Genomic DNA, 52689 nt, shown 5'->3' on the forward strand with positions numbered 1-52689 from the left:
GGCTTGAAAGTGTCATAAACTCACACAGTTTCACATTTGCAGCCCGTAAATTTTAACGCCGATGGGACGAATGGGCCAGCTCCGCGACACGAAGCACCGACTGTTCCAGCGATAGCTCGGGAGTCGACGAGGCTCCCTTGGTGTCCGCATCCAGCTGTGCCGCAACAACCACAGCGCGAGCGACCGCCGGAGTTGACCAGGCCGAAGCCAACCGCTGAGTTTTCTCCAACTTCCACGGCGGCATGCCATAGCGGTGGGCATCCCTGCGAGCATTAACGCCACGTGCGCCGTGGAGCCGAGCTACATCACCGACCATTCCCGTGATTGCAGCCGACAGCAGTGCCGGTGCCATTCCCAGCTGCAAGGCGCGGCGCATCTTGGCCAACGCTTCCCCACCGCGACCGCGCAGTGCGAGCTCGGCAATCTCAAAGCCCGAGACCTCCGCCGAAGCACCGTAGTAGGTGCGCACTGCTTCCGAGGTGACCTTGCCCGCGGTATCCGCACACAGCTGGGAAATGGCAGTCGCCAGTTCGCGGAGGTCTGAACCGACCGCATCCAGGACGGTATCGATGACGTCGCGACGCACCTTAACCCCGTGTGAGGCGAACTCTTCGCCAACAAAACCGGGCAAGTCGTTTCGCTTGAGCGGTTGCGCCTCGAAGAAGCGGACTCCTAATTTGCGCAGGTCAGCGACCATTTTTTTCTGACGTCCCTCACCGCTGTGAAGGAGAATCAACGTGATGCCCGGCGCGGGATCCTTAACCGAATCCATCAACAGCTTGGCAGGCTCTTTGCCGGCGTCTTGGCAGTCGGTGACAACCACGATCCGGTCATCCCCAAACAATGAGGGGCTGAAGAGCTCCACCGCGTCAACAGCCGTCATGTCCCCTGCACGGATGGTGGTCACAGGCACCGAGCGTCCACCCGGATCGGACTCCGTTGCTGCCTGCGCGCGGACGGCAGCGACAATGGCGAGGCGGGCGCGGTCTTTCAGCAGCTCCTCTTTGCCCACAATCAAATTCACGGGTGCGACGGCGCTCAATCCCGACCTCTTTTCCGCGTTGATTCCTGCGACTGTTGTTTCTAGCCTACGGGACAGCCCGGATTTCACCTTCCTCGCCAGACTTCACCATTGGAATACAGGGCTTGTGGGCCATCTCGCTGCGGGCACACCACGGGAATGTGGTCGGGTGTCATTACAATTTCTCGCACGTGCGGACCACACTCGCGGGCGATAAACCACTGGGGTGAGCGGTGCGATTGGAGCGGTCGACCGCGCACGGCTTCAGCGATATACGACGGGGACTCCACCGCCACGGTTTCTGTCGTGGGGTTATTGGTGGTGTCATCGAGCACCTGGACGTACTCCGCCTCTCCCTCGGTGAGTCTGAGCGCAATTCGGCACTGCCGGCTGAGCGGGGTCGGTGCAGGGTAACCAACCGATGCAACATGGTTGGCGGGTTCTCCGGCAGTACCCGCGTGAATGAGAACGATCTGGTTCTTCTCAGCGCAGGCTGCAAGCTTCCACCCCTGTGGGGCACGCGCAATGTCGAGGCCGAACACCCAAATAACGGCATAACTACCGGCTGCCAAGACAGCAGCGAAGGCCCCAGCGCGGAGCGCAAGACGGGGCCACGCCCAGAGCGTCGACAAGCATGTGAGTGTGAGAGTGCAGGAAACGACCAACGTGACCGCCCCAGTGGCGGGCGCGACGATTCCTGCGGTGAGGCGTGCGACCTGATGAATCCACCATGCGCACGGCGCGGCGCACCATAGCAACGCACTGACCAGCCAATTGAGATGCAGTGCGGCCGCAACGGCAGCGAGCGAACCAGCGATAGTAACCGGTGCGACGGCGGGCGCGGCGAGGAGATTGGCGAGCAGCGAGACATGGCTGATCTCGCCGATAAGGAGCGCCAACACGGGCATGGTGACCACGTGTGCGGCAATCGATACGGCGACGGCGCGGACTACTGGGGCGGGCCAGGTACCCATAACGGTGGTGGCGGACAGGCGTCTGGCAAGGGGCTCGGCAAGAAGGACTAACCCGGCGGTGGCTGCGACCGAGAGGGCGAAGCCCACTGATACCGATAGGTCTGGAGCCAGGAGAATCAACCCAATAATGCCAGCCGACAGCGCCGCGATGGCCTGGCCAGCTCGTCCTACAAGAATCGCCAACAGCCCAATGCAGCCGGTGACCACCGCGCGTAGCACTGACGGTTCTGTACCCACAATTGCCACAAAGCCATACAGGGCAAGCGCGGCGACTGCGACGCGCACCCGCGGTCCAGCCCACGAAAACACGGCCACAACAGCCCCGATAACAAGCGCAACGTTCGCTCCAGAGACTGCTGATAGATGTGAAAGCCCAGAGGCAGTCATCATGTCGCCGTCGTTGAGGCTAAAGCCGCGCTCATCGCCGATGGCCATGGCGGGAATCAGGCGGTCGGGACCAACGGGAAGATTCTGCGCCGAGTCAAAGAGCTGCTGGCGCACCTGAGCTGCCAGCCCCTGCGGTGGCGCGATGACCTCAACATCGCCACGCAGATTCAGCTGGATACCACTAATGCAGGGTTTGCTGGCCGCACGTATACCGGCTGTGGATTCAACTACGGCGTCTCTCGTGACCGCCAACAGTGACTCGTCTCCGAAAACCGACACCTGCCCCGGAAGGCCCTCGATGCGGGCCTTCGCGCTGGCCCCGAACTCGGTAGCTTTCGGCTCGGTGACGAGGCGCAATTGCACTTTCGACATCCCGCCAATGTCGTCATAGAGCTCGTGGGCTCGGGCTTGCGCTATGCGGATTCGCGTGGCCACCGCAACACTGGCCACCGCCACAGCTGGCACCACGATAGTGACGATTGCTCGCCAGCCGGAGGTCACCGCACCTCTTCCCCATCGCCACGACCAACGCTGCCACGCCCACGGCAACACCACCGCAGTCACGATTGCGGTTGGTGCCACAACTATCGCCCATTCTGGGCGCATGATCACTGCCACCGCAGTCGCCCACGCCAACACCGCTGCTGGCACTAGCCGCACGTCGAGCCCAGCACGAGCGCGCAGGTCAGACGGTGGCGGCATCGCGCAGAGCCTCTACCTTAGCCGGGCCGATTCCCGGAACCTCCTCAAGTGCGTCGATACTCGCAAAAGGCCCGTTCTTTTCACGAAAGTCGATGATTTTGGTCGCCGTTGCGGGTCCAATTCCGGGCAATTCCTCCAGCTGCGTAGCAGTGGCGGTGTTGATGTTGATCTTTCCGTCAGAGCCACCCGGGCCAGCCCCGCCTGCAGCACCGGCGCCAGAACCGCCAGAAACATCGGAACCGCCCTCCGCCGTCCCTGCTGGCAGCGCCTCTGTCCCAACCACAATCTGTTGACCATCTACCAACGGTGCCGCCAGGTTCACGCTGGCAGGATTAGCCTCCGGCAAAAGCCCACCCGCACGCTCAATTGCCTCCACCACCCGCGCACCCACTGGCACCTCCACCACGCCTGGATTCACAACCAATCCCACCACCGACACAATCAACGGCCCCATCTGTGCCTGAGCGTTAGTCTCCTTTCCCGCACCGGCTGGCGTCTCCGCTGGGGTTTCGGTCGTCTCCGGTGTCGTCCCCGCGACAGCCGCGTCCTGCACCGCAGGCATCTCCACCTGCGGCGTCGACGGCCACACCACCGCAGCGATTACTCCCAAGGCCAACACCGCAATCACAATGCACGCAGCCATCGCCACCCGCGGCGTCACCACCGCCCGGCGCGTGGAAAAGTCCACCGCCATGCGCTTGTCTTGATCAATCGGTTCCAGATAGTCCGCCAGCCGATTCCGCAAATTCGTCACGATGCGCACACTAGCGCCCCGCCCCACATGCCACCTCGACGAAAGCACTCATCGAGGCGCCATCTGTGGATAAAAATTGGCCTGTGGGGGTTATCCACAGGCCACATCATCTTCGCAGTTCAGCAACTACTTCTTCTTCTCGTCGCCGTCATCATCACGCTTGTTGCTTGACGACGACTCCCGCGATTTCTCCCCTTCGGTGCCAAATACAGCTCCCTCGGGATCGGACTTATCGCGCAGCGCCAAATCAGAGATAGCCTTCGCCAGACGCTCAGCTTTATCCAGAGCTGCTTGGCGATTCTCACTCCACGTTGGCAATTTAGAAACCGCCGTGGTGAAAAGCGGAATTCCCTGTTCATTAGTCACGACTGTGCGATGGATTCGTTTATTGCGGTTGCGACTGGCAGCCGGATTCTCAACTACTTTCACCGCAGCCTGGTCGGTGATTGGCTCACCTGGGTCCGTGGTGCCAGCGTTTTCAGCCGAACCATCCGTGTCAGCAGAGTCACCGGAATCGACTAAGTTCCCGGAATCGTGTTCCACCGTGTCCGCAGCCTCAGCATCAACAGCAGGCGCGTCACTCTCCTCCACGCTGTGGAGCAGCGCTGTCACGCCCATCTCTGTTTCAAAATCCATGGCATCCGAATCAATCGAGCCACCGGAGACCATGCCAACTGCATAGGCTCCCTGTCCGACATGAGCGGTAAGAGACTCCGGCAAATCGAGGATTCTAAACCGGGTATCGTCGGGTAGCTCTTCGGCAAGCATGGCCTGGAGCTCGTGAACGTCGTCAAGCGCGTCGGAATGATGCAGCAATACCGCAGGCGGACGGTTCGCCGATGACGCGGACCGCACCATCTTCGTGGCGAAATCCACCATGCGCTGCTTGACCTTCGCCTCTGTCCGGCACTTTGCGACGAGTGCCAGTGAGCCATCTTTAATGCCGACGATGGGCTTGATAGCGAGAGCCGTAGAGAGCATTGCTTGGCCTGCGGAGATGCGACCTCCACGACGTAGCGAATCAAGCTTTGGTACGAACAACCAGAGTCGATAGCGCTGCAGCACATCACGGGCGACGTCGGCAACCTCATCACGACTGGCCCCGGCCCTCGCGGCCTTGGCTGCCGCGATGGCAGCGGCACCGACTCCAGCTCCGACGGTGTCGGTATCGATGACGGTCACGCGGTCCAGCGCACCAGCAGCGGTGACAGCGTTAGACCAGGTCGCGGACATTCCCTTGCCAAGATGCAGGGCAACAACGCCAGCGTCAGAACCATCCTTGTTGGAGCGTTCCAGCGCACGCGCATATGCGGCGCACAGCTTCAGTGGACTGACTGCCGACGTGGTGACGGCGTCTTCATTGATGTCATGGCCGATGGGAACCACGGTGATGTCGAGCTTGCGGGCAACCTCAGGCATCAGACACGCGGTGTCATCGACAACAATGCGAACGCGACCGTCACCGGGCATGGCGGCCTCCTGAAGAGTCAGAAACCCGAGGCTCCCGCTCACGGACCTTCGCGTTAAAAGCATTGAGGTACCAGGAGGTTTCACCATTGACGCGCGTGCGCTGCTCCATTTCGACCCACGCAGTGTTGCCCAGGCCGTTGAACGTGCTGAAGTAGTCGCGCGGCATCTGCAGCAGGGCTGCGGTAGCGGCAGCAATGGCACCACCGTGGGATACGAGCACAAAGGTATCCGACTCCCAATCGGGGTTGGCCGCTAGCTCAGCAATGACCGCCAGCATTCGGTTGGAAACCTCAAAGCGGGTCTCGCCGCCCTTGGGCGCCCAGTTGAGATTATGGCGCCAGTGGTCACGCATACCGGGAAACGCGGAGTCAATCTCGTCGTAGGTGCGCTCTTGCCATTCACCGAGGTTGGTCTCACGCAGGCGCTTATCAAAACTCAACTCTGCACCGGTGGCCTCAGCTAGCGCACGGGCGGTGTCGGCTGCCCGGGTCAGGTCGGAGGACACGATTTTTGTGATTCGCGGTTCAGCCTCCGCCAGGTACCGCGCCGCAGTACGGGCTTGCTCGCGGCCAACGTCGGAAAGCTGCGTGTCCAGCTGTCCCTGAATGCGGCCGGTAGCGTTATACGATGTCTGCCCGTGCCGCAGCATAATCAGGCGACGTCGAGCGGCAACATGTGCCTCGCGTGAGCCCGCCACAATTAAAACTCGTCCGTGTCCGGGTTTTCGGCAGCCAGCGGAATCTCGTCGATAGAACGAGCATTGCGGGCGGAATCTTCGCCGTCCTCGTTGCTCGGCTGCTCGATGCCCTCGACCTCGATGCGCGGGCAATCGCGCCACAGTCGATCCAGGCCGTAGAAGTCGCGTTCTTCACTGCGGAAGACATGCACGACAATGTCGCCGTAATCCAGCAGCGCCCAACGTCCCTCACGGACACCTTCGCGGCGAACCGGCTTTGCGCCGAGGTCACGCAGATCGTCCTCAATTTCGTCGACGATTGCGGCAACCAGACGCTCATTGTCAGCACTGACCAGGACGAATGCGTCCGTAATCACCACCGGGCCAGAGACATCGAGAACAACGACGTCCTCACCCTTTTTGCTATCGGCGGCCTTCGCCGCGGCGGTCGCCAGCTCAATGGCGCGTGGTTGTGCAGTCACGAAAGACTTCAGCTCCTTGTGATTTAAAAGTCGTGAAAAACAGCGTTTGTACTTGTAACTTACCGTCTCAGCGGGATTTTGCTAACTTTCAGTCGTCGGTATCGGACTTCGCATCCTCCGGCGCGGCATCCACCGGCGCCGCATCCTCGGAGGCCGAGTTCACCGATGCGGGCCCCACAGAACCAACCGTGCCCTCAGCAGACTGGTACAAACCACGCTTAGCGATGTACTGCACCACGCCATCCGGCACCAAGTACCAAACAGGGCGTCCTGCCTCCGCACGCTTTCGACAATCGGTAGAAGAAATAGCCATCGCGGGAATCTCGATGAGGTGCAACCGTGAAGCGTCGATTCCTTCCAGGTCCTCTGCCCGCAGGTGAACCCCTGGACGAGTGACACCGACGAACGTTGCTGCGTCGAACATCTCCTCCCAGTCCCGCCACGTCATAATCTTCTGCAGCGCATCGGCACCGGTAATGAAGAACAGATCCGCGTTGGGATAGATGACCTTCAAATCCCGCAGCGTATCGACGGTATAGGTCGCACCCGGCCGATCAATATCAACCCGCGAGACCGAAAACTGCGGGTTCGACGCAGTGGCAATGACCGTCATCAGGTAGCGGTCTTCGCTGTGAGAGACCTTCCGGCCGCGCTTTTGCCACGGTTCACCCGTGGGCACGAAAAGCACAAAGTCGAGGTCAAAACGGTCTGCCACCTCGCTGGCGGCAACCAGGTGACCATTGTGAATGGGGTCAAAAGTGCCACCCATTACGCCAATGCGCTGCCGGGGCGCTTCCGCCGACTTCGCTGTCAACGCGGCGTGTACTCGCGACCGCACACTTTTCTTGCGCTTAATCATGACTGGCACTTTACCCGGGCACTACGGACGAGTCTGTCCACGACCAGCCAGAACCCACTTGCTGCTGGTCAACTCCGGCAGCCCCATGGGCCCACGGGCGTGCAGCTTCTGGGTGGAAATACCAATCTCTGCGCCGAAACCGTACTGCTCACCATCAGTGAACGCAGTGGAGGCATTGACGCTGACAGCGGCAGCATCAACACGGTCGACGAACTCCTGGCACACGCCCCAGTCACGTGCAGAGATAGCTTCCGTGTGGCCCGAGGAGTACTCAGTGATGTGATCCGTCGCGGCCACCACACCGTCGACAATGCGTGCGGCAATGTCTAGCGAGAGGTACTCATCCGACCAGTCTTCCGCCGTCGCAGGAATGACCTCACCGGTCCATCCAGAGGCCGCCAGATTATCGACATCGCCGTGGACCGCAACGCCCGCGTCGGCAAGCGCGTCCAAAATGCGGACCTGATCCTGCGCGGACAGCGCCGCGTCAATGAGAACCGTTTCAGTGGCGTTACAGACGCTCGGACGGCGGGTCTTGCCGTTAATCATCAGCGCAATCGCCTCGTCGATATCGGCGGAAGCATCGATGTAGATGTGGCAGTTACCGGTACCGGTCTCAATGGTCGGCACCGTTGCCTTCGTCACGACGGCCTCAATCAGACCGGCACCGCCGCGCGGAATCACTACGTCAACCAGGCCGCGGGCAGTGATGAGATCCTGCACGGAATCGTGGGTCTCACACGGCAGCAGCTGAACAAGGTCCTCCGGTGCATCGTGGTTGGCCAGCACCTCACGCAAAACCTCGACCAGCTGCGTGTTGGAGTGGACGGCCGACTTGGAGCCACGCAGCAAGGCCACGTTGCCCGACTTCAGCGCCAGACCAAAGGCATCGACAGTAACGTTCGGGCGAGCCTCGTAGACCATGCCCATCACGCCCAGCGGAACGCTGACCTGGGAAAGCTTAATGCCGTTAGGAAGAGTGCTGCCCCGCAGCACCTCGCCTACCGGATCCGGCAGGGCCGCAACCTGACGAAGCCCACCGGCAATACCCTCAACACGAGCGGCGTCAAGGCGCAGGCGATCCAGCAGGGAGTCACTAAAACCACGGGCCTTACCGGCCTCGATGTCCTTGGCATTGGCCACCAGGATCTCTTCAGTACGGGCGACCAGCGCGTCTGCTGCGGCCAGCAGGAGCTCGTTCTTGCGTGCCGACGTAAAGCGAGCCAGCTCTCCCGCGACAGCCTTGGCACGCTGTGCCTTATCTAAAACCTCGGCGCGCTCAGCAGCACGCTCCGGGCTAAGAGCCGAATCCTCGGCAATGCCCTGTTGATTGGTGTTAGCAGTTTCGTTCGTTTGAGCAGTCATGCCTACCAGCATAACTAGAGTGAGACATCATTTGAGGGAATTAACTCAGCAACCCAAGGAAAGATGTAATTCATCAACAGCAGGAACACGATGACGGCAATCACGATGGCGATGATCGCTTTCACCCACCACGGCCCCGGCAGGGATCGCCAAAAAGCTGCGTACATCTAGTTGACCTCCTTGGTCTCAACACCGGCGAGAACCGCGTGAATAATGAGCCGATGAGTGTTGTCCCACTGCGGATGGCAGGTAGTCAGCGTAAGTAGAGTCGCGTCACCGACCGGATTGAGGACATCGGCGCGGTCTGGAGTGACAATGTGCTGGCCGGGAATCTCGGGGACGTTAGTTCCTTCTGGCACGCAGTCGAAGCTTTCCCCTGCGCCAGCCTTACCGTCGACCGGTAATACCTTGTAGCGGTAAATAGCTTCACGCGTCTCTACAGTGATGTCATCGCACGTCTGCAGGCGGTCAATGTTGTCAAAGGGAGCTCCGTGGCCGTCACGATGGGCGGCATAAGAGCTGTTGCCCACCTGCCCCGGAAGGGCTGTGCTCGGATAATGGCCGGGGCCACCGCGCAAAACTTCCTGAGAGACACCTTCGAATACGACCAAATCGCTAAAACCGGCCTTAGGAGCGGAAATCATCGCCACCGCAGAGCCAGGCACCCAGGAGCCCTCAACAGCTGGCTCCGTGCCTTCTGGCGCCGGAGCTGAGGCCGATGCCGGTGCGGACCATGCCTGCTGCAGCTCATCACGAGCCTGCTGCTGAGCTTTCCCGGTTTCAAGACCAGACCAGTACAGCAGATAAAAGGCGAAGAGCGCCACCAGCACTCCAGCGGTCAAGAGCAACTCGCCGATGACGCCAATAATTTTCGATAACACACTTAGGATTATGCCCGAAAGTTCCTCATCCAGGCAGTCCGCGCTCAGGCACTCCTCCCCCAGCCAGTCCGCACTCAGCTAGTCCCCACTCAGCCGGTCTTTGCCGAGGCACCTCTGTCCGGGCGCGCCCAGGTGCGCGTCTTTAAGCGCTGCAGCTCTCAGCGCAACGCTCTCCTAAGCGCGGGAGGCGAAATCCGACAGGTAGTCGGCATGGACGACAGGCTTCTGCATGTCATTCGGCAATTCCTCGGTGTGGTAGCCGATCATGCCCAGCAGTTCTTCAGAGTCATAGTTGACCTCGCCGCGTCCGATGACCTCACCGCTCGGGCCAATCAGGTCGACGATGTCACCAGCGGAGAACTCACCGTCAACCGAGGTGATACCGACCGGGAGCAGCGACTTGCGCATGCGGGTCACAGCGTCGACCGCGCCGGCATCCAGGCGAAGCAGGCCCGAGCTATCCGCTGCGTAGAGCATCCAGAACTTCCAGGCGCTCAAGCGGTTGTCCTTCGCGGCGAAAGCGGTTCCCACGTCTGCCTGGTCAAGTGCTCGCTCAATGTTGGACGCCGAAGTCAGCAGCACCGGCACCCCAGCACGCGAAGCCAGGCGTGCGGCAGACACCTTCGAGGCCATTCCACCGGTGCCCAGTGCCCCACCGTCACCGGCGATAACACCACGCAAGTCGTTACCGCTGCGCACCTCTGGCACAAAGGTTGCACCTGGATCGGCCGGGTTACGGTCGTAGAGGCCGTCGACGTCGGAAAGCAGAATCAGTGCATCGCAGTACGCCAGGTGACTGACCAGGGCGGCCAGGCGGTCGTTGTCGCCGAAGCGGAACTCCGAGGTCGCGACCGTGTCATTTTCGTTGACAATTGGCACTGCACCCAGCTGGCGCAGGCGGTCGATAGTGCGCTGAGCGTTGCGGGCACGCGAACGCACACCTGCATCGTCCGAGGTCAAAAGCACCTGCGCAGAAGTGCGGCCATAGCGCAGGAAGGAGCGTCCCCACTCCTGTGCCAGGCGCACCTGCCCCACCGCTGCAGCCGCCTGCTTGGTCGCCAAATCAGTGGGACGCGAAGTCAGCCCCAGCGGTCCCATTCCGGATGCCACTGCGCCGGAGGACACGACGATGACATCGCTAAAGCCCATACGCTTTTCCAGGGCATCGGCAATGAAGTCGATGCGTTCGGGATCGGTACGACCGTCAGATCCGGTCAGCGAGGAAGAACCAATCTTCACCACGACACGCTTCGCAGTCCGAATTGCCTCACGAGTCTCGGAATCGAAACCGCCTTTGGTTCCCGGAGATAAATTCTCAGTCGCCTTTTCAATCTCAGCGACGGTGGATTCGGGATTGTTGTGAAGCAGCTCGTCGACCTCCTCACGGGAAATCGGCGCGTCCGATTCAGACTTCGGCGCGGTAGCTACCGGGGCATCTAATGCATCTGCTCCAGTGACGTCAACATCGTTGGCAACGGTGTCGGAAGGGATAACTGACTCACTCATTTCACTAATGGAAAACATGACGGTCTAATGTAATTCTGACTATATAATTGTTTAAACAATCAGTGACAAAATGCAAGTTTGAAGTCTTCGCTTGCCGACGACGCTGGCGCCCGCGACTATGAGTACCGGTCGCGAATAGCCTCTTCGCCATCCCCGAAATCGTACTCGTCAATCAGACCACGGCGGGCCTGCGATGCACGCTTACGCTGCTCAGCGCTAGTGCGCTCGTTGACGTAGAGACGATCGTCGGTACCACGGCCACTCGGCACGAAGTCATCGGTGCCCGCGACCTGCTGCGGGTACCACTCGAAGGTGAGATAGGAAATCGTCACCGGGCAGCCAACCGTTGCCCCAGCCTTTGCCAGGGCATCTTCTACACCAAGCTTGGCCAGGCGGTCAGCCAAGTAGCCGACTGCCTCGTCGTTTTCGAAGTCCGTCTGGTTAATCCAGCGTTCCGGCTTACGGCCACGCACAATGAACCCATCTGGGGTATTCGGATCGCGCTCGATGGTGAAGTCCGCGCCTTCGCGCTTCTTGCCGCGCACACCTTCCGGACGGATGACCGCACGGGGCTCCTGCTCTGTTGGCAACGGATGCGCCTTGCGGTAGGCGGCAATCTGATCCTTCAGGCCGTAGGTCAGCTCCTTGAGTCCCTCGTGCGTCACCGTAGAGATCTCATAAATCGGCCAGCCGAACTTCTCCAACTCCTCGCGCTGCATGTCAATCATCTCGCGAGCATCGGGCAGGTCAATCTTGTTCAGCACGATGACGCGCGGACGCTCTGCGAGATCCCCAAGCCCCACGTCGGCCTTCAGCACCGACTGGTAGTTGGCGAGTTCCGTCTCCAACGCCTTGATGTCAGAGACCGGATCGCGGTCGCCCTCCAGAGCAGCAGCGTCAACCACATGCACGAGCACAGCGCAGCGCTCAATGTGACGCAGGAAATCCAACCCAAGACCACGGCCTTCAGAAGCCCCCGGGATAAGACCCGGCACATCTGCGATGGTGAAGGACTCGTAGCCAACGTTGACTACACCCAGGTTCGGCTGCAGCGTGGTAAATGGATAGTCACCAATCTTCGGCTTAGCAGCGCTCAAGGTGCTAACCAGTGAGGACTTTCCGGCTGACGGGAAGCCCACCAGTCCAACGTCTGCCATGGATTTGAGCTCCAAGACAAGATCCTTGGCCTCACCCGGCTCACCGAGAAGAGCAAAGCCCGGCGCACGGCGGTTTTTGTTCGCCAGCGCTGCGTTACCCAAGCCACCGTAACCGCCTTCAGCAGCGATGAAGCGGGCCCCCTTACCGGTCATGTCCGCCAGCACTTCCCCATCCTCGGTCATCACAACCGTGCCCTCCGGCACTCCGAGAACCAAATCCTCACCACGAGCACCATTGCGGTGGTCACCCGCGCCGGGCTTACCGTTGGCAGCCTTGATGTGGGGATGGAAGTGGAAGTCCATCAGAGTGTGAATCTGCGGGTCGACGACCAGCACAATGTCTCCACCGTGGCCGCCGTTGCCGCCATCGGGACCGCCGAGTGGCTTGAACTTTTCACGCAGCACCGAGTTACAGCCGTGACCACCGTCGCCGGCCTGCAAATGCAGTACGACACGATCTACAAAACGAGACATAAAATCACACACACTTCCGAGCGGAGAGCCATCATCTAGTGCCTGGAGTAATGCCCTAATTTAAGCGAGCCGGTGGGCAGAAGTCTAGGCGGTAACAAAACGCTGCCTCGCAACCTAACAGCGCGAAACAGTACATAAACAACAAAAGAGCCGATTACCTTTCGCAGTGGGAAAGGAATCGGCTCTTCAGCAAGGCAGTTAAACCTGCCTCAAATTCAACGTTGCAGTAATCCTATGTGGACAACCGAGGGTTGTTCCTAGGAGTTATTCTCAACGATGCTGACAATGCGGCGGTTACGGCGGGTACCGAACTCGACTGCGCCTGCCTTCAGAGCGAAGAGAGTGTCGTCGCCGCCACGGCCAACGTTCTCACCCGGGTGGAACGAGGTACCGCGCTGACGAACGAGAATCTCGCCTGCCTTAACCTGCTGGCCGCCGAAGCGCTTCACGCCGAGGCGCTTAGCTTCGGAGTCGCGGCCGTTGCTGGTGCTGGATGCACCCTTCTTAGTAGCCATGATTTTCTCCTAGGGAAAAGCTAATTGGAATTTCGGCGGTTTACTTGGAGACGCCGGTGATCTTCAGAACAGTGAGCGGCTGACGGTGGCCGTAGCGGCGCTTGTAGCCAGTCTTGTTCTTGTAGTGCATGCCGCGGATCTTCGGGCCCTTAGCGGCCTCGACGATCTCTGCGTTAACGGTAACGTTGGCAAGCTTGTCGGCATCCGCAATGACATCTGCGCCATCGACGAGCAGAACCGGGGTGAGAGCCACGGACGAACCCGGCTCACCCTCGATCTTCTCGACCTTGACGAGGTCACCTTCGGCAACCTTGTACTGCTTGCCGCCGGTCTTGACGATCGCGTACATAGGAGGGCTACCCCTTTATCTGAGAAACTCGACTCAAGGAATCTTTGTAATTCCTTGACTGGACAATGGAATTGCGATTAGTTGCGTGTGCAGAACACTTCAGGGACATACCCGAAAGCCAAATCCGAGTAGATTTCCCCGCTCTGGCCGTTTCCTTACCACCAGCGCCTCAAGCACCAGTGGGCATGACCAGATACGCCTACTAATCAGCGACTGGTCAAGAGTAGCGAAAAATCCCCCTAAATTACAAACTGCCCGAGTAAGACCCTGTCCCCCATTGGTTTTCACGGTCTTCCCGGGCAGTTTCCGAAGCCACTTTCCACCCCCTGCTTTAGGGAACGGAAAACAGTCTTCTATCTGGTCTTACTCCAGGTTTCCAGTACCTAGTTCTGGCCACTTCGGCGCACCGCACGACGCACGCGGCGACGACGATTGGCCGGTTTCGACTCCGGCGCCGCAGCACCGCGATTAGCCTGCTTCTGCTCTGGCTTAGTAGCGCGGTTTGAAGCGCCCTGTCGCTGCTTCGGCGCAGTCGCTTCGGCATCGCTTTGCGACGAGACCCTGCGCACCGCCCGACGGCGATTACGGCGAGCTCCCGTGCCCTGGACTGCTACGACCTCAACCCGTGACTTGCCCGAGCGGCGTCCACCGCCACTGCGGTTGGCGCTGCGGTTGCTGTCATCGCGGTTGTCTTTCGCACGATCTCCACCCTTGCTGCCTTCAGCGTCCGCCTTTGGCTTAGTGGACTCGAAGTCCTCGCGACGCGGTGCGCGATCCGAGCGGGAGTTACCGCGCGTCGGACGACGACGGCGTGGAGAACGCTCGAACGCCTCCTTCGCCTCCTCATAGGTCTGGGACTCCTCGGCCACAGCCTTACCGGTCTTGTTAGCGTTGCCGCTCTTGCCATCCTTGGCTGGCTCCCTCACATCTGTGGTGGAAGCTGCCTGAGACTCAGCCTGAGGCGCAGTGGTTTCATCCACAGCACTACGACGCACAGCGCGACGACGGCGACGTCGAGCGCTAGCGCTGCTGGAGCGTTCAGCCTCGCCACGGCCTCCACCGGAGCCACCGTTATCGGTGCGCTCGGCACGCTCAGCACGGGTCGGGCGCTCCGAACGCTTGCGACGATCACCATATTCTTCGTCGCGGTCATCAGCGTCGCGTGCAGCCGAATCAACGGCAACATGCTCCGCTACCCTGCGACGCGTAGCCCGGCGGCGGCGCTGCCCCTCCTGCGGCATGTAACGGTCATCCGACGGCTCCTCTGGGTCCTTCTCACGGGCTTCCGCAACAGCTGCGGCAGCCAGAGCAGCTAGGTCATTGGAGTTCTCCGATTGCTCAGTACGCTCGCGGCGCTCCTGACGGCCACGGCCGTTCTGTCGCTGCTCATCGTTTCGGCCCTGGCTCTTACGAACCCGGCGACGACGCGGCGGCTTCGGCTCATCGTTCTCAGAAGAGACAATGACAGCTTCGACAGCAGCTGCGACACGCTTGTCGGCTGCGTCTTTGTCGCGCTGGTTGGTCTCCGCGTCGTCGTCACGCGTTGCCGTGGAAGAGCCTGCCTGGTCGCCCTGATCGCGGTGCATGGCCAGCGCGGCCGGGTGGTTGGCCGGATTGTGCTCCGAGCGCGACTTGTTGCGGCGCTTGGACTTGTCCTGCTCGTCGTTGCGACGGCCATTCTTGTGGCCACGGCCCTGATTGTCCTGCTCAACCGGATCGATGTGGATAATCAGACCGCGGCCATTGCAGCAGCTACACGGCGTGGAGAAGGTCTCCAGCAGGCCTGTGCCCAGACGCTTGCGCGTCATCTGGACGAGGCCGAGCGAGGTGACCTCGGAGACCTCGTGACGCGAGCGGTCGCGGCCCAGGGCCTCCTTCAGACGGCGCAGCACCAAATCCTGGTTTTCCGGCAGCACCATGTCGATAAAATCGACGACAATCATGCCGCCCAGATCCCGCAGACGCATCTGGCGGACGATTTCCTCAGCGGCCTCCAGGTTGTTGCGAGTGACCGTCTCTTCCAGGTTTCCGCCAGCGCCGGTGAACTTACCGGTGTTGACGTCGATGACCGTCATGGCCTCGGTGCGGTCGATGACCAGCGTGCCGCCCGAAGGCAGCCAGACCTTGCGGTCGAGTGCCTTGGCCAGCTGCTCATCGATGCGGAAGTGCTCGAAGACATCGGCGCCGCCGTGCTCCTTGGCGAAGTAGCGCTGCAGTCGCGGCTCCAGCTCCGGCGCCAGGTCGCCGATGTAGTCCGTCACTGTGTTCCACGGGCGATCGCCCTCCACCACGAGACGCGAGAAGTCCTCGTTGAAGACGTCGCGGACGACCTTGACCAGCATGTCTGGCTCTTCGTACAGCGCAATCGGCTTTGCTCCACGCTTCGCCTTCGCTGCCTCGGAGGCTTCCCAGATCTCCTGCCACTGCGACTCCAAGCGCTTGATGTCGGCCTCGATGGCCTCCTTGGACACACCCTCGGCTGCGGTACGGATAATCGTGCCCGAGCCCTCCGGCGTAACCTCGCTCAGAATCGACTTCAGGCGCTTGCGCTCCGGCTCCGGCAGCTTGCGGGAAATACCCGCGCTCCGGCCGCCCGGCACGTACACCAGGAATCGACCAGCCATCGAAATGTGGGTGGTCAGACGCGCACCCTTGTGACCAATCGGGTCCTTGGACACCTGGACCAAAATCTGGTCGCCGGCCTTCAGCGCATGTTCAATCTTGCGCGAACGCGACTTCGTGCCCAGCAGCTTCCAGTTCAGGTCACCTACGTAAATGACACCGTTGCGGTCGGTTCCGATATCGATGAACGCCGCTTCCATGCTGGGCAGGACGTTCTGCACGCGACCGAGGTAGATATTGCCGATCTGCGTGGTCTGCGTGTCAGAGGTAACGAAGTGCTCGACCAGCAGGTCATCTTCCAGCACACCCACCTCAGTGACAATGCCCGCGTGGTCATGGCGCTTGCGCTCACGCACCACCATCGTGCGCTCCACCGACTCACGACGAGCCAGGAATTCCGCCTCCGAGATTACGTGGCGCTTGCGCGATTCCTCACGACGCTCGATACGGCGACGTCGCTGCGCCTCCAGGCGAGTCGATCCCTTAATCGCCTGCGGTTCCTCGACCTCATCGCGGGTTTCCTCTTCCTCGCGCTCTGTGTTTTCGGTGGTCTTCTCCGCTTGTTGCGCGTCATCATTACGACGCCCACGTCCACGACGGCGACGACGCGGGCGCGGCTGACGCTCCGTTTCGCTTGACGACGAGCCGTCCTGCCCCTCCCCCGCGTTGTCATCGGTGCCCTGGTTGGAGGCACCGCTGTCAGCCGAAGCAGCATCCTCGGTGGCCGAATCCTTGGCCGAGGCCGGAACAGCCTGCGGCGCCAGGAAGATAGGCGCAAACGCGGTCTGCTCTTCCGCAACCGGCGGCTCCGGGACTACCGGCGGCTCGATGTCCTGCAGGGCTTCGCTCTGAGTTGCCTGCGTATCCTGCGGCTCTTGCGTTTTCTGCGGCTCTTGCGCTTCCTGAATTTCCTCTGCTGCTGGAGCGCTGGTCGTGCGGACCGCACGGCGAACTCGGCGACCACGACGTGTGGTCACTGCAGCGCTCTTTGCAGCAGGTGCTTCGGCGGAAGCTTCCTCAGCGAAGGTTTTCTCAGCGGTCTCGGCTACGGTGTCGGCAGCCTTCTTATCGGAAGCATTCTTATCTGCAGCCTTCTTCGACGACGACTGAACTACAGCCTCAACAGCTTCCTCGACGACCGAGTTCGAGTCCTTCTGCTCGTCCTTCGCAGCGGTTTCTTCCGGAGCGCCAGCGGTCTTCTTCACAGCCCGCTTACGCGTTGCTCGCTTCTTAGTCGTGCTCTTCTTCTCTGCGCTCTGCTTCTCTTCAGCCTGCTTCTCTGCGCTCTGGTTTGCCGAGGATTTCTTAGCCGAGGACTTCTTGGTGTCCTTCTTCTCGGTCACTTCCTCGGCAGGCGCTGCGTCCGACTCCGCTTCGCTCTGAGCTGCCTTCTGGTCGGCCTTCTTTTCTGCCTTCGGCGCAGCCTTCTTTGTGTCCTTCTTCGCAGCCGACTTCTTGCCGCTCTTCTTCGCAGCTGGCTTCTTCTCGGACTTAGCTGCAGTTTGCTCGTCTGACTTCTCATCTGCCGCGTTCGGCTTACCTGCCGACTGTTTTTCCTTCGCGGCTGGCTTTTCGCCGGTTGGCTTGGTCGCAGCGGATCCGTCGTCAAGCGAGGCATCCTCTGGATGATCGCCGATGAAATTCAGCACTGCGTCGAGCTGATTTTGATTAATGGTGGACGCAGCGGACTTTACGACGATCCCCGCGTGCCCCAGTGCTTCGATGGTTTCCTTCGAGGTCAACCCCAAGCTCTTGGCCAGGTGGTGGACTCGGGTTTTCAGAGCCGCTGACTCACGATCAAATTCGCGTGCCTTAGCGACAACATCCTGGCTGAAATTTGCCACTGTATTTGTTTCTCCTTGACACCCCACCACGCAAAACCCGACAACAGGAAGCACACTCTTTGTCATTCCATGTGCGCCTACATCCGTTGTGGCCTTGGAAACCGGGCGGAGCAACGATGTTGCGACAGCCACTTCATTTGCGCCAAATGCGCAGATAGAGGGCCGAAAACGATGAACAATTATGAAAGTCTTATTGGCAGGCCTTCCGGCTGACTCAGGGATTCAGCGATCACATGCGGAATGTTTCATCCACCGGAGCGAACTCCCGGGCACTACTGCTGCTGTCCATTGTCGCACATATCGAGCAGGTGGCGCGCACCGACATTGGCGGCGGCGGGGCAATCCGAGTTACTGACTGCGTTTATGACAGAAATGGCCTGAAAAATTGCCGGAAAGTGTCATAAACTCCTACAGTTTCACATTTGCAGCCCGTGCCCGCATTCCCACGTGCAGCCCGCTGAAGGGCCGCCCCACGGTCGTCGACAAGCAAAAAGCGCCGAACCAGCAAACAATTGCTTGCTCAGTTCGGCGCCAGTTCAACGCTCACGGGTCAATGCTGAACCGTCAACGTTTAGAGGTTCGGGAACCAAATACCAATCTCGCGCTCAGCGGACTCCGGAGAATCGGAACCGTGAACAACGTTGTTAGCAACCTCAAGTGCGAAGTCACCGCGGATGGAGCCCGGGGTTGCGGCCTCAACCGGGTTGGTGCCGCCAGCGAGCTGACGCCAAGCAGCGATTGCGTTCGGGCCCTCGATAACACCAGCGACCAGCGGTGCAGAGGTGATGAAATCAACCAGCTCACCAAAGAACGGCTTATCGACGTGCTCTGCGTAGTGCTCCTTCGCAGTTGCCTCGTCAGCAACACGGAGGTCAAGCGCGACCAGCTTCAGGCCCTTGCGCTCGATGCGGGAGATAACTTCGCCGACCAGACCGCGGGAAACGCCGTCCGGCTTGATCAGAATAAGAGTACGTTCAGTCATGGTGAGCATCATACTATGACAAACCCCGCTGCACCGGAGTGGTGGTACAGCGGGGTGAAAGTCGCGACTACGAGCGCGGGAGACTTACGAGTGCTGGGTGGTCAACAGACCGCGCTCCATACGCTGGAGGAGGTTCTTCCGCAGATGCAGAATGTAGGCCCACACCAGGGCGAAGAAAATACCCACCACGCCCATAGACACGTGCGTGAAGATAGCCAGCACACCAAAGACCTGCAGCACAATGTTCGCCTTCAGTGCCCAAGGCTGCTTCTGCAGGAAAGCCATCGCAATCAGAGCCAGGCCCAGGATGGTGATGTACGTAACCGAGAAGGTCTGGTTAATCTGGCCGTCGGGAATGCGCGTGACCACAGTCAGACCAAGCAGCACCGAAATAGCCTGCATAATCAGCGTGCCGGACATAACACCGCGCAGACCCTTCAGCGGGTCCTTAGCCGGATCGTGTCCCGCACCGAGCGGGCCATACTTGCCGCCCTCACTCAGGTCACGCCCCTCGCGGTAGGCGCGCAGGGCCTCGCGGTCGGCAGCGGTGTAATCCTCCGCGCCATTGCCCTGTGGCTGGCTCGCCTGAGATTCACTCATTGCGGGTCCTTTCCAAATAGTGTCCGGGCTTCGCCCGCAGTGACAACAGATCCAGTGACGATCACACCGGAACCAGAGACAATACCGTCTCCGGTGTCGGTTTCCTCAGCCAGCGCTACAGCTAGCTCAACGGCGGACGGCAGAGTCGGTACGCGATGCACGCGCTCCTCGCCGAAAATCTCCTCCGCGAGGTCAGCCAGGTCGTCGTAGTGCAGCGCACGCGGCGATGTGTTCTGGGTAATAACCACTTCTTCGAAGTAAGGCTCCAGCTCCACCAGCAGCCCACGAGCATCCTTCTCCCCCAGCACCGACAGCACACCAATCACACGGCGGAAGTCGAACTCAGCGGAGAGGGCCGTGCGTAGCGCACGGGCACCGTGAGGATTGTGGGCGGCATCGATGAACACCGTCGGGGTCGAGCGCACGCGCTCCAGGCGGCCTGGCGATGCGACCGTCGCAAAGCCTTCGCGAACCGCATCAATGTTGAGCGGACGCCCCGGACCTGCGCCGAAGAACGCCTCCACCGCAGCCAGTGCTGTGGCTGCGTTACGCGCCTGATGCGGACCGTGCAGCGGCAGATGGATGTCGTCATACTCGCCGGCCAGGCCCTTGAGCGTCAGGTTCTGTCCGCCGACCGCCAGCTGATGACTGACGACGCCGTACTCAACTCCAGCGCGGGCGACGGAGGCATCCATTTCCACGGCACGTCGCAAAACGACGTCCATTGCTTCCGGCTCTTGCTCGCCGACAATGGCGACATTGTCCGGTGGCGTAAGCAAGTCGTCCTTATTCCACCGCGACTTGATGATGCCGGCCTTCTCAGAAGCGATTTCAGCCAGGGTATCTCCGAGGTACTCCGTGTGATCGAGACCGATTGGGCAGATGACTGCCACGTCGGCCTCCACCACGTTGGTCGCATCCCATGTGCCACCCATGCCGACTTCCACCACGGCGACATCAACAGGAGCGTCGGCGAAGGCAGCGTAGGCCATGGCCGTGAGAACCTCGAACTTACTCATCTGCGGGCCGCCCTTTTCGGCGGACTTGGCATCAGCCATTTCCACGTAGGGCTGAATCTCGCGCCAGATGCGCACGTAATCGCGTGGATGAATGGGCTGGCCATCGATGGCGATGCGCTCGGTAACCAGCTGCAGATGCGGACTGGTGGTGCGGCCGGTGCGACGACCGAGAGCGCGCACCAACGACTCAATCATGCGCACAGTGGAAGTCTTGCCATTCGTGCCGGCAACGTGAATGACTGGAGTGGCACGCTCGGGATGGCCAAGGATGTCCATCAGCATCTCGATCCGCTCGAGCGATGGGTCAATCTTGGTCTCCGGCCAGCGCTGATCCAGCTCGGCTTCCACCTCTGCGAGCTCGCGCAGCTCCTCTGCGGTGGCCTCCAGCGGAGCCGGCTCGTTGACTGGGCGGTCCACATCGACCGGCAGGCTCAGGCCTTCCTCGGACACGGAGACCTCACCGAGGCGCATGTCATCGGGCATGCGGTCATCGGCCATCACACCGGCGATTTCGCGAGGCTCAAGGTCCTCGACGATCTGGGAGTCAGCCGGATCGAATTCGAACTCAGGCGCTGCGGTGGACTCTTCTCGCACCGCAGACTCTTCCTGCGCCACCGAATCGTCCTCGCCGCCAAGATTCAAACGAATCTCCCCTGCAATCTCATCGTGTGATTCAGCACCCCGAGGTTCGATATCCCGTGGTTCGGTCATGCCTGCGGAAGTCCCTCCAAACGAGCCTTAATGCGGTCAATCTCCTCCAGTGCGAACTGGTGGCGAGTCTTAATCTTCTCCACGACTTGCTCCGGAGCCTTGGACAGGAAGGCCTCGTTGCCGAGCTTCTTTTCGGTGCCGGCCAGTTCCTTCTCGGCCTTGGCCAGGTCTTTTTCCAGGCGCTTGCGTTCAGCGGCCACGTCGACGGTGCCGGAGGTATCCAGCTCGATCAGGACCGTGGCCTGAGACAGACGCACCTCAATGGAAGCGGTAGCGGTGAATCCATCCTCCGGTGCCTCAGCACGAGCCAGCGAACGAATCATCTCTTCCTGAGCAGTCAGATCAGCATCCGCCAGGTTCATGCGTGCCGGTACGCGCTGCGACGGCTTCACACCCTGGTCATTGCGGAAACGACGCAGCTCGGTGACCAACTTCTGGGCATCGGCAATACGACGTGCGGCAACCTCGTCGACAGCAGCGCCGTCGGTGGTCATGGTGGCATCCGGCCAGGCGGAAATAACCAGAGAGTCCTCGAAGCCCTCCGCGCCGTCGGTAAGCGCCTTCCACAGCGTCTCCGTGACGAACGGCATGGACGGGTGCAGCAGACGCAGCAGCGTATCCAGCACGCGGCCGAGAACCAGACGCGTGGAGGCGGCGCGGGCGGCCTGCTCCTCGGTCATGGTCTCGCCGTCGTTCAGGCGCGGGAAGTCAACCTTGGTCATCTCCAGGTACCAGTCACAGACCTCGTCCCATGCGAAGTGGTAGAGGGCCTCGTTGGCCTTGGAGAACTCGTACTTATCCAGCGCAGCGTCAACCTCGGCGCGGACCTGTTCCAGGCGGTCCAGGATCCAGCGGTCGGTGTCGGTGAGCTGGTCGCGGTCCGGCAGCTCGCCCACGTGGGCCCCGTTCATCAGCGCAAAGCGGGTGGCGTTGAACAGCTTGGTGGCGAAGTTACGGGAGCTCTGAGCGGCGTCATTACCGACCGGCAGGTCAGAGCCCGGGTTAGCGCCACGCGCCAGCGTGAAGCGAAGTGCGTCCGCACCGTAGTCACGGACCCAGTCCAGCGGGTCAATGCCATTGCCGAGGGACTTCGACATCTTGCGGCCCTGCTCATCGCGGACCAGACCGTGCAGGAAGACATCCTTAAACGGCACCTGCGGACGACCGTCGCGCCCCTTACCCAGCGGTGAATCAGCCAGGGTGGCAGCAAAGGTCGAGAACATCATCATGCGCGCGACCCAGAAGAACAGAATGTCATAGCCGGTAACCAGTACGGATGTCGGGTAGAACTTCTCCAGCTCTGGGGTGGCTTCCGGCCAACCCATCGTGGAAAACGGCCACAGCGCAGACGAGAACCAGGTATCCAGCACGTCCGGATCCTGCGTCCAGCCCTCCCCCGTCGGAACCTCATCATCCGGGCCGACACAGACGACCTCGCCATTCGGGCCGTACCAAATCGGGATGCGGTGGCCCCACCACAGCTGGCGGGAAATACACCAGTCGTGCATGTCATCGACCCAATCGAACCAGCGCGGCTCCTGCGAAGCTGGGTGAATAACCGTGTCGCCCTCGCGAACAGCATCGCCGGACATCTTGGCCAGCTCATCGACCTTAACGAACCACTGCAGGCTCAGCAGCGGCTCAATCGGCTCACCCGAGCGCTCCGAGTGGCCGACCGAGTGAACGTACGGGCGGACCTCCTTGACAATGCGCCCCTGCTCACGCAGCGCCTCCGTCAGCGCAGTACGGGCTTCCGCACGATCCATGCCGTCGAAACGCGTGCCAGTGTTGAAGATACGGCCAGTGGTGTCAATGACCTCCGGCATATCCAGGTCGTGGCGCTGGCCCATGGCGAAGTCATTCGGATCGTGTGCCGGCGTGATCTTCACCGCACCGGTACCGAACTCGCGGTCCACATAGTCATCGGCGATGACCTGAATCTTCAGGTCCTCGCGGAACGGGTGGTCCAAAACCTTGCCCACCAGGTGCGTGTAGCGCTCATCCTCCGGGTGCACGGCAATTGCCACGTCGCCCAGCATCGTCTCCACACGAGTCGTCGCCACAACAATGGAGTCTTCCCCATCGCCGTAGCGGAAGGAGACGAGCTCGCCTTCAGCGTCCTCGTACTTGACCTCAATATCCGAGATTGCAGTCTGCAGCACCGGAGACCAGTTAACCATGCGCTTGGCGCGGTAAATCAGGCCGCGGTCAAACAGTTCCTTAAAAATCGTCTGAACCGCACGGGACAGGCCCTCGTCCAGAGTGAAGCGCTCACGGGACCAATCCAGGGAGTCACCAATCTGGCGCATCTGGTTGCCGATACGTCCGCCGTAATCGTGCTTCCACTCCCAGACCTTCTCCACGAATTCCTCGCGGCCATAATCGAAGCGGTCCTTACCTTCGGACTCCTTCAGCATCGCCTCGACCTTGGTCTGCGTTGCGATACCCGCGTGGTCCATACCCGGCAGCCACAGCACCTCGTAGCCCTGCATGCGCTTACGGCGCACCAGCGCATCCATCAAAGTGTGGTCCAGTGCGTGGCCCATGTGCAGCTGACCCGTCACATTCGGCGGGGGCAGCACAATAGAGTAAGCCGGCTTGGAGCTAGACGGATCAGCCTCGAAATAGCCAGCATCTACCCAGCCCTGGTACAGGTCCGACTCCACGTCAGCCGGGTTCCACGACTTGGGCAACTTATCTGCTCTGTTTAGGTCCACGTTGTTCTCAGTCACGCGTCACATCTTAGCGCCTTGCCCGGATTTGGTTTTCCAGGGGCTTTACGACGGCCCTTGCGCCCCACCCATATCTGCCATCAGCGACTTATACACCGCCTAATTCAAGCCTTTCTCCCGCTCCGAGCCAAACCGCGATTACCGCGCAAAATAAAAACGCTCTCTTGTGAAATCATCACAAGAGAGCGCCTCTAAACGGCCGTTGAACAGCTCTTAGACCAGCAGGTCCTTAACAGCCTCGCGCTCTTCGCGCAGTGCCTTGACGTTGCGCTCGATGCCAGCGCGCTGAACCTCGGAGAGATCCAGGCCCTCAACGCGAACCCACTCGCCGTCCTTGGCGTAGCACGGAACACCAGCGACCAGGCCCTCGTCGATGCCGTAGGAGCCATCGGACGGAAGGGCGACAGAGACCCACTCGCCCTCTGGGGTACCCGTGACCCAGTCACGCATGTGGTCAACTGCGGCTGCGGCAGCGGAAGCTGCGGAGGAGGAACCACGGACCTCGATGATTTCTGCGCCACGCTTGGCGACACGCGGAATGAAGTCCTGCTCGACCCACGCAGCGTCCACCTTGTCGGAGACCTTCTCGCCTGCAATGGTGGCGTAGGTGATGTCCGGGAACTGGTCTGCGGAGTGGTTACCCCAGACAATCATGTTCTTGATCTCAGTGGTCGGAACACCAATCTTTTCCGACAGCTGAGACAGGGAGCGGTTGTGGTCCAGGCGCATCATGGCGGTGAAGCGCTCTGCCGGGATGTCCTTAGCGTGGGATGCGGCAATCATGGTGTTGGTGTTGGCCGGGTTGCCGACAACCAGAACCTTGATGTCGTCTGCTGCGTGATCATTCAGTGCAGCACCCTGCGGGCCGAAGATCTTGCCGTTGGCGCCCAGCAGTGCGGAGCGCTCCTCGCCCTTGCCGCGCGGCTTTGCACCGACCAGGAAGGCGGCGTTGGCACCGTCGAATGCCTTTGCCGGATCATCGGTGATGTTGATGCCAGTCAGAAGCGGGAAGGCGGAGTCAAACAGCTCCATGGCGACGCCTTCGGTGGCGTGCAGCGCCGGAGTGATCTCCAGCAGGTTCAACTCAACCGGGGTCTCAGGGCCGAAAACCGAACCGCTGGCAATGCGGAAGAGCAGGGAGTAAGCGATCTGTCCGGCGGCACCGGTAACTGCAACCTTTACGGGAGTCTTGTTCACTTCAGGCCTTTCTCGAGAGAGAATCAATTCGCTGCCCACTCTAATGCGACTACAGAATTGGCGCAGACGGGGGCGACGGGCTCAGGCCAATTCTGAAAAACGGATAGCATTAGGCATGACTTACGGTCATGTACTCATTTCACTAGAAAGAAGTCCGCGACCGAGCAATTTCACCCCCGTTAGATAGCCAAAACCCCGTAGTCGCCCTCTAGTCCAAGCAAAGGATTTTCATGAAGTCTCCAGGCTCCTCTGATGCAATCCCCCATGCAGTCTTGGTGGCAGCACTTCAAGAATTCACCGCAAAGGGGTATGCAGATGCCCGTTTGGATGCCATTGCTGCCGCCTCTGGTGTCTCCAAGCGCATGCTTCACTACCACTGTGGTGACAAGTTGGGACTCTACAGGGCGACGTGGGCACATGTGCTGGAGACCGTAAGGCCTGACGACGACGACCTGCGCCCGCACTCCAATGTGCCGGTGGAAGCCCTGCAGCATGTGGTCGGTGTTATCTATGACTACTTCTCGGCGAACCCGCTCGCCGTGCGGTTCATCATCCAGGAAAACCTACATCCGGTCCTGCCGCTAGAAGGCGTGACTGGGCTTGGTGGTCAGAGCCCAATTGTTTTGGAGTTTGACCGCATCTTGTTGCTCGGTCGCGATTATGGTGCATTCCGCACTGATATTTCCGCACTTGATCTTTATATTCTCGTGCTGTCGCTGGCCACCTTCCCCACCCTGCACCAGCGGACTTTTGAAAACCTCTACGGCATTGAAATGCAGTCGACAGTGTTGTCGGACAAGCTGCGTGAGTTCGCTCAGGACACTGTGACCAGCCTGTTGACGTCCTCGCCTCGCAACGAACCGGGCAGCTCGTACACTTCCCTGCTGGCCTCCCATGGCGCCAACTCGTCCGCGCTTGGCGCAGAGGTCTACGGCGATCAGCCCAACCCAGAGACTCAAGACTTGACTACTGACGATGCCCCGGATTACCGCGACATCTACGGCATGGACGACTAGGGCTCCATACAGACATCAAAAACCCGGTTAGAGCGGCTACTCTAACCGGGTTTTTAGCTACCTTTACGCAGTCTTCTTATCCTCGCTGCGTTCAACGAGTTCCGGCGCTGCACCGTCCGTGATGCATTCCTTGTGGACAATGACCTCCGCGACGTCGTCACGCTCTGGTACCTCGAACATCACGGGAACCAAGATTTCTTCCATGATGCCGCGCAGACCACGGGCGCCGGTATTGCGGCTAATCGCCTTGGCAGCAATGGCGCGCAGTGCCTCATCGTCGATGGTGAGGCGCACACCGTCCATGTCGAACAGGTGCTGGTACTGGCGAACCAGGGAGTTCTTCGGCTCGGTGAGCACACGAACCAGCGCATCCTCATCGAGGTTGGTGACCGATGCGATAACGGGAAGGCGGCCAATGAACTCGGGAATCAGGCCGAATCGAACGAGGTCCTCCGGCAGTACGTCGCGGAATGGATCCTTCATGTCCTCGTCGTTAGCCGAGGTGACATCTGCTCCGAAGCCCAGGCCCTTCTTGCCGACTCGCTCCTGAACGACCTTTTCCAGACCGGCAAACGCACCGGCGACGATGAACAGGACGTTGGAAGTGTCGAACTGAATGAACTCCTGGTTCGGCAGCTTGCGCCCACCCTGCGGGGGCACGGCGGCTACGGTTCCCTCGAGAATCTTCAGCAGCGCCTGCTGCACACCTTCACCGGAGACATCGCGAGTGATGGACGTGTTCTCGGACTTGCGCGAAATCTTGTCAATCTCATCGACGTAAATGATGCCGCGCTGTGCCTTCTCGACGTCGAAATCAGTAGCCTGCAGCAGCTTCAGCAGGATGTTCTCCACGTCCTCACCGACATAGCCGGCCTCGGTCAGGCTGGTGGCGTCAGCGATCGCGAACGGCACATCCAGCTTGCGGGCCAGTGTCTGCGCGAGGTAGGTCTTGCCGCAGCCAGTCGGCCCCAGCAGCAGGATGTTCGACTTCTGCAGCTCGACGTCGTTGTCCGACTTGGTCTCCGCAGCACGAAGGCGCTTGTAGTGGTTGTAGACCGCTACCGCTAGGGTGCGCTTAGCCATGTCCTGGCCGATGACGTACTCATCGAGGAAGTCTCGAATTTCCATCGGACGCGGCAGGCGGTCGTCGTTGCCAGTTGCCTCGCCGCCGGTGTTGAGCTCCTCTTCAATGATCTCGTTGCAGAGCTCGATGCACTCATTACAGATGTACACACCAGGTCCGGCAATCAGCTTCTTGACCTGCTTCTGACTCTTTCCACAGAAAGAGCACTTCAGCAAATCCGCACTTTCTTGCATACGCGCCATGAGGCTCCCGCCGCCGCCTTTCCGCTTCGTTGCCAATAATTGCTTCAGACCAGCCTACCGTGAGTGTGCGCAATTACCGGCTTCCACGCCAGGGCGAGGCGAATTTCACGCAATCTCGCTTAGCGCTTTACGACGGCCAGTGCGCAGCACTCCAGAGAGACTATGTCCCCTTTTAAGCGTTGTGCTTGCGGTACTCGAAGACCTGGTCGATGATGCCGTACTCGACGGCCTCTTCGGCGGTCAGGATCTTGTCACGATCGGTGTCCTTGCGGATCTGCTCTGCAGTGCGACCGGAGTGGCGAGCCAGAGTCTCCTCCATCAGCTTGCGCATGCGCTCGATCTCGTTCGCCTGAATCTCCAGGTCGGAAACCTGGCCCTGGATACCCTGGGTGGCCGGCTGGTGAATGAGCACGCGCGCATTCGGCAGAGCTGCACGCTTACCCGGTGCACCCGCAGCGAGCAGGACGGCTGCCGCGGAAGCAGCCTGGCCCAGGCACACCGTCTGCACGTCGGGACGCACGTACTGCATCGTGTCGTAGATGGCCATCAGCGACGTGAAGGAGCCACCTGGGGAGTTGATGTACATCGTGATGTCACGATCCGGGTCCAGCCCCTCGAGCACCAGCAGCTGCGCCATGATGTCGTTAGCGGCGGTGTCGTCGACCTGGGAGCCGAGGAAGATAATGCGCTCTTCGAAGAGCTTGTTGTATGGGTTGGATTCCTTAGCACCAAAGCTGGAGTGCTCCACGAAAGAAGGAAGCACGTAGCGCGACTGCGGCATCTGCATATTGTTCATCTCCATGTTGATTAAATCGCCTCTAATTATTCGCTACTGTCCGCTTTTAGCGTGCGGTGTCCTTGAGGGCGGTTACGACGTGGTCAACCAGGCCGTATTCCTTAGCCTCAGCCGCGGTGAACCAGCGGTCGCGGTCTGAGTCTTCCTCAATGCGCTCGACCGGCTGACCGGTGTGCTGCGCAATCAGGCGAGCCATCTCCTTCTTGGTGGCAGCGAACTGCTCAGCCTGAATGGTGATGTCGGATGCGGTACCGCCAATACCTGCAGATGGCTGGTGCATCATAATGCGGGCGTGCGGCAGCGCGTAACGCTTGCCCTTAGCACCTGCGGCGAGCAGGAACTGGCCCATGGAAGCTGCCAAGCCCATGCCGTAGGTAGCCACGTCGCACGGAACGAACTGCATGGTGTCGTAAATGGCCATGCCGGCGGTGACGGAGCCGCCCGGGGAGTTGATGTACAGCGAGATATCCGCCTCCGGGTCCTCGGCTGCCAGGAGCAGCATCTGACCGCAGAGCTTGTTGGCAATCTCGTCGTCGACCTGCTCACCCAGCCAAATAATGCGCTCCTTGAGCAGCTTGTCGAAAACCGTGTTCGTCGACATCTGGGCGTTATCGCTCATCTGTGTACTCCTTTTTCGTACGTGTGCGAGTTTTGTCGTTCATTAGAGGGTAACGAAAAGGGCCGCCCCTTTGTTTCGGGAACGGCCCTTGTTCGCTATAAGCGTTGCGGCATGAGGAACGCGCCGCGCTAATTGCGGGGCTTACTCAGCGGAGGTGTCCTCAGCCTTGTCGGACTCAGCCTTCTCAGCCTCCGGCTCGACCTCACCGAAGTACTCGTTCAGGTCGATTTCGTTGCCCTCGGTGTCCTTGGCGGAAGCCTTCAGGATCGAGGTAGCCAGAGCCTTGCCGCGGCGAACGTCTGCGAACAGGTTGCCGAGCTGTCCGGACTGCTGAATCTGCTGGATGAACTGGTTCGGGTCCATGCCGTAGGACTGAGCAGTGAACAGGATGTGGTCGGTGAGCTCCTGCTGGGAAACGTCCGGCTGGATCTCCTCAGCCAGTGCATCCAGGAACAACTGGGTGCGAACAGCTTCCTCAGCGGACTTCTTGGAGTCCTCGTCGAACTGCTCACGGGTGGTGCCCTGTGCCTCCAGCATGGAGTTCAGAACCTTCTCGTCGCCGCCGAACTGACCCAACAGCTGCTGCAGCTGGCCCTCGACCTGCTCCTTGACAACACCCTCCGGCAGAGCGATGGTGGTCTGCTCCATAGCGGCAGCCAGAACCTTGTCGCGAACCTGCTGAGCCTGCTCACCCTTCTTGGTGTTCTCAACCTGGCGAGCCAAATCTTCCTTCAGCTCGTCGATGGTGTCGAACTCGGAAGCCATCTGAGCGAAGTCGTCGTCAGCTTCCGGCAGCTCGCGGACCTTGACGGACTGAACGGTAACGGTGACCTGAGCGTCCTCGCCCTCGTGCTCGCCAGCAACCAGCTTGGTGGTGAACTCCTTGGACTCGCCCTGGGACAGGCCGACAACAGCGTCATCCAGGCCGTCAATCAGGTCATCGGAGCCGACCTGGTAGGACAGGCCCTCGGTGGAGGCCTCTTCCAGCTCTTCGCCGTCGATGGTGGCGGACAGGTCGATGGAGACGAAGTCGTCCTTTTCGACTGCACGCTCGACGCCGGTCAGGGTGCCGAAACGAGCGAGCAGGTTCTGCAGCTCAGCCTCAACAGCTTCGTCGTCGGCGACCAGCGGATCAACCTCAACTGCGATGTCCTCGAACTTCGGCAGCTCAATCTCCGGACGGACGTCGACCTCAGCGGTGAACTCAACGAGCTCGCCGTCTTCCAGCTTGGTGATGTCGACCTCAGGCTGACCGATAACCTTCAGGTCCTCATCGCGAACGACCTCGTCGTAGCGGGACGGAACCATGTCATTGAGCACCTGCTCCAGGATCGGGCCGCGGCCGAAGCGGGCCTCAATCAGCTTTGCCGGTGCCTTGCCCTTACGGAAACCCGGAATCTGGACCTGCTGAGCCAGTGCCTTGTAGGCGTTGTCGAACTCTGGCTTCAGCTCGTCAAACGGGACCTCGACGGTAATCTTCACTCGGGTCTCATTGAGCTTCTCAACGGAAGACTTCACTGGTGCACTCTCCTGCAACTCGATGATTAATTCATAGACCACGGGAGTGCCCGTGATACTGGTCGGGGTAGCGGGATTTGAACCCACGGCCTTCCGCTCCCAAAGCGGACGCGCTACCAAGCTGCGCCATACCCCGTATGCGTCATTCGAAACCTAGCAGAAACCCCTTTGGAGCATCTGCACCGGGGCCCTCATAGGCGCGAAATCGCGTTTCCACAACGGACCCGTATAGATTTACCTGACGATTAATGAAATCACAAAACCACGCGTTCAACCAGGCTAATGCTCTGTCTGAAAACGCTTTACGACGCCATCGAGAGCCAACCTGCCAATTACTACCGGTTTCATGAAAACCATGCATATCACAGGGCGTTTGCATCACCTCGGCACTGCTTTTGGCGGCCTCGTTTACTGCAAACACTCCATTCGTCGGCCGACTCCCCAAAGAAGCCTCTCAAACGACTGCCCCTTTGTTGAGTCGTGTGACAGTGTAATCAACGGCTATACGCCTGTTTCACATACCCCACGTTGCTTTAGCTTCATTTTCTGTTTTTCCCGGCCACAGCCACTTTTCTTTAAAGCCTTCGAGAAAAACCTGGCATCGATTTTTGTATGTGCGCATTAACGGGTTAATATGCCTTGTACCAAGACACGGTCTGGTGGAGACGATTGAGCGTCTAAGCCGGATTCCTATCTATGGGGATGTCGTATAGTGGCTAATACCTCAGCCTTCCAAGCTGAAGACGCGGGTTCGATTCCCGTCATCCCCTCCACGTAACCGGGAGCATTGCTCCCGGTTTTTGTTTTTCCGAGCCGATGTCCGGGGCCAGAAATTCTTCTGCCCTCTGTTCAGGATCCAGTGCCGCGGGTACTCTGGGCACCATGAAGCCCACCATTATCGATGCCGATACTGGACACGAACTATGGACCGCGGTCGAATGCGCTGCTTTTTCCGGCACCGCACGTGGCACTTTCACCAGCTACGCTGGCCGCAAGAAGGCTCCCGAGCCCGTCGCGAAGCTTCATGGGTTGACCCTGTGGGATTCCGAAGAAGTTCGCGCATGGCACGCCAATCGAAAGAGCCGCACCAAGCGCACCGACTCCGCCGAGTCATAGATACCTACCCATACCCAATCTTTTCCTGGTTCCCGAGCTGCCTCTGTCGCACAGAGATGTCAGCTCGGGAACTTTTTGCGCTCTACGTGCGTTATTTCAAGTAATTACTAGCAATACTCGCAGTTTCCTTTTGGAGGCCTAGCCCATGGGGGCTTTAATCCTGATCGCTATCACCGTCGGCGGTGCGATTATCATCGCGTCGATGGCTCAAAACCGCTCTAACAGGGCATTTGATGCCCGCCAGAACAATCAATTGGAAGACGCCGTCGCAGACGCCCGCCGTTGGATTGAGCGGCTGGGCTCACAGGTGCTGAATCTCGCTGGCACCGATTCGGCTTCCACGCAGGCTCTTGCCGACGCATCCGAGCGTTACAACGCCGCATCCTCGCAGATTTCTACTGCTCGGACCCCGGCACAGGCCCGAATGGCGCGCGAATCGGCGCTGGAGGGCCTGCACTACATCAATGCTGCTCGCGAAATTATGGGCCTGCCGGCGGGGCCGACACTGCCACCGCTGGAGGGGCAGAAGGCCGCTGGTTCTGTGACCGAAACTCGCACCATTGAGCACGAAGGCCACTCGGTTACCGCCTCGCCATACGCCACCCCGGAAACTCCGAACTACTACCCCGGCGGCCGTGTCGCTGGCCGTCCGGTTCCAGCCGGTTGGTACTCCGAGCCCTGGTGGAAGTCCGCGCTCCGCACCGGTGTCTGGACCGCTGGCTCGATGCTGCTGTTCTCTACTCTCTTCCACGGTATGGCCGGTGTTGCCTACGGCGCTGATGAGTTCGCCAGCGGCATGGGCACCGGTGCTGACGACTTCGGCGGCACCGAGGACTTTGGTTCCGATGACTTCGGTGGAGACGACTTCGGTGGCGATGACCTTGGCGGCGACTTCGGTGGCGGCGCTGCCGATGCTGGTGACGCAGGCGACGGCGGTGGCTTCTTCGACGGCCTCTTCGGCGGCGACGGTGGCAACGACGGTGGCGGATTCTTCGACGGCGGATTCGACGGTTTCGATATTTAGAAGAAGTCCGGCGCCGCTATTTCGCTCAATTCGCAAAAGGGTCGACAGTGGCGTCTGTCTGGGGCCGATACTCAATCTTTCTGGCGGCCAATCGACCAGCTTCCTCGCCAAGGATGCTGCTAATTAAAGCAACAGCCATATCCATACCTGCTGCGACCCCTGATGAGCTCCACCGATTACCGTCTTCGACCCATCGGGCTTCTTTCACCCACATCACTTCGTTTCCGAACGACGTGGCCCAATCAAAAGCCAACTTATTACTAGTTGCCCGCTTTCCTTCAAGTAGCCCAGCCGCAGCAAGCAGCGCCGAACCCGTGCAGACCGACGCCACTAACCGCGCCTGGGATCCGATGCGCTTAAGCCACTCCAAAAACTCTGCATCTTCAACTAGTGTTCTGCTCCCTGCTCCACCGGGCACCAGGAGAATATCGACTGCCTCAAGTTCAGCGATGCAGCGCGTGGCGATAACCTCCGTCCCCTGAGCGCTGGTTATCGGACCGGCAATGTTGGCGACATATTCGACCTCAATCTCTGGGACATGGCCAAAAAGGCCAACCGGTCCAAATACGTCCAAGAGCTCGAACCCGGGGAATAGCACAACAGTTACTCGGCGATGCGCTTCTTGATTTGTCATACGACAATTCCTACTCCGTCTACACATGAAAAAAGGTCTGGTCCCAGAGTTTTCTGGAACCAGACCCCTTTTTTATTCCTATCAACAGATAGCGAACAGCAATCCCTTTAAGCTTCTGGCAGCTCCGGGGCAACGCCAGTCTTTTCGTACTCTGCCAGAATGTCGATGCGGCGCTGGTGACGCTCCTCCTCGCTCCACGGCTGGGAGACGAAAGCATCGACGATGGCCAGGGCCTCTTCCTCAGAGTGCATACGACCGCCGAGGCCGATCAGCTGAGCATTGTTGTGCTCGCGGGCGAGCTTTGCGGTCTCCACCGACCAAGCCAGCGCACAACGAGCGCCCTTGACCTTGTTAGCAGCAATCTGCTCACCGTTGCCGGAACCGCCGAGCACGATGCCCAGGCTGCCCGGATCAGCGACGGTACGGGAAGCCGCCTCAATGCAGAATGCTGGGTAGTCATCTGCAGGGTCGTAGGTGTGAGCGCCGCAGTCAACGACGTCGTGGCCAGCCTTCTCCAGGTGGGCCTTAATCAGGTTCTTCATCTCAAAACCGGCGTGGTCTGCACCAAGGTAAATACGCATGGCAGCAAGTTTAGCGGTTCCCACGGATTCCACGGCGTCTGCACCCGTTTTAGGTATTGCTTGACGACGTCTCCTGCGCAGCCGAATAGGGTGAAAAGTGACTGTACTTGCGTTTCAGCACGTCTTCGAAACCGGAAATTGGGTGCTTTTACCGTGTCTCCTGCGCCGCAAGCTCACTTCCAAGTCGATCCTGAAGCCCATGGCTCCCATGGGAATCATCACGCACCGGTGGTGCGAACGGTTCGGCATGACATCAACAAGAAACCATTTATCGTCATTTGGGAGGTCACGCGGGCTTGTGGCTTAGTCTGCAAGCACTGCCGTGCAGATGCACAGCACGAGCCGCATCCTCACCAGCTTTCGACCACCGAGGGCAAGATGCTGCTGGAGACCTTGGCGTCGTATAGCAAGCCGAAGCCGCTTGTAGTGCTCACCGGCGGTGATCCTTTTGAGCGTGATGACCTGGAAGAATTGGTGCGATTCGGCACGGAGCAGGGGCTGAATATGTCGCTGTCGCCGTCGGTGACGCCGCGGTTGACGCCGGAGCGGATCAGGTCGTTGCGAGAGGCCGGCGGTAAGGCGATGTCGATGTCGCTCGATGGCGCGACTACCCAGACCCATGACAAGTTCCGCGGGTTTTCGGGCACTTTTGAAAAGACGCTCGAAATGGCTCCGCACATCAACGAGGCCGGTTACCGGCTGCAGATCAACTCGACCCTGACCAAGGGAAATATTCATGAGGCGCCAGCGCTGCTGAAGACCGTCATGGAGATGCAGGCCAAGATGTGGTACGTCTTTTTCCTCGTTCCCACTGGCCGTGGTGCGGATTTGGGCGCATTGTCACCGGAGGAACGCGAGGATGTTCTGCACTGGTTGTCTGATGTCTCCAACCGAATTGCCATTAAGACGACGGAGGCGCCGCAGTATCGGCGCGTCGTCATGCAGCAGGAGGAAGCGAAGGAAAAGGGGCTGCCACCCTATGAAGGTGGCGAGCTCTACCGCTACTTGACCGAGGAAACGACAAAGCTGCTCGGCGCTGTGCCGGAGAAGCCACGTCGGCCGCGCTCTCCGATGGCCGTCAATTCCGGGTCAGGATTTGCCTTCATTGACCACATCGGCGATGTTTACCCCAATGGTTTCCTGCCACTGCACTGCGGAAACGTCAAAGCTACGCCGTTCCAGGAGATTTACTCGAACTCGCCGGCGTTCAAGGCCCTTCGCGATCCGGACAATTGGCATGGAAAGTGCAGCGTCTGTGAATACCACAGCGTATGCGGTGGGTCCCCGGTCGACCGCGTACGCGTTGACCGGGGATTACACCGCATCCGACCCGACCTGCATCTACATCCCGCCACGGTGGGCTGCCATGAGCGAAGAAGAACGGCAGGCCTCTACCGGGCAGAATGCTGGAGCCGGAGCGGGTCAGCTCTCCTAACTGCGCGCCCCAGCTGCTACTGCTTTCTTAGTCGAAGCGCGGGTCCTCAGTCCGGGAGCGCTTAATTTCGAAGAAGTACGGGTAGCTGGCGACGGCAACCGAGCCGTCGAAAATCTTGCCGGCTTCTTCGCCGCGTGGGATACGGGTAAGCACCGGACCGAAGAAGGCAACGTCGTTGAGCTTGACCACCGGAGTGCCGACGTCGTTGCCGACCTCCTTCATGGCCTCTGCGTGGTTTTCACGCATGAGCTCATCGAACTCGGTAGTCAGGGCCTGTGCCAGGCGCTCTTCCGGCAGTCCAACCTCTGCGAGGGCTTCCTTAATCAGCTCGTCGAATGCGTGCTCCGGCTCGTCGACATGCGCATGGCGATCGATGCGGTTTTCGTTGTGAATCTTCGTGCCCAGCGCGGTATAAAGCTTGTCGACGGCCTCCTGACCATCCTGGGAGAACACTGCATTAAACAGGCGTGCCGGGGTCCAGTTGCACTGCATCATGAACTTGTACTCTTCCGGCAGCTCGTCGCGGCCTTCATTGAGTACTGACAGGCTCATCGGCTTCCACTCGACCTCGATGTCGCGGACCTTTTCGACTTCCTTAATCCAGCGGGATGTCACCCAGCAAAACGGGCAGGAAACGTCGAAGTAAAAAGTGACCTTGTCTCGATTGCTCATGTGAAAGTCCTCCTAAAGCATTGATTGACTTATCAACGACTATAGGGCGGAATTTTTCGGCTCGCATGCATGAATTCGAATGGGTCCGAAGTTCTACCGGACCCGGTGCTAACTGGCTCTCCCATCGGGCACCGTCCAGATTGCTTACCTAGCCGTTCCAGGGCAAGCCCGTGTCCTCCAGGGAATCAGCAGCAGCTTCCAAGTAGGCAGGCCAGTCGGCGTAGTCCAGGAACTCCGGGCCCACCTCGTGGTCCATGGAAACCATCTTCCCCGAGCGCATGTCCAGGCAGTAGTTGTTTCCGCCGAAGTCCATAACCAGCGGAATCCATGCCTCGTGATACCACTTGCCATCCGAGTCGGCGCTGTCCATGCCTTCGGCTTCAAAATCATCAAAGTCGCCGTCTGCCTGCAGCTGAGTCCACAGCTTGTAGTCGTTCAGAATCGACTTCGGCGGCGCAATCCAGCCACCGTCCCACGGCTCACCGTCTACAGACGCGTGCCGCAGCCACGAAGCTCGCACGTAGTCTGGCAGTTTTACTCCGAGGTCAGCCTCAAGCTGATCCAGTTCCGCTTCTGTCGCCGGAGCCTCCAGGGCATCGTCGCCAAGCTTCGCCTCAATGCGATCCCACGCCGCGTTGACCCGTTCAACCTTGCTTGCATCATCACTGAGTTCGTACATGAAACGAAGTGTATTCACAATCGGTTTTGCTCGCATGCCGAAGAAGCCAAAATCTCGTCCCTTCGACCGCCAATCGATCGCCAATGCGACCACCCCCCAATCGACGCGGAATGAGCGAGGAAGCCGAGGTCGCCCCGCTCACCCCGCTACCGCCCGATTCCCAATCCGGGGTCGTGGTTACACTTGTCGCATGACTTCCACGAACCTAACCAGGACCGAGGCCGCCGACCGTGCGGCCATGCTCAAGGTGTCCCACTACGACATCTCTCTTGACCTCACGACCGCACCAGTCGGCGGGCCGCACAGCGCACCAACATTCGCTTCCAAGACCACAATTTCTCTGACGGCGAAGCGCGCTGGTTCCACCTTTATTGACCTGCGTGATGCGGTTGTTAAGAGTGTGACCATCGACGGCGTCGATGCCACGGAGGCCGCTCGTTATGCCAGCGAGACCGGCATTAACGTGGACCTGACCGAAGGTGACCACACCGTCGTTATCGACGCGGACTGCCGTTACACCAACAACGGCCAGGGCATTCACCGGTTCCAGGATCCTGCCGACGGCGAAACATACCTGTACTCGCAGTTTGAAACTGCCGATGCCAAGCGCGTGTTCGCCTGCTTTGACCAGCCGGATTTGAAGGCGACGTACTCAATCCACGTCGTGGCACCGAAGGGTTGGAAGGTTGTTTCCAACTCGGTGGCCAAGACCGGCGCCACCACCGATGTCCACGGCAATGAGGCCGATACCTTCGACTTCTCGGTGGATGTTCCGCTGTCGACGTATCTCGTCGCAGTCTGTGCGGGCCCGTGGCACGAGGTCACTGACTCGTGGACCGGCACTGTCGCACCGCACCCGGAAACCCCTGCCGAGCACCAGCCGGACGGCGAGCTGACCATTCCGCTAGGAATCTACTGCCGCCAGTCCATCGCCGAGTACCTCGATGCCGACACTCTGTTCAAGGAGACCAAGGAAGGCTTCGACTTCTACGCCAAGCACTTCGGCGAGCCCTACCCGTTCGGCAAGTACGACCAGATCTTCTGCCCGGAATACAACATGGGTGCGATGGAAAACGCCGGCTGCGTGACCATCCGCGACGAGTACGTCTTTCGTTCCAAGCCCACCCATTACCTCTACGAGCGCCGCAACGACACCATCCTGCACGAGATGGCTCACATGTGGTTCGGCGATTTGGTCACCATGCAGTGGTGGGATGATCTCTGGCTCAACGAGTCCTTCGCTACCTGGTCGGCTGCCGCCGCACAGGTTGAGGTTTCCGATTACAGCCACGCCTGGACCACCTTCGCCAACGTAGAGAAGGCCTGGGCCTACAAGCAGGATCAGCTGCCGTCGACGCACCCGATTGCCGCCGATGCCAGCGACATTGACACCGTCGAGCAGAACTTCGACGGCATCACCTACGCCAAGGGCGCGTCCACCCTCAAGCAGCTGGCCGCCTACGTTGGTCAGGACGCCTTCCTCGCCGGTGCTCGTCTTCACTTTTCCCGCCACCGCTTTGGCAACGCCACCTTCGCGGATCTGTTGGAGGCGCTCTCCGAGGCCTCCGGTCGCGATCTGTCTGGCTGGGCCGATCAGTGGCTGACCACCACCGGCATCACCACCCTGGCGCCAGAGTTCCATCAAGAGGACGGCAAGTACACCTCCTTCGCAGTCACGCAGGAAGGCGCCGAGCCGGGTGCCGGTGAACTCCGTGATCACCGAATCGCAGTGGGCATCTACAACCTGCGCGGCACCGGCGCGGACGCTGTACTTGAGCGCACCAAGCGCGTGGAAATCGACGTCCGCGGTGCCCGCACCGATGTCCCAGATCTGGTCGACACACCAGTTGGCGACGTCGTGCTGGTTAACGACGACGACCTCACCTACAGCATGATTCGCCTGGACGAAGGCTCGCTTGCCACCGTCATCGACAACATCGGCGCTTTCACCGATTCGATGGCGCGCACACTGTGCTGGTCCGCCACCTGGCAGATGGTTCGCGCAGGCCAGATGCGCGCTCGCGACTTCGTCAACCTGGTGCTTCGCGGCATCCCGGGCGAGGATAAGCTCTCCGTCTTGGAGCGCGTCATCGCTCAGGCGGTCAGCGCCGTCAACGTCTACGCCGATCCTCAGTGGGCCGAGTCCACCGGCCGCGATCTGCTGGCTCAGGGTCTGTTGGACTACGCGAAGAAGGAAACCGACGCCGACCGCGCCCTGGTTTTCGTTAACGCTCTGGCTACCGTGGGCTCGTCGAATAGCGACGTCGCCGACGCACTGCGCGCCATCTACGCCGGCGACGCCGACAAGGCTGGCTTCCCCGCTGTCACTGTCGACACCGACATGCAGTGGCGCGCCTTGAAGGCTCTGGTTTCCGCTGGTCTCGAAGGCGAGGAGGCCATCGCAGAGCTTGAAAAGACCGACAATTCAGCACTCGGCGCACAGGCCACCATCGCCTGCCGCGCCTCCGTGCCGACGCTCGCCAACAAGTCCCGCGTCTGGGCTGAGGCGACTGTCTCCGGCGACGACGCCCCATCGAACCTTGTCATTCGCCACCTGCTGGCCGGCTTCAACGCGCCGGGCTCGGGTGCAGTGCTCGCGCAGGCGCTTGACGACGACTCCCGTGCCACCATCAGCGCGGAGCAGTCGGCAACCTCGCTGTCGGAGCACTTCTTCGCTGTTGCCAACAGCTGGTGGAAGCAGTTCTCCTCCGAGACGGCCCAGACTCTCCTCGAGGGCTTCTACCCCACTTGGGAGATCAGCGAGTCGGCAATCGCGGCCGCTCAGCGCCTGCTCGACAGCGAGGAGACTGCGTCGCCGGTCAAGCGCATCATTTCTGAGCAGCAGTTCCTGGTGAAGCTCGCTCTCCGCGCCCGCGAGTTCGACGCGAAGTAACAAGTGATTTCGGCCGGCACTTTGGCCGTTATCGTTTTCGTGGCATCAAGTCGATAGACTTGGTGCCATGACAACTTCTCAGACGCTCTTTGACTCCGTCGGCGGCGAGGATGTCTTCAATCGCATCGTCCATGGTTTTTACACGCGCATGCGTTCCGATGACCTCATCGGCCCGATGTACCCCAGCGATGACTGGGAGGGCGCCGAGGATCGACTACGTATGTTTCTCGTCCAGTACTGGGGCGGGCCGCACACCTACAGCGAACAGCGTGGTCATCCGCGCCTGCGCATGCGCCACATGCCGTTTTCCATCGGCGAGGCCGAACGCGACCGCTGGCTGGAAATCATGAGCGCCTCACTCGCAGACATTTCCGATGACGAGCTCCCCCGCCCCCAGCGCGAAGCCATGTGGAACCACATGGTGCAGGTTGCTGACATGCTCATCAACCGCTTCGACGCGCAGTAGGAATTAGGCCCTGCGCCGCTAGTTCAGCAGCGGCAGTACGCCAAAGGACTCGAGCGTAAAGATCGAGCCAAACCGCCCATCCAGCCGGTGCCACCGTCCCTTTGCGGACACGCGCACCGGCTCTTTTTCATCCGGTTGCTCCGGGATGAAGCCCATCGTGCACAGCGCAAACACGTCCCGCATGGTCACGTCCACGACGCTTTTCGACGTCGCCTGCGACTGCCCCTCCCCTGTATCAACAGTGGCTTCACCGGTACCGCCGCTGACAGTGAGAACCTTTTGGTCCAGCAGAGACGGTGGCATGCCCATCGGGCCGGAAGATTCGACGGCGACCGCGCGCCCCTGCTTCTCGAGAGTCCGGAAAGCAGTCGCTGGAACATAGTCGACAACCTGCCATCCTTCCGGCACTGGCAGGAATCCCGGCCAGGAGGACGCCGACTGCGCATGCACGCGGTATGGCATCGCGGTGAGCGAAGCTTCTTTCTCCTCTTCGTCCTCAGCAGTTTTTGCCTGCGCAAAGGCACGCACTGCGATGTCTTTAATCTCCGCGGCGGTGACGATGATGTCGTCGGGAAGCGCGTGCAGCGCAATCGTGCGCATGGCGAGCGGGCCGATTGGGGTCTTCACCCATACCTGCGACATTGCGGGCGCAGCGTTAGGTGCCGACGAGGAACTGATACCAGCGGCGGCGGTCTTACGTGCTCGGATGCGTAGCAACGTGCTCTCGTCGAGGGCGTAGGCCTTATGGGCCAGGACACCCAGATTCTTCAGGGCATCGGGAGTGCCAAAGGTCAGCTCGGCAGCGGGATGAGAAGTGGTCACGGCGAATTACTTGTCCTGGTCTTCCTTGTTGTCTTCGATTGCGGGAGCTGCAAAACGCTCCAGTTCACGGCGGGCAGACGGGGAGAGCTCGACTGCCTTCGCAGTCTTGAGATCAAACATCACCATCACGGTTTCGAGCACAGCAACGATGTGATCATGCTGGTCGGAGATTGTCTGGCGAAGTGTGAAAGAGGTGCGACCGAAGTTGATGATCTCGGTCTCAACCACAACTTCCTGGGTGTCCGGCAAAATAGCGCGGACGTAGTCAATCTCCAGGCGACGCACCACTGCCGCAGGCATCCCTGCCCCGCCGCCGAGACCGCGCATCACAAAGTCCAGACGAGCCTGCTGGGCGTATTCCAGGAAAGCGGTGTTGTTGGCGTGGCCATACTGATCGAAATCAGACCAGCGGATAGCGACGTTGGTACGAAATGGTGCTGATTCAGTCATACCCAGAACTATAGGCGTTTTCTGGAGCTACGAGCCTGCGAATACGCGAAAGCCCGGGACCTGTGCACTGGTGCGAGCCAGTCCACAAGGTTCCGGACTTTGCCGTTGGCAAAAATCAGATTCGCGCGAAACAGATTATCGGGTCAGGCGACGGTGCGTGACGCGCGACGGGCGTGCAGCCTCCTCGCCGTAACGCTCAATCTTGTTCTTCTCGTAGCCCTCGAAGTTGCCCTCGAACCAGAACCACTTGCCCTCTTCGAAGTTGCCTTCCCATGCGAGGATGTGGGTACAGGTGCGGTCCAGGAACCAACGGTCGTGGGAAATGACCACGGCACAGCCCGGGAAGTTCTGCAGTGCGTTTTCCAGCGAAGACAGGGTTTCGACGTCAAGGTCGTTAGTCGGCTCATCCAGGAGGATCAGGTTACCGCCCTGCTTCAGGGTCAGCGCGAGGTTCAGACGGTTGCGCTCACCACCGGAGAGAACCTTCGACGGCTTCTGCTGGTCCGCACCCTTGAAACCGAATGCAGACAGGTACGCACGAGACGGCATCTCGTTCTGGCCGACCACGATGTAGTCGAGACCATCAGAGACAACCTCCCAGACGGTCTTTTCCGGATCGATGTTTTCACGACCCTGGTCAACGTAGCTGAGCTGAACAGTCTGACCGACCTTGACCTCACCGGAATCCGGCTGCTCCAGACCCACGATGGTCTTGAACAGGGTGGACTTACCCACACCGTTCGGGCCAATCACACCGACGATGCCGTTACGCGGCAGGGTGAACGACAGGTCCTTAATCAGGACGCGGCCATCGAAGCCCTTCTCCAGGTCCTTGACCTCAACAACCTGGTTACCCAGGCGCGGCGGGGTCGGAATCTGGATCTCTTCGAAGTCGAGCTTCTTGTACTGCTCGGCTTCCTCCACCATCTGCTCGTAGCGCTCCAGACGGGCCTTGTTCTTGGCCTGGCGAGCCTTCTGACCCGAGCGGACCCACGCCAGCTCGTCCTTCAGGCGCTTCTGCAGCTTGGCGTCCTTCTTACCTGCAACCTCGAGGCGCTCAGCCTTCTTCTCCAGGTAAGTCGAGTAATTGCCCTCGTACGGGTAGAGCTTGCCGCGGTCGACCTCACAGATCCAGCCAGCGACGTGATCCAGGAAGTAACGGTCGTGGGTCACGGCCAGGACGGCACCCGGGTACTTAGCCAGGTGCTGCTCGAGCCACAGCACAGACTCGGCGTCCAGGTGGTTAGTCGGCTCGTCGAGAAGCAGCAGGTCCGGCTCGGAGAGCAGCAGCTTTGCCAGTGCTACACGACGACGCTCACCACCGGAGAGGTGAGTAACCGGCTCGTCCGCCGGCGGGCAGCGAAGCGCATCCATTGCCTGCTCAATCTTGGAATCCAGCTCCCAAGCATCAGCGGCGTCGAGCTCCTCCTGGAGCTTGCCCATTTCTTCCATGAGCTCGTCGGTGTAATTGGTGGCCATCTCCTCGGCGATGGCTTCAAAACGAGCCTTCTTCTCGAAGATGTCGCCGAGGCCCTCCTCGACGTTGCCGCGAACGGTCTTCTCCTCATTCAGCGGAGGCTCCTGCAGCAGGATGCCGACAGTGGCGCCCGGCTCCAGGAAAGCTTCACCGTTACTCGGCTGATCAAGGCCAGCCATAATCTTCAGAATCGACGACTTACCTGCGCCGTTCGGACCGACCACGCCGATCTTTGCGCCCGGGTAAAACGCCATGGTGACGTTGTCGAGAATAACCTTATCGCCGTGCGCCTTGCGCACGTTTTTCATCTGGTAGATGAACTCACCCATGGTGGAATTTCGTCCCCTCGTAGAAAGGAAATAAGCAATCCCTGTAGAGGTTACGCATAGGAACCAAAAGGCACAATCTACATGGGCGTACCCGCAATCCTTTCCCACCAAAATCTCTGCCAGGCTCCTAGCAAAACTAGCTGCGAGATAACGCTGCCGAATCGTATGCGATCCCTCCCCTTTCTCAGCAGCGTCACCTCACGTGCAGTAATTACCCCTCCCCTCTTTCCGCTCTTTCAGCGGCTCCCCCTCATTCCGCTCTACAACGATGTACTGGCTCCTGGGTTAGAACGGCGCACTGACTCCTGCATCAGCCATTTCTCGCTGCTCCGAACTAGCTGCACCTGTGTTCCCCGCCTCACCAGCGCCGCCCGTACTAGCAGTGAAGGTGCGCACGGCCCCGGCCTGAGACGCAACTGTCTCAGTAACCGAAGCTTCCGAATCCCCAGTCGATGACTCACCAAGACCAGTCGGCGACTCATGCGGCTTCTCAGTCATAGTCTTCACCGTTGCCAGGTGACGGCGCAGATTCGGACCTACCGCCTTAGCAATGATCTTCTGGCGCTGATGCTTCGTACCATCATCGCCCTCCCAGCGATCCGTACGAACGTGACCGTGGACAATGACGGCTTGGCCCTTCCACACCGTGTTATTCACGTTCTCGGCGAGCTTGCCCCAACATTCAACATCAAAATATGACGTCTCCGACTGCTCCCAACCATTCTCCCCCTTCCATGACTTGCTGGATGCCACAGAAAACTTGCAGACCTTTGCCCCAGAATTGGTATTTCGATTTTCCACATGATGGACCACATTGCCCACCACGGTAATAACTGCCTCAGACATCGGGCTCCTCCCCCAAAGAAAGCGTTTACCTACTGCGGCCGAATAATTCGAAGGTGTCTCATTCGTGCCGTGCCAATTACTTTTCCGGCTTCGAGAAACAAATGAAAGAGGTACATAAAAAGCCTGTGGATAAGTTTGTCGAAAAGACAACTATCCACAGGCTACGTATGAAGTTGAGGGGCGAAGTCGCGGCAATCCTCGTCGTCAAGCATGCAAAATCAGCTTAACGACGCTACCTTCCGCGCCTCTTCGAGGCATCAATCGGATTATCCATGTGCACCGGATGCTGCGCGTCAACCTCCGAGGTGTAGTAATCGCGCTCATCCTCGCCGCCAACACCGACCTGCTGGCTCATGCGAGCGAGCATTTCGTTGTAAGCGGCCAACTCCTCATCATTGTTGCGGTCCGCGACGCGGTCGTAGCGGGCTGCATCCTTTTCATCGGAACGCCGCCACTGTACAAACAGCGCAACGGTGACGATGTAGAGCGGAACCTCACCGGCAGCCCACGCGACGGCACCACCAACGTTCTGATCTTCCAGGAGATTCACTGCCCAAGGGAGATCCAGGCTGGCGTAGTAGGTCTCGGCAAGCACCTGCTGCGACTGCATCAGCGAAATACCGAACCAAGCGTGGAACGGCAACGACCCCATCAGCGTGACCAGCTTGACCGACGGCTCAATCTGCTGTGGTGCAGCATCGACACCGATAATGACCCAGTAGAAGATGTAACCGGAGATCAAGAAGTGGATGTTCATGAACACGTGGCCCGCGTGCTCATCAGCCAGGAAGTCGTAAATCGGTGTCATGTAGAGCAGGTAAAAGCCCGCGACGAACTGCACCGTTGCCACAACCGGGTGCGTGAGGAAACGCGACACCGGGTTGTTGATGAAGACCACCAGCCACTCACGAATACCAGGCAGACCATCGCGGCCGGCCGGCTTCAGCGCACGCAGCGCGAGCGTAACTGGGCCGCCCAGGACCAGCATGACCGGAATGCCCATGGAGTAAAGCATGTGGGCGATCATGTGAACCGAGAACAGAGCCGGCATGTACACGCCCAGCGCGCTGCACGAAGTAAACAGCAGCGTGGCACAGCCGGCGAGCCACCACAGGGTGTTGGACAGCGGCCAGGTACCGCCGCGCTTCTTCAGCAAGTAGAGCCAGTACAAGTAAATCCACGCGGCAATGATGGCGGCAGAGCCGAAGAAGATGTCAAAGCGCCACTGCGTGAACATGGCCTCCCAACCGAATGGGATCTCCAGGTTGTAACCTAGCTTGACCTGCATCTGCGTAATCGACGGCAGGCCCTCACCGCCGGCCTGCTCAGAGAAATTCGGTGGCGGCGGAGTACGGCCCAGAGCTACGGCAACGCCGATTGTCAGCGCCATGATGATGACCTCGACAATGGCCAGACGCCAGAATGGACGATTCGACTGAGCGCGCTCAATCTCCGGAATGGTGATCTTGCGGTGCACATAGCCGCATAGGCCCAGCAAGATAGTGAGAACGGCCTTGACCAGCACCATGATGCCGTAGTTGTCGCTGACCAGGTCAGACCAGTCAATGTTGATGGCTGCGTTAATGAAGCCGGAGGCAGACATGGCGATGAAAGCCACCAACGCCACGAAAGAATAGCGCTTCACTACCTCTGGCATCCATTCACCGCGACGACGCGCGTGGCCAACCAGCGCCATCAAACCGCCGACCCAAAACACAGTGAAGGTCAAGTGCCAGATGTAGGAGTTAGTGCCGTAGTCATGGGCACCACCGGAGGCATTGTGGCTTACAACCGCCAGCGGCATCATCGACACCAAGCTGATGGCGAAGAACACCGGCTGCCAAATCCACTTACGAGTCAGCGATGAACCAAGCGCCACAATGCCCGCAAAAATAGCTACCCACAGCCACGCCAAGCCCTCCTTGGTCTGCTCCAACGACACAGCCCAGTTACTCAGCTGAATCGTCGTCGACAGCGGCTGGCCCGACACATCGGAGAGCACCAGCGGAATCTCCATCAGCGCCATGAGGCCCCAGCCGAGCATGGCCCACATACCCGTGCGGGATGCCGTGTAGCCGTCGAGGCCCAAAGTGCCGTCGGCACGCTGCTTCGTACCGAAAGCGGCGAGCATAAACGAACCGACACCGAGGCAGGCGAGCAGCTCACCGGCCGCCTTCGCGAACGGGAACCCGAAGGTGGTGATTGTGCCGGGATCGGGAATACCCAACGTGGCGCGCGAATCCATGTTGAACGCCATCGAGAGCAAACCAGCTAGAACGCCGCCGATAAGTACAAAAACAACGTACCAACCAGCAGATTTACGGACTTTCTTATCCTTGCTAACAGGCGGAGAGGTCTCGGCCTTGGTCGTGGCAGTCATAGCCCTAAGCTTAGCGACCAAAGTCCCTAGAACAGAACCGGTTGTGATTGGCTACATTAGAGACGCTACAATGCTTTTCTTAGCTAGCCTCCATAGCTCAGTGGACAGAGCAGTCGGCTTCTACCCGATTGGTCGAGGGTTCGAATCCTTCTGGGGGCGCGTTTTCTACCCCCGTCTTGAACTGGTGTTTTACGAGTTCAGGCGGGGGTTTACCCTATCTAACTACCCCCGCTAATGTAGGCTCAGATTGGCTCTTGTTGGTTTAAATGCAGCGGAAATGCAGCGGATTTTGGGCATGAAAAAGGTGCCCCACCGGCCAGCTGTTCGGAAATCCCGAACAGCTCAAACCAGCGGGGCAACGGCTCTTCATTAGTTCTCGGTCGGTGGATTCCTGGCTGTCGGTAGCGCCTGCGAATCTCCCACACTTGGTGCCGCAAACCGGCGCTACATCCGAGCCCGTGAACTGGCTCAAGCACCCCGCTCTGGTAACCCGCATTCGACACCAGAGCAGAATATTCCGCAGCCCAGATAGCTGCCGGGCTACTCATCTCCCATACCAAGTACGCTGCAGCGGAAGCAATCTACGAACCAGCCACTGGGGCCATAGCCCGGGAATTTGATGTCGCCACTCAGCTACTGCCAGTGTGGCGAGAACTGCTCGAGAGAACACGAACATGCGGCGGGCGACGTATCGGGGGTGTTTTACACTAGGTTTTGAGGTCAAATTTACCCCCGTCGTGTGGTCAAAGATTGAAAACCATTCACCTTAACGCAGAATAAGGGCAGTCATAAAGAACGCCAAGAAAGGAATCATGCGATGGCCGCCCACACCGCCAAACGAGTCCTCATCATCGCAGCCTGTGTTGCAATTCCGTTCGCCGCTGCCTGCGGATCAAACAACGACCCCTCCCCATCAAGCAGCAACATGTCGACCAGCTCGACATCAACGCCCTCGCCGTCAAGCACCACGTCCACTGAATCCACCACTGATTCTCCGTCTGAATCATCAAGCCCAAAGAACAGCCCCAACCCCACCCTCGAGCACACCACCGAACCTACCTCTTCGCCCCGTGGAGGTGAGTCCACGTCCGCACGCCCAACCGGGTATACCGAAGCCCCAGGCCAAGCAGAACCATCTGAAATGAACAAAACCGTGGCATCCTGCGGCGACCCCGCTTTGCATGAGACCGGGACAACATTCTTCACCGACGGTTCAAGCGGCTGGACGCAGCAGTGCGCCTCCCAGATGATGGCGCAGCAGCCGGCGGCGACACCAGAACCAGCTCCGGCTCCCGCCGCGCCGGCTCCTGAACAGCAAGAATACTACGTAACCCCAGGCGCTTACTGTTCAGGAGGAGGAACAGGAGTCAGTAAGAACGGCACACCTATGACCTGCTCCGCCGGCCCGGACGGCCAAGCCCGCTGGCGCTCTCAATAAACAAAGGAAACGCAATGACTTTCGAAGACCGCACTACGCAAGCCGCCGCAAGGAAGCCGTTCTATAAGCGCTGGTGGTTCATCTTACTGACGGTGCTAATCGTTCTCGCCCTCGTATTTTTCGGTGTGGTGTTATACGAGGCAAAGCGCATCGCCGGTGATATCGACGCCTCAGTTGATGATTGCAAGGAGCAGGTCATCAACCGCGCTAAATACCCTGGGGGCGCGAGAATCGTTGACTACGACGTGGAACATTCTCCTGTAGAAAATTCCAACCACGCTGTTCGTGTAACTGGTGAAGCTGACTTCCCAAATGGATTCGGGACACCGGTGCGGATGACGTTTGAATGTCCAAACATCATCGTATTCGGCTCCGACGGATACAAAGTGCTCGATGTATATGTCCACGAAAAGTAAGGCCGTCTCTCTCCCCCCCCCTTCCCTTATCTAGAATGACGATTCACATGAATAAGAAATTCCTCGCAGGCGCATTATTAACCACGATTCTCGTCAGCGCCTGTGGCACTGACGAATGGGCAAGCGCTGAAGACGAACGCGATGCATACGCATCTCTTCTATGCAGCCGGGCACTTAAGGATGACGCGGCAGCACAGCAGGTGTTTACAGAGATCCTTACTAACAAAGATGATTACTCGCATGCAGATTACAAGGCTGCGATGAAGGGGATGCTGCATATGGAGGGCGCCGAGGCTATCGGCGGAGAGAACCTGGAGATTGACGCTGCGGGTGACGGGTCATGCAGTGGGTGGCTGTGGAATAAGTACCGGGAGCAGAATTGGGATGACGAGCAGATGCGGAATTTTAAGCCGTCTGATGCTCGTGAATTGGGTTTGCTTGAGGATTAACGGTAATGGGAAGAGGCGCTCAATCCGATACAGCATCAGGGAGCGCCCCACTCCTACGCCCCCGCAGTATCGACGGAAACAAATAGTGCGCTCAACAAGGTGAGATCCCATTGGCAAAACGTGTCTATCTTTACGCTGACGAAACAGGAAACCTCGACTACACAGGAACACCTAACCCCCAGGGTGGTGGCGCCTCAACATACTTCGGTTTCGGCACCGCAACCTTCAGCACAGATCATCACGGCGACAATCTGCTCCAGGGGCTTCATCTAAGGGCTCAGTGCGCAAAACAAAATATGAAGCTCACTAGGGGCTTCCACGCTGTCGATGATTCCGCGCGGACCCGCAATGAAATGTTTCAAGAAATCAAAAGACAAGCGCCACGGTTCGACACAACCTTTCTCTACAAATCCAACGCTTACGAATCTGTTAAGCAAGCAGGACCTATGCGTTTATACAAGATGGCGTGGTACCTGCACTTAAAGGAGATTGCACTACAGGTATCCCGACCTGAGGATGAGCTTTTCGTAATCGTGGCCGAGTTCGGAACCAAAGGAATTCGAAAGGCCGCATTCGAGGCGGTCCACGACGTCTGCCAACAAATTAAACGAAACATCACCTTGTGTGTATGGACATCACAATCAGCCTGGGGGCTCCAAGTTGCTGATTACGGATTATGGGCAGTGCAGCGACATCTTGAAGGCAAAAAATGCTCTTGGTACAAGCCGTGTATCGAGCCAACTCTTGCTAGTACTTTCACGCCCTGGGGAATGCCTTAGACATGCTGAAACCGGCTATCTCACCTATCAGGGTGGGAAGTCCTCCCCTGGAGGACTTATCGCCGGTTTCAACCTCATTTTACCCACACCAGAAAAACTACGCAAAGGACACCACCTAACGCGCCCCAACATGACCGATGCAGACTCCGCCTGCGAACCCTGGCGCGTAACAGACTGAGCCCCAGTAGTGACATCAGTCCGCGCACGGATCAACTACGTAGCGAACGGACGCACCTCAAGAACCATCCCACTGCCCTCGGCAAGCGTGAACAATACAGAAAGCAAAAAGGCTCAGTGCCGAAGGACCACTACCGCGCACCAGACGGCACTACCCAGCCAGATCAAGGCTTCCGCAAGAGATGAACGCGTCGCGTGTTCATGTGGAGCCGTACTGAGGTTTAGCAGTTTGGCCAGATTAAACGCTCGGATGTGCAAAACCTGCCGTCAACTTTCAGCGTTGGGGCGGCCACGGTGAGGAAAGCTCATAGCTGTCTGCAAAAAGTTCTCGATGTCGCAGCCGGTGAAATGGCGCTGGCCGTGGTGTGGGCCTGCCGAGCAAACCGGAAGCTGCCAAGATGTACCTGGCCGCTGAGCGGGTCAAGAAACTAGACAAAGACTCCAAGCGCGCTGAGCCCATCTCGCTTCTGGCAACCGCCGGACTGTAGTAGAGCAAGGTGACGGTACTGCGAGTACGTGACGTTTTTGTTCTGCGCGGTCGTATGCATGTGGAGCGAAGCGCCGTGACAGTTCGGTGAGAGGTCATTACCGGCACGCCGAAGATCTATGAGCAGCTGATGGTGGCGGCGCCGAAGCGGATCACGCGGAGGCTAAAGCCACATTTGAAGGATGAGTTTCCGGATGCGTTTCTGTGGCTTGCGATTGATGGTGACCCGTTGCCGACGCCGAGTGAGCCGGATTGGTATTACTGAGATCTTGAGCGGGTGATGAAGGAATACGGAACGCGTATGTGATGCCGCACGGCCTGCGGGGGACTGACGAAAGGCAGCGGCGCTAACCCAAGGATTGAACAGCGCCAGCCCGGCCACCACTCTGCCGCAATGAGCCTAGATATCTACGTAGAACTCAAGGAAGACAACCTCGATACTGTCGCATAAGGTATCGAATCTGCTTGGTGATAGCCAGGTAGGTTAAATCTGCCCGTCGCTTTCTAGTTCAGGTGTCGTGGGAATGTCGTGGGGTGGCGCCTATTTGCCCTGTTCATACAGGTAGTTGGGGTTTTCCAGGTGGGTTCGAATCCTTCTGGGGGCGCAAAAATAACCCGCCTGAACTGGTTTTATACCAGATGCAGGCGGGTTTTTACTTCTTAGTTCTTCTTGTTATCCGCAGGATCCGGGCGCAAGTAGCGGTCAACCATGTCGACGACCTCTTCGACAGATTCCTTGTCTAGCGTCGCGTCCTTGCCATCCGGGCGCCACACCAGCACCATCGTCTGAATCAGACGGTAAATGTTGCGCGCCAGCAGATATGGATCGTGCTCGCGAATAGTGCCGTCTTCCTGCCCGTGACGGACACCGGGGAGAATGAATTTCTCCACAATTTCCAGCTGTGTATCGCTCATCTCTCCAGTGAGCGCTTCTAAGACACGGTCGGGATCTGTCTTGACCAGGCCAGGGAAAAAGTCACTTTCGATGATGCGTTGAACGACGATTCGAATACGCAGCAACATGCGAGCGCGCGAATCGCCAGGGACATAGCGGAGCCCCTCAAGCATGTGCAGGATTTCGCGGTTGGTCACTTCCCCCAGAAGCTCACCAATGTCAGCGTATCGACGATATACGGTCGGACGCGAAACTCCTGCCTTGCGAGCAATTTCTGCAATCGAAGTCCTACGCAAGCCCACAGTCATTACGCTTTCGCGCGCAGCGGCAATGATGACATCATCGACGGATGGTTTCTGTGCCGCGGTGGTGCTTTGAGCAGCGTCGCCAACACGCCTCGTCTCATCCATGTAACTATTTCTCCCGTTGGAATCCGAACTCAGAAGTAATTTTATCAGGCAAATAGGTCGATTTAGTTCATGCCCCGTTGTCCAATTCTAAGATCTTACTTTCCAGTTAATTTCGTTTCCCCCACAATTCGCTCCACAAACCACACGGCAATCCACACGCCCGACCACAGCACAATCCACATCGCTAAGCTGGGCGTAGTCAGCGTGTGCCCCACAGCCCAGTCCGGGCACAAAATAAGGCGCACTGCAGAATCATGCCGAATCTCAGCGAAAGGTGAAATCATGGCTCAGCCCGATCCCGACCTCCAGCTCTCCCCTGAGCTCGACCGCATCGTGTGGATTGACTGTGAGATGACGGGCCTCGAACCCGAGCGCCACGTCATTGTCGAAATCGCGGCTCTCGTCACCGATGCCAACCTCAACGTCCTCGGGGAAGGCGTGGACATCGTCGTGCACGCGTCCGAGACCGAATTGGCGCAGATGGATGATTTCGTCACCAAGATGCATGCGAAGTCCGGCCTGGATCAGGAAATTCGCGACAGCAAGACTAATGTCGCCGACGCCGAACAGGCTGTTTTGGACTACATCCGTCAGTGGGTTCCCGAGCCGCGCACCGCCCCACTGGCAGGCAACTCGATTGCCTCCGACCGCAAGTTCATCCACCGCTACATGCCAGAGCTCGACCAGCACCTGCACTACCGCATGATTGATGTCTCTTCCTTCAAGGAACTTGCCCGCCGCTGGTACCCCCAGGTCCTCAAGGGCGCTCCAGAAAAGGGTCTCGCTCACCGAGCTCTTGCAGATATCAAGGAGTCGATCCGCGAGCTGGACTACTACCGCCGCGCCATGCTTCTGCCCCACCCCGGCCCCGAAGGCGACGCTATTTCTGCCGCAAGCAAGGAATCGACGGAAAAGTACGGTGAGATTCGCGGCTAGCTCGCTTTACGACGACCCAAACCCCACCCTTTCCCAAATTTATCCGGGTTGACCTGCTGTTTTTGTTTCCAGCCCACTGTGGGCTACCATATAGTTCGCTGCAGAGATGAGCTGAGAATACAGCTCCTTTAATGCGGTAATGGTGACTGTAGTTCAGTTGGTAGAGCACCAGGTTGTGATCCTGGGTGTCGCGGGTTCGAGTCCCGTCAGTCACCCCAAGTAGAACCCTCGGCCAGGTTTTTCCGGGCCGAGGGTTTTTGTGTTTCCGCCTTAGCAACTGCGTTTATGGTTGGCGGCGGCGGGCCAATCCAAGTTACTGACTGCGTTTATGACAAAAATGGCCT

The 52689-nt window shown here is 59.3% G+C and carries 46 protein-coding genes, 4 tRNA genes and 1 pseudogene; 14 read left to right on the forward strand and 37 right to left on the reverse strand.

Annotated elements, in window-relative coordinates:
• Nucleotides 1–52: 52 nt before the first annotated feature.
• The 20 genes from holA to QKE19_RS09535 form a co-directional block, all read right to left on the reverse strand.
• Nucleotides 53–1111: a DNA polymerase III subunit delta gene (gene holA, locus QKE19_RS09440; protein ID WP_347890865.1), complete on the reverse strand. Its 1059-nt coding sequence runs from the start codon at nucleotides 1109–1111 to the stop codon at nucleotides 53–55.
• Nucleotides 1108–3084, reverse strand: a complete 1977-nt coding sequence (locus QKE19_RS09445) for a ComEC/Rec2 family competence protein (RefSeq protein ID WP_347890866.1) — start codon at nucleotides 3082–3084, stop codon at nucleotides 1108–1110. The genes holA and QKE19_RS09445 overlap by 4 nt, the downstream gene beginning before the upstream one ends.
• Complete coding sequence (locus tag QKE19_RS09450; RefSeq protein WP_241482456.1) at nucleotides 3068–3838, reverse strand: ComEA family DNA-binding protein; 771 nt, start codon at nucleotides 3836–3838, stop codon at nucleotides 3068–3070. The genes QKE19_RS09445 and QKE19_RS09450 overlap by 17 nt, the downstream gene beginning before the upstream one ends.
• 126 nt (nucleotides 3839–3964) lie before the next feature.
• Nucleotides 3965–5308, reverse strand: a complete 1344-nt coding sequence (locus QKE19_RS09455; RefSeq protein ID WP_070439396.1) for a DegV family protein — start codon at nucleotides 5306–5308, stop codon at nucleotides 3965–3967.
• A complete protein-coding gene (locus QKE19_RS09460) occupies nucleotides 5298–6005 on the reverse strand; it encodes a histidine phosphatase family protein (RefSeq protein ID WP_272715676.1) in 708 nt (235 codons plus the stop codon). Before QKE19_RS09460 ends, QKE19_RS09455 begins: the two co-directional genes overlap by 11 nt.
• Before the next feature lie 2 nt (nucleotides 6006–6007).
• Complete coding sequence (rsfS, locus tag QKE19_RS09465; RefSeq protein WP_005511538.1) at nucleotides 6008–6466, reverse strand: ribosome silencing factor; 459 nt, start codon at nucleotides 6464–6466, stop codon at nucleotides 6008–6010.
• Between the two features lie 88 nt (nucleotides 6467–6554).
• Nucleotides 6555–7325: a nicotinate-nucleotide adenylyltransferase gene (gene nadD, locus QKE19_RS09470; protein WP_347890869.1), complete on the reverse strand. Its 771-nt coding sequence runs from the start codon at nucleotides 7323–7325 to the stop codon at nucleotides 6555–6557.
• Nucleotides 7326–7346: 21 nt separating this feature from the next.
• Nucleotides 7347–8690 (reverse strand): glutamate-5-semialdehyde dehydrogenase, encoded by a 1344-nt coding sequence (locus QKE19_RS09475; protein ID WP_246822230.1) that lies wholly within the window; start codon nucleotides 8688–8690, stop codon nucleotides 7347–7349.
• 14 nt (nucleotides 8691–8704) lie between these two features.
• Nucleotides 8705–8857, reverse strand: coding sequence for a hypothetical protein (locus tag QKE19_RS09480; RefSeq protein WP_347890871.1), 153 nt, complete (start codon nucleotides 8855–8857; stop codon nucleotides 8705–8707).
• Nucleotides 8858–9571: a class E sortase gene (locus tag QKE19_RS09485; protein ID WP_347890873.1), complete on the reverse strand. Its 714-nt coding sequence runs from the start codon at nucleotides 9569–9571 to the stop codon at nucleotides 8858–8860.
• Nucleotides 9572–9745: 174 nt separating this feature from the next.
• Nucleotides 9746–11095, reverse strand: a complete 1350-nt coding sequence (proB, locus tag QKE19_RS09490; RefSeq protein WP_016422314.1) for a glutamate 5-kinase — start codon at nucleotides 11093–11095, stop codon at nucleotides 9746–9748.
• A gap of 98 nt (nucleotides 11096–11193) precedes the next feature.
• Entirely contained in the window at nucleotides 11194–12708 is a 1515-nt protein-coding gene (obgE, locus tag QKE19_RS09495) for a GTPase ObgE (RefSeq protein ID WP_070429496.1), read from the reverse strand.
• A 257-nt stretch (nucleotides 12709–12965) separates the two neighbouring features.
• Entirely contained in the window at nucleotides 12966–13223 is a 258-nt protein-coding gene (gene rpmA / locus QKE19_RS09500) for a 50S ribosomal protein L27 (RefSeq protein ID WP_016422312.1), read from the reverse strand.
• A 40-nt stretch (nucleotides 13224–13263) separates the two neighbouring features.
• Nucleotides 13264–13572 carry a 50S ribosomal protein L21 gene (gene rplU / locus QKE19_RS09505; RefSeq protein ID WP_005511541.1) on the reverse strand — a complete coding sequence of 103 codons (309 nt, stop codon included), beginning with the start codon at nucleotides 13570–13572 and terminating at the stop codon, nucleotides 13264–13266.
• A 383-nt stretch (nucleotides 13573–13955) separates the two neighbouring features.
• Nucleotides 13956–18038, reverse strand: a complete 4083-nt coding sequence (locus QKE19_RS09510) for a translation initiation factor IF-2 N-terminal domain-containing protein (RefSeq protein WP_347890875.1) — start codon at nucleotides 18036–18038, stop codon at nucleotides 13956–13958.
• Nucleotides 18039–18609: 571 nt separating this feature from the next.
• Complete coding sequence (ndk, locus tag QKE19_RS09515; protein WP_038629458.1) at nucleotides 18610–19020, reverse strand: nucleoside-diphosphate kinase; 411 nt, start codon at nucleotides 19018–19020, stop codon at nucleotides 18610–18612.
• An 84-nt stretch (nucleotides 19021–19104) separates the two neighbouring features.
• Nucleotides 19105–19620: a DUF4233 domain-containing protein gene (locus tag QKE19_RS09520; protein WP_049190860.1), complete on the reverse strand. Its 516-nt coding sequence runs from the start codon at nucleotides 19618–19620 to the stop codon at nucleotides 19105–19107.
• Entirely contained in the window at nucleotides 19617–21122 is a 1506-nt protein-coding gene (locus tag QKE19_RS09525; RefSeq protein ID WP_347890880.1) for a folylpolyglutamate synthase/dihydrofolate synthase family protein, read from the reverse strand. The genes QKE19_RS09520 and QKE19_RS09525 overlap by 4 nt, the downstream gene beginning before the upstream one ends.
• Nucleotides 21123–21346: 224 nt before the next feature.
• On the reverse strand, nucleotides 21347–24082 hold the full coding sequence (locus QKE19_RS09530; RefSeq protein ID WP_038628102.1) for a valine--tRNA ligase: 2736 nt from the start codon (nucleotides 24080–24082) through the stop codon (nucleotides 21347–21349).
• 213 nt (nucleotides 24083–24295) lie between these two features.
• Entirely contained in the window at nucleotides 24296–25279 is a 984-nt protein-coding gene (locus tag QKE19_RS09535) for a malate dehydrogenase (RefSeq protein ID WP_016422306.1), read from the reverse strand.
• Between the two features lie 230 nt (nucleotides 25280–25509).
• On the opposite strand from QKE19_RS09535, the gene QKE19_RS09540 reads away from it, so the two are divergent.
• The gene (locus tag QKE19_RS09540; protein WP_016422305.1) at nucleotides 25510–26295 is read left to right on the forward strand and encodes a TetR/AcrR family transcriptional regulator; all 786 of its coding nucleotides are present in this window, start codon (nucleotides 25510–25512) and stop codon (nucleotides 26293–26295) included.
• 63 nt (nucleotides 26296–26358) lie between these two features.
• On the opposite strand, the gene clpX is transcribed toward QKE19_RS09540, so the two are convergent.
• The 5 genes from clpX to QKE19_RS09565 form a co-directional block, all read right to left on the reverse strand.
• Complete coding sequence (gene clpX / locus QKE19_RS09545; protein ID WP_042388518.1) at nucleotides 26359–27621, reverse strand: ATP-dependent Clp protease ATP-binding subunit ClpX; 1263 nt, start codon at nucleotides 27619–27621, stop codon at nucleotides 26359–26361.
• A gap of 172 nt (nucleotides 27622–27793) precedes the next feature.
• On the reverse strand, nucleotides 27794–28423 hold the full coding sequence (locus tag QKE19_RS09550) for an ATP-dependent Clp protease proteolytic subunit (RefSeq protein WP_005511517.1): 630 nt from the start codon (nucleotides 28421–28423) through the stop codon (nucleotides 27794–27796).
• Between the two features lie 40 nt (nucleotides 28424–28463).
• Nucleotides 28464–29036, reverse strand: a complete 573-nt coding sequence (locus QKE19_RS09555) for an ATP-dependent Clp protease proteolytic subunit (RefSeq protein ID WP_016422302.1) — start codon at nucleotides 29034–29036, stop codon at nucleotides 28464–28466.
• Nucleotides 29037–29177: 141 nt separating this feature from the next.
• Nucleotides 29178–30641: a trigger factor gene (gene tig, locus QKE19_RS09560; RefSeq protein ID WP_284807268.1), complete on the reverse strand. Its 1464-nt coding sequence runs from the start codon at nucleotides 30639–30641 to the stop codon at nucleotides 29178–29180.
• Nucleotides 30614–30690 (reverse strand) — tRNA-Pro (locus tag QKE19_RS09565). The genes tig and QKE19_RS09565 overlap by 28 nt, the downstream gene beginning before the upstream one ends.
• Nucleotides 30691–31252: 562 nt before the next feature.
• On the opposite strand from QKE19_RS09565, the gene QKE19_RS09570 reads away from it, so the two are divergent.
• The 3 genes from QKE19_RS09570 to QKE19_RS09580 all read left to right on the forward strand — a co-directional run bounded on the left by QKE19_RS09570 (nucleotide 31253) and on the right by QKE19_RS09580 (nucleotide 32694).
• Nucleotides 31253–31327 (forward strand) — tRNA-Gly (locus QKE19_RS09570).
• 109 nt (nucleotides 31328–31436) lie between these two features.
• Nucleotides 31437–31670 carry a hypothetical protein gene (locus QKE19_RS09575; RefSeq protein WP_040361601.1) on the forward strand — a complete coding sequence of 78 codons (234 nt, stop codon included), beginning with the start codon at nucleotides 31437–31439 and terminating at the stop codon, nucleotides 31668–31670.
• 145 nt (nucleotides 31671–31815) lie between these two features.
• A complete protein-coding gene (locus QKE19_RS09580; RefSeq protein WP_070643645.1) occupies nucleotides 31816–32694 on the forward strand; it encodes a hypothetical protein in 879 nt (292 codons plus the stop codon).
• A gap of 25 nt (nucleotides 32695–32719) precedes the next feature.
• On the opposite strand, the gene QKE19_RS09585 is transcribed toward QKE19_RS09580, so the two are convergent.
• On the reverse strand, nucleotides 32720–33328 hold the full coding sequence (locus QKE19_RS09585) for a DJ-1/PfpI family protein (RefSeq protein ID WP_101688153.1): 609 nt from the start codon (nucleotides 33326–33328) through the stop codon (nucleotides 32720–32722).
• 107 nt (nucleotides 33329–33435) lie between these two features.
• Entirely contained in the window at nucleotides 33436–33909 is a 474-nt protein-coding gene (locus QKE19_RS09590; protein ID WP_005511109.1) for a ribose-5-phosphate isomerase, read from the reverse strand.
• Between the two features lie 228 nt (nucleotides 33910–34137).
• On the opposite strand from QKE19_RS09590, the pseudogene QKE19_RS09595 reads away from it, so the two are divergent.
• Nucleotides 34138–35344, forward strand: a pseudogene (locus QKE19_RS09595) (TIGR04053 family radical SAM/SPASM domain-containing protein).
• A gap of 27 nt (nucleotides 35345–35371) precedes the next feature.
• On the opposite strand, the gene QKE19_RS09600 reads toward QKE19_RS09595, so the two are convergent.
• Together QKE19_RS09600 and QKE19_RS09605 are read right to left on the reverse strand one after the other, a co-directional pair.
• Nucleotides 35372–36016 (reverse strand): DsbA family protein, encoded by a 645-nt coding sequence (locus QKE19_RS09600; protein WP_016422291.1) that lies wholly within the window; start codon nucleotides 36014–36016, stop codon nucleotides 35372–35374.
• A gap of 148 nt (nucleotides 36017–36164) precedes the next feature.
• Nucleotides 36165–36695, reverse strand: coding sequence for an SMI1/KNR4 family protein (locus tag QKE19_RS09605; RefSeq protein WP_246815954.1), 531 nt, complete (start codon nucleotides 36693–36695; stop codon nucleotides 36165–36167).
• Between the two features lie 190 nt (nucleotides 36696–36885).
• Here QKE19_RS09605 and pepN point away from each other — a divergent pair, with 190 nt between their 5' ends.
• Nucleotides 36886–39588 carry an aminopeptidase N gene (gene pepN / locus QKE19_RS09610; RefSeq protein ID WP_347890876.1) on the forward strand — a complete coding sequence of 901 codons (2703 nt, stop codon included), beginning with the start codon at nucleotides 36886–36888 and terminating at the stop codon, nucleotides 39586–39588.
• 67 nt (nucleotides 39589–39655) lie between these two features.
• Nucleotides 39656–40054 carry a globin gene (locus QKE19_RS09615; protein ID WP_016422288.1) on the forward strand — a complete coding sequence of 133 codons (399 nt, stop codon included), beginning with the start codon at nucleotides 39656–39658 and terminating at the stop codon, nucleotides 40052–40054.
• A gap of 18 nt (nucleotides 40055–40072) precedes the next feature.
• On the opposite strand, the gene QKE19_RS09620 is transcribed toward QKE19_RS09615, so the two are convergent.
• From QKE19_RS09620 to QKE19_RS09640, 5 genes are all read right to left on the reverse strand, one after another.
• Complete coding sequence (locus QKE19_RS09620; protein ID WP_070607783.1) at nucleotides 40073–40876, reverse strand: hypothetical protein; 804 nt, start codon at nucleotides 40874–40876, stop codon at nucleotides 40073–40075.
• 6 nt (nucleotides 40877–40882) lie between these two features.
• A complete protein-coding gene (locus QKE19_RS09625; RefSeq protein WP_016422286.1) occupies nucleotides 40883–41326 on the reverse strand; it encodes a thioesterase family protein in 444 nt (147 codons plus the stop codon).
• A gap of 135 nt (nucleotides 41327–41461) precedes the next feature.
• The gene (gene ettA, locus QKE19_RS09630) at nucleotides 41462–43132 is read right to left on the reverse strand and encodes an energy-dependent translational throttle protein EttA (protein ID WP_016422285.1); all 1671 of its coding nucleotides are present in this window, start codon (nucleotides 43130–43132) and stop codon (nucleotides 41462–41464) included.
• Nucleotides 43133–43417: 285 nt separating this feature from the next.
• Nucleotides 43418–43978, reverse strand: coding sequence for a single-stranded DNA-binding protein (locus QKE19_RS09635; RefSeq protein WP_049170979.1), 561 nt, complete (start codon nucleotides 43976–43978; stop codon nucleotides 43418–43420).
• A 232-nt stretch (nucleotides 43979–44210) separates the two neighbouring features.
• Nucleotides 44211–46358 (reverse strand): cytochrome c oxidase assembly protein, encoded by a 2148-nt coding sequence (locus tag QKE19_RS09640; RefSeq protein ID WP_347890878.1) that lies wholly within the window; start codon nucleotides 46356–46358, stop codon nucleotides 44211–44213.
• Nucleotides 46359–46444: 86 nt separating this feature from the next.
• Here QKE19_RS09640 and QKE19_RS09645 point away from each other — a divergent pair.
• Nucleotides 46445–46517 (forward strand) — tRNA-Arg (locus tag QKE19_RS09645).
• A gap of 651 nt (nucleotides 46518–47168) precedes the next feature.
• Here the strand turns inward: QKE19_RS09645 and QKE19_RS09650 are convergent.
• Nucleotides 47169–47444, reverse strand: coding sequence for a hypothetical protein (locus QKE19_RS09650; RefSeq protein WP_160313715.1), 276 nt, complete (start codon nucleotides 47442–47444; stop codon nucleotides 47169–47171).
• 366 nt (nucleotides 47445–47810) lie between these two features.
• On the opposite strand from QKE19_RS09650, the gene QKE19_RS09655 reads away from it, so the two are divergent.
• From QKE19_RS09655 to QKE19_RS09670, 4 genes are all read left to right on the forward strand, one after another.
• The gene (locus tag QKE19_RS09655; RefSeq protein WP_049193745.1) at nucleotides 47811–48212 is read left to right on the forward strand and encodes a hypothetical protein; all 402 of its coding nucleotides are present in this window, start codon (nucleotides 47811–47813) and stop codon (nucleotides 48210–48212) included.
• A gap of 47 nt (nucleotides 48213–48259) precedes the next feature.
• The gene (locus QKE19_RS09660) at nucleotides 48260–48661 is read left to right on the forward strand and encodes a hypothetical protein (protein ID WP_347890879.1); all 402 of its coding nucleotides are present in this window, start codon (nucleotides 48260–48262) and stop codon (nucleotides 48659–48661) included.
• Between the two features lie 110 nt (nucleotides 48662–48771).
• Nucleotides 48772–49440: a DUF3800 domain-containing protein gene (locus QKE19_RS09665; protein ID WP_049193743.1), complete on the forward strand. Its 669-nt coding sequence runs from the start codon at nucleotides 48772–48774 to the stop codon at nucleotides 49438–49440.
• Nucleotides 49441–49982: 542 nt separating this feature from the next.
• Entirely contained in the window at nucleotides 49983–50105 is a 123-nt protein-coding gene (locus QKE19_RS09670) for a hypothetical protein (protein ID WP_255456329.1), read from the forward strand.
• Nucleotides 50106–50764: 659 nt separating this feature from the next.
• Here QKE19_RS09670 and QKE19_RS09675 read toward each other — a convergent pair.
• Both QKE19_RS09675 and QKE19_RS09680 read right to left on the reverse strand, forming a co-directional pair.
• On the reverse strand, nucleotides 50765–51409 hold the full coding sequence (locus QKE19_RS09675) for a TetR/AcrR family transcriptional regulator (protein WP_016422282.1): 645 nt from the start codon (nucleotides 51407–51409) through the stop codon (nucleotides 50765–50767).
• Between the two features lie 95 nt (nucleotides 51410–51504).
• On the reverse strand, nucleotides 51505–51693 hold the full coding sequence (locus tag QKE19_RS09680; protein ID WP_042388509.1) for a hypothetical protein: 189 nt from the start codon (nucleotides 51691–51693) through the stop codon (nucleotides 51505–51507).
• On the opposite strand from QKE19_RS09680, the gene orn reads away from it, so the two are divergent.
• The gene (gene orn / locus QKE19_RS09685; protein WP_016422281.1) at nucleotides 51692–52345 is read left to right on the forward strand and encodes an oligoribonuclease; all 654 of its coding nucleotides are present in this window, start codon (nucleotides 51692–51694) and stop codon (nucleotides 52343–52345) included. The genes QKE19_RS09680 and orn overlap by 2 nt on opposite strands.
• A 142-nt stretch (nucleotides 52346–52487) precedes the next feature.
• Nucleotides 52488–52563, forward strand: a tRNA-His gene (locus QKE19_RS09690).
• Nucleotides 52564–52689: the final 126 nt, after the last annotated feature.

The sequence above is a fragment of the Corynebacterium sp. c8Ua_99 genome, assembly GCF_039907185.1.
Taxonomy (GTDB): Bacteria; Actinomycetota; Actinomycetes; order Mycobacteriales; family Mycobacteriaceae; genus Corynebacterium; species Corynebacterium jeikeium_D.

What these genes read in the sequence shown, in the direction of transcription:
- QKE19_RS09615 (WP_016422288.1), top strand. Translation starts at nt 39,656, where the DNA reads ATGACAACTTCTCAGACGCTCTTTGACTCCGTCGGCGGCGAGGATGTC.
- QKE19_RS09580 (WP_070643645.1), top strand. Translation starts at nt 31,816, where the DNA reads ATGGGGGCTTTAATCCTGATCGCTATCACCGTCGGCGGTGCGATTATC.
- QKE19_RS09585 (WP_101688153.1), bottom strand. Translation starts at nt 33,328, where the DNA reads ATGACAAATCAAGAAGCGCATCGCCGAGTAACTGTTGTGCTATTCCCC.
- QKE19_RS09655 (WP_049193745.1), top strand. Translation starts at nt 47,811, where the DNA reads ATGACTTTCGAAGACCGCACTACGCAAGCCGCCGCAAGGAAGCCGTTC.
- ndk (WP_038629458.1), bottom strand. Translation starts at nt 19,020, where the DNA reads ATGACTGAACGTACTCTTATTCTGATCAAGCCGGACGGCGTTTCCCGC.
- QKE19_RS09540 (WP_016422305.1), top strand. Translation starts at nt 25,510, where the DNA reads ATGAAGTCTCCAGGCTCCTCTGATGCAATCCCCCATGCAGTCTTGGTG.
- QKE19_RS09445 (WP_347890866.1), bottom strand. Translation starts at nt 3,084, where the DNA reads ATGCCGCCACCGTCTGACCTGCGCGCTCGTGCTGGGCTCGACGTGCGG.
- QKE19_RS09575 (WP_040361601.1), top strand. Translation starts at nt 31,437, where the DNA reads ATGAAGCCCACCATTATCGATGCCGATACTGGACACGAACTATGGACC.
- QKE19_RS09640 (WP_347890878.1), bottom strand. Translation starts at nt 46,358, where the DNA reads ATGACTGCCACGACCAAGGCCGAGACCTCTCCGCCTGTTAGCAAGGAT.
- QKE19_RS09455 (WP_070439396.1), bottom strand. Translation starts at nt 5,308, where the DNA reads ATGCCCGGTGACGGTCGCGTTCGCATTGTTGTCGATGACACCGCGTGT.
- nadD (WP_347890869.1), bottom strand. Translation starts at nt 7,325, where the DNA reads ATGATTAAGCGCAAGAAAAGTGTGCGGTCGCGAGTACACGCCGCGTTG.
- orn (WP_016422281.1), top strand. Translation starts at nt 51,692, where the DNA reads ATGGCTCAGCCCGATCCCGACCTCCAGCTCTCCCCTGAGCTCGACCGC.
- rpmA (WP_016422312.1), bottom strand. Translation starts at nt 13,223, where the DNA reads ATGGCTACTAAGAAGGGTGCATCCAGCACCAGCAACGGCCGCGACTCC.
- clpX (WP_042388518.1), bottom strand. Translation starts at nt 27,621, where the DNA reads ATGGCGCGTATGCAAGAAAGTGCGGATTTGCTGAAGTGCTCTTTCTGT.
- QKE19_RS09675 (WP_016422282.1), bottom strand. Translation starts at nt 51,409, where the DNA reads ATGGATGAGACGAGGCGTGTTGGCGACGCTGCTCAAAGCACCACCGCG.
- QKE19_RS09635 (WP_049170979.1), bottom strand. Translation starts at nt 43,978, where the DNA reads ATGTCTGAGGCAGTTATTACCGTGGTGGGCAATGTGGTCCATCATGTG.
- QKE19_RS09590 (WP_005511109.1), bottom strand. Translation starts at nt 33,909, where the DNA reads ATGCGTATTTACCTTGGTGCAGACCACGCCGGTTTTGAGATGAAGAAC.
- rplU (WP_005511541.1), bottom strand. Translation starts at nt 13,572, where the DNA reads ATGTACGCGATCGTCAAGACCGGCGGCAAGCAGTACAAGGTTGCCGAA.
- QKE19_RS09520 (WP_049190860.1), bottom strand. Translation starts at nt 19,620, where the DNA reads ATGAGTGAATCTCAGGCGAGCCAGCCACAGGGCAATGGCGCGGAGGAT.
- QKE19_RS09680 (WP_042388509.1), bottom strand. Translation starts at nt 51,693, where the DNA reads ATGATTTCACCTTTCGCTGAGATTCGGCATGATTCTGCAGTGCGCCTT.
- QKE19_RS09625 (WP_016422286.1), bottom strand. Translation starts at nt 41,326, where the DNA reads ATGACTGAATCAGCACCATTTCGTACCAACGTCGCTATCCGCTGGTCT.
- proB (WP_016422314.1), bottom strand. Translation starts at nt 11,095, where the DNA reads ATGTTTTCCATTAGTGAAATGAGTGAGTCAGTTATCCCTTCCGACACC.
- obgE (WP_070429496.1), bottom strand. Translation starts at nt 12,708, where the DNA reads ATGTCTCGTTTTGTAGATCGTGTCGTACTGCATTTGCAGGCCGGCGAC.
- QKE19_RS09525 (WP_347890880.1), bottom strand. Translation starts at nt 21,122, where the DNA reads ATGCCCGATGACATGCGCCTCGGTGAGGTCTCCGTGTCCGAGGAAGGC.
- ettA (WP_016422285.1), bottom strand. Translation starts at nt 43,132, where the DNA reads ATGGGTGAGTTCATCTACCAGATGAAAAACGTGCGCAAGGCGCACGGC.
- QKE19_RS09600 (WP_016422291.1), bottom strand. Translation starts at nt 36,016, where the DNA reads ATGAGCAATCGAGACAAGGTCACTTTTTACTTCGACGTTTCCTGCCCG.
- QKE19_RS09660 (WP_347890879.1), top strand. Translation starts at nt 48,260, where the DNA reads ATGAATAAGAAATTCCTCGCAGGCGCATTATTAACCACGATTCTCGTC.
- QKE19_RS09475 (WP_246822230.1), bottom strand. Translation starts at nt 8,690, where the DNA reads ATGACTGCTCAAACGAACGAAACTGCTAACACCAATCAACAGGGCATT.
- QKE19_RS09555 (WP_016422302.1), bottom strand. Translation starts at nt 29,036, where the DNA reads ATGAGCGATAACGCCCAGATGTCGACGAACACGGTTTTCGACAAGCTG.
- QKE19_RS09605 (WP_246815954.1), bottom strand. Translation starts at nt 36,695, where the DNA reads ATGTACGAACTCAGTGATGATGCAAGCAAGGTTGAACGGGTCAACGCG.
- pepN (WP_347890876.1), top strand. Translation starts at nt 36,886, where the DNA reads ATGACTTCCACGAACCTAACCAGGACCGAGGCCGCCGACCGTGCGGCC.
- QKE19_RS09480 (WP_347890871.1), bottom strand. Translation starts at nt 8,857, where the DNA reads ATGTACGCAGCTTTTTGGCGATCCCTGCCGGGGCCGTGGTGGGTGAAA.
- QKE19_RS09550 (WP_005511517.1), bottom strand. Translation starts at nt 28,423, where the DNA reads ATGGAGATGAACAATATGCAGATGCCGCAGTCGCGCTACGTGCTTCCT.